Annotated in this window: 52 protein-coding genes, 1 tRNA gene and 3 pseudogenes (2 of these 56 cut by a window edge); 28 read left to right on the forward strand and 28 right to left on the reverse strand. The window is 61.6% G+C overall.

What is annotated here, in order from left to right; genetic code table 11:
* Nucleotides 1-659, forward strand: partial view of a Bug family tripartite tricarboxylate transporter substrate binding protein gene (locus tag AC5ZGW_RS05175; protein WP_130225771.1) — the 3' portion only. The gene continues 310 nt to the left of window position 1, outside the view; only the last 659 of its 969 coding nucleotides appear in the window; the start codon falls outside the window, past its left edge; it ends in the stop codon at nt 657-659.
* An 85-nt stretch (nt 660-744) separates the two neighbouring features.
* Nucleotides 745-820: transfer RNA gene (locus AC5ZGW_RS05180), tRNA-Ile, on the forward strand.
* Nucleotides 821-1,224: 404 nt separating this feature from the next.
* Here the strand turns inward: AC5ZGW_RS05180 and AC5ZGW_RS05185 are convergent.
* From AC5ZGW_RS05185 to AC5ZGW_RS05205, 5 genes are all read right to left on the reverse strand, one after another.
* Nucleotides 1,225-1,560 carry an Imm21 family immunity protein gene (locus AC5ZGW_RS05185; protein ID WP_130225770.1) on the reverse strand — a complete coding sequence of 112 codons (336 nt, stop codon included), beginning with the start codon at nt 1,558-1,560 and terminating at the stop codon, nt 1,225-1,227.
* 245 nt (nt 1,561-1,805) lie between these two features.
* Nucleotides 1,806-3,278, reverse strand: coding sequence for an amidase (locus AC5ZGW_RS05190; RefSeq protein ID WP_130225769.1), 1,473 nt, complete (start codon nt 3,276-3,278; stop codon nt 1,806-1,808).
* Nucleotides 3,275-4,039, reverse strand: a complete 765-nt coding sequence (locus tag AC5ZGW_RS05195; protein ID WP_207231016.1) for an ABC transporter permease — start codon at nt 4,037-4,039, stop codon at nt 3,275-3,277. Before AC5ZGW_RS05195 ends, AC5ZGW_RS05190 begins: the two co-directional genes overlap by 4 nt.
* A 17-nt stretch (nt 4,040-4,056) precedes the next feature.
* Nucleotides 4,057-4,866, reverse strand: coding sequence for an ABC transporter ATP-binding protein (locus tag AC5ZGW_RS05200; protein ID WP_130225767.1), 810 nt, complete (start codon nt 4,864-4,866; stop codon nt 4,057-4,059).
* Nucleotides 4,863-5,927: an ABC transporter substrate-binding protein gene (locus AC5ZGW_RS05205; RefSeq protein ID WP_130225776.1), complete on the reverse strand. Its 1,065-nt coding sequence runs from the start codon at nt 5,925-5,927 to the stop codon at nt 4,863-4,865. Before AC5ZGW_RS05205 ends, AC5ZGW_RS05200 begins: the two co-directional genes overlap by 4 nt.
* 464 nt (nt 5,928-6,391) lie before the next feature.
* Between AC5ZGW_RS05205 and AC5ZGW_RS05210 the strand changes: the two genes are divergently transcribed.
* Genes AC5ZGW_RS05210 through AC5ZGW_RS05240 form a run of 7 tightly spaced genes read left to right on the forward strand, consistent with a single transcriptional unit; the run spans nt 6,392 to nt 12,718 of the window.
* A complete protein-coding gene (locus AC5ZGW_RS05210; protein WP_130225766.1) occupies nt 6,392-7,156 on the forward strand; it encodes an ABC transporter ATP-binding protein in 765 nt (254 codons plus the stop codon).
* Nucleotides 7,157-7,158: 2 nt separating this feature from the next.
* Nucleotides 7,159-7,920 carry an ABC transporter permease gene (locus AC5ZGW_RS05215; protein ID WP_130225765.1) on the forward strand — a complete coding sequence of 254 codons (762 nt, stop codon included), beginning with the start codon at nt 7,159-7,161 and terminating at the stop codon, nt 7,918-7,920.
* 24 nt (nt 7,921-7,944) lie between these two features.
* Complete coding sequence (locus tag AC5ZGW_RS05220; RefSeq protein WP_130225764.1) at nt 7,945-8,934, forward strand: ABC transporter substrate-binding protein; 990 nt, start codon at nt 7,945-7,947, stop codon at nt 8,932-8,934.
* A 26-nt stretch (nt 8,935-8,960) separates the two neighbouring features.
* Nucleotides 8,961-9,965 (forward strand): zinc-binding dehydrogenase, encoded by a 1,005-nt coding sequence (locus tag AC5ZGW_RS05225; protein ID WP_207231017.1) that lies wholly within the window; start codon nt 8,961-8,963, stop codon nt 9,963-9,965.
* Nucleotides 9,966-10,001: 36 nt separating this feature from the next.
* Nucleotides 10,002-10,424 (forward strand): PaaI family thioesterase, encoded by a 423-nt coding sequence (locus tag AC5ZGW_RS05230; protein WP_130225762.1) that lies wholly within the window; start codon nt 10,002-10,004, stop codon nt 10,422-10,424.
* The gene (locus AC5ZGW_RS05235) at nt 10,425-11,216 is read left to right on the forward strand and encodes a VOC family protein (protein WP_130225761.1); all 792 of its coding nucleotides are present in this window, start codon (nt 10,425-10,427) and stop codon (nt 11,214-11,216) included.
* Nucleotides 11,213-12,718, forward strand: a complete 1,506-nt coding sequence (locus tag AC5ZGW_RS05240) for a class I adenylate-forming enzyme family protein (RefSeq protein WP_130225760.1) — start codon at nt 11,213-11,215, stop codon at nt 12,716-12,718. The genes AC5ZGW_RS05235 and AC5ZGW_RS05240 overlap by 4 nt, the downstream gene beginning before the upstream one ends.
* Before the next feature lie 275 nt (nt 12,719-12,993).
* On the opposite strand, the gene AC5ZGW_RS05245 is transcribed toward AC5ZGW_RS05240, so the two are convergent.
* Genes AC5ZGW_RS05245 through AC5ZGW_RS05265 form a run of 5 tightly spaced genes read right to left on the reverse strand, consistent with a single transcriptional unit; the run spans nt 12,994 to nt 17,236 of the window.
* Nucleotides 12,994-14,325, reverse strand: coding sequence for an LLM class flavin-dependent oxidoreductase (locus AC5ZGW_RS05245; protein WP_130225759.1), 1,332 nt, complete (start codon nt 14,323-14,325; stop codon nt 12,994-12,996).
* 3 nt (nt 14,326-14,328) lie between these two features.
* On the reverse strand, nt 14,329-14,754 hold the full coding sequence (locus tag AC5ZGW_RS05250) for an OsmC family protein (RefSeq protein ID WP_130225758.1): 426 nt from the start codon (nt 14,752-14,754) through the stop codon (nt 14,329-14,331).
* 36 nt (nt 14,755-14,790) lie between these two features.
* Nucleotides 14,791-15,873 carry an ABC transporter substrate-binding protein gene (locus tag AC5ZGW_RS05255; RefSeq protein WP_130225757.1) on the reverse strand — a complete coding sequence of 361 codons (1,083 nt, stop codon included), beginning with the start codon at nt 15,871-15,873 and terminating at the stop codon, nt 14,791-14,793.
* A 20-nt stretch (nt 15,874-15,893) separates the two neighbouring features.
* Nucleotides 15,894-16,622, reverse strand: coding sequence for an ABC transporter ATP-binding protein (locus tag AC5ZGW_RS05260; RefSeq protein ID WP_130225756.1), 729 nt, complete (start codon nt 16,620-16,622; stop codon nt 15,894-15,896).
* Nucleotides 16,619-17,236 carry an ABC transporter permease subunit gene (locus AC5ZGW_RS05265; protein WP_245474698.1) on the reverse strand — a complete coding sequence of 206 codons (618 nt, stop codon included), beginning with the start codon at nt 17,234-17,236 and terminating at the stop codon, nt 16,619-16,621. The genes AC5ZGW_RS05260 and AC5ZGW_RS05265 overlap by 4 nt, the downstream gene beginning before the upstream one ends.
* Before the next feature lie 770 nt (nt 17,237-18,006).
* Here AC5ZGW_RS05265 and AC5ZGW_RS05270 point away from each other — a divergent pair.
* The 4 genes and pseudogenes from AC5ZGW_RS05270 to AC5ZGW_RS05285 form a co-directional block, all read left to right on the forward strand.
* Nucleotides 18,007-19,658 (forward strand): annotated as a pseudogene (locus AC5ZGW_RS05270) (ABC transporter substrate-binding protein).
* Nucleotides 19,659-19,696: 38 nt separating this feature from the next.
* Nucleotides 19,697-20,707, forward strand: coding sequence for an ABC transporter permease (locus tag AC5ZGW_RS05275; RefSeq protein ID WP_130225753.1), 1,011 nt, complete (start codon nt 19,697-19,699; stop codon nt 20,705-20,707).
* Nucleotides 20,704-21,255: pseudogene (locus tag AC5ZGW_RS05280) on the forward strand (ABC transporter permease); the annotation flags it as partial. The gene AC5ZGW_RS05275 and the pseudogene AC5ZGW_RS05280, both read left to right, overlap by 4 nt.
* A gap of 511 nt (nt 21,256-21,766) precedes the next feature.
* Nucleotides 21,767-22,403 (forward strand): annotated as a pseudogene (locus AC5ZGW_RS05285) (IS91 family transposase); the annotation flags it as partial.
* A gap of 286 nt (nt 22,404-22,689) precedes the next feature.
* Here the strand turns inward: AC5ZGW_RS05285 and AC5ZGW_RS05290 are convergent.
* Entirely contained in the window at nt 22,690-24,558 is a 1,869-nt protein-coding gene (locus AC5ZGW_RS05290; RefSeq protein WP_130225752.1) for a dihydroxy-acid dehydratase domain-containing protein, read from the reverse strand.
* Nucleotides 24,559-25,305: 747 nt separating this feature from the next.
* Between AC5ZGW_RS05290 and AC5ZGW_RS05295 the strand changes: the two genes are divergently transcribed.
* From AC5ZGW_RS05295 to AC5ZGW_RS05305, 3 genes are all read left to right on the forward strand, one after another.
* Complete coding sequence (locus tag AC5ZGW_RS05295; RefSeq protein ID WP_028162304.1) at nt 25,306-25,848, forward strand: YciE/YciF ferroxidase family protein; 543 nt, start codon at nt 25,306-25,308, stop codon at nt 25,846-25,848.
* An 84-nt stretch (nt 25,849-25,932) separates the two neighbouring features.
* Entirely contained in the window at nt 25,933-26,589 is a 657-nt protein-coding gene (locus tag AC5ZGW_RS05300) for a cysteine hydrolase family protein (RefSeq protein WP_130225751.1), read from the forward strand.
* A 124-nt stretch (nt 26,590-26,713) separates the two neighbouring features.
* Nucleotides 26,714-27,229, forward strand: a complete 516-nt coding sequence (locus AC5ZGW_RS05305) for an inorganic diphosphatase (RefSeq protein ID WP_028162302.1) — start codon at nt 26,714-26,716, stop codon at nt 27,227-27,229.
* A 453-nt stretch (nt 27,230-27,682) separates the two neighbouring features.
* On the opposite strand, the gene AC5ZGW_RS05310 is transcribed toward AC5ZGW_RS05305, so the two are convergent.
* The gene (locus tag AC5ZGW_RS05310; RefSeq protein ID WP_051396543.1) at nt 27,683-27,946 is read right to left on the reverse strand and encodes a hypothetical protein; all 264 of its coding nucleotides are present in this window, start codon (nt 27,944-27,946) and stop codon (nt 27,683-27,685) included.
* A gap of 468 nt (nt 27,947-28,414) precedes the next feature.
* Here AC5ZGW_RS05310 and AC5ZGW_RS05315 point away from each other — a divergent pair, with 468 nt between their 5' ends.
* The 4 genes from AC5ZGW_RS05315 (at nt 28,415) to AC5ZGW_RS05330 (ending at nt 31,463) form a co-directional block, all read left to right on the forward strand.
* On the forward strand, nt 28,415-28,639 hold the full coding sequence (locus AC5ZGW_RS05315; RefSeq protein WP_130225749.1) for a hypothetical protein: 225 nt from the start codon (nt 28,415-28,417) through the stop codon (nt 28,637-28,639).
* A gap of 309 nt (nt 28,640-28,948) precedes the next feature.
* The gene (locus tag AC5ZGW_RS05320; RefSeq protein WP_130225748.1) at nt 28,949-29,839 is read left to right on the forward strand and encodes a hypothetical protein; all 891 of its coding nucleotides are present in this window, start codon (nt 28,949-28,951) and stop codon (nt 29,837-29,839) included.
* A gap of 147 nt (nt 29,840-29,986) precedes the next feature.
* On the forward strand, nt 29,987-30,541 hold the full coding sequence (locus AC5ZGW_RS05325; RefSeq protein ID WP_130225747.1) for a DUF4142 domain-containing protein: 555 nt from the start codon (nt 29,987-29,989) through the stop codon (nt 30,539-30,541).
* Between the two features lie 169 nt (nt 30,542-30,710).
* A complete protein-coding gene (locus tag AC5ZGW_RS05330; protein ID WP_496113877.1) occupies nt 30,711-31,463 on the forward strand; it encodes an SCO family protein in 753 nt (250 codons plus the stop codon).
* Here the strand turns inward: AC5ZGW_RS05330 and AC5ZGW_RS05335 are convergent.
* The 6 genes from AC5ZGW_RS05335 to AC5ZGW_RS05360 are packed head-to-tail and all read right to left on the reverse strand — an operon-like array spanning nt 31,399 to nt 38,451.
* Nucleotides 31,399-32,502, reverse strand: a complete 1,104-nt coding sequence (locus AC5ZGW_RS05335; RefSeq protein WP_130225745.1) for a hypothetical protein — start codon at nt 32,500-32,502, stop codon at nt 31,399-31,401. The two genes, AC5ZGW_RS05330 and AC5ZGW_RS05335, sit on opposite strands and share 65 nt — an antisense overlap.
* Complete coding sequence (locus tag AC5ZGW_RS05340) at nt 32,499-33,026, reverse strand: c-type cytochrome (protein WP_130225744.1); 528 nt, start codon at nt 33,024-33,026, stop codon at nt 32,499-32,501. The genes AC5ZGW_RS05335 and AC5ZGW_RS05340 overlap by 4 nt, the downstream gene beginning before the upstream one ends.
* Entirely contained in the window at nt 33,023-33,553 is a 531-nt protein-coding gene (locus tag AC5ZGW_RS05345; RefSeq protein ID WP_130225743.1) for a DUF3341 domain-containing protein, read from the reverse strand. Before AC5ZGW_RS05345 ends, AC5ZGW_RS05340 begins: the two co-directional genes overlap by 4 nt.
* Nucleotides 33,546-34,904, reverse strand: a complete 1,359-nt coding sequence (gene nrfD / locus AC5ZGW_RS05350; protein ID WP_496113878.1) for an NrfD/PsrC family molybdoenzyme membrane anchor subunit — start codon at nt 34,902-34,904, stop codon at nt 33,546-33,548. Before nrfD ends, AC5ZGW_RS05345 begins: the two co-directional genes overlap by 8 nt.
* Nucleotides 34,901-37,798 carry a TAT-variant-translocated molybdopterin oxidoreductase gene (locus tag AC5ZGW_RS05355; RefSeq protein WP_130225742.1) on the reverse strand — a complete coding sequence of 966 codons (2,898 nt, stop codon included), beginning with the start codon at nt 37,796-37,798 and terminating at the stop codon, nt 34,901-34,903. Before AC5ZGW_RS05355 ends, nrfD begins: the two co-directional genes overlap by 4 nt.
* Nucleotides 37,795-38,451, reverse strand: a complete 657-nt coding sequence (locus tag AC5ZGW_RS05360) for a cytochrome c3 family protein (protein WP_130225741.1) — start codon at nt 38,449-38,451, stop codon at nt 37,795-37,797. The genes AC5ZGW_RS05355 and AC5ZGW_RS05360 overlap by 4 nt, the downstream gene beginning before the upstream one ends.
* 120 nt (nt 38,452-38,571) lie before the next feature.
* Between AC5ZGW_RS05360 and AC5ZGW_RS05365 the strand changes: the two genes are divergently transcribed.
* The 6 genes from AC5ZGW_RS05365 (at nt 38,572) to AC5ZGW_RS05390 (ending at nt 43,889) form a co-directional block, all read left to right on the forward strand.
* Nucleotides 38,572-38,925: a hypothetical protein gene (locus AC5ZGW_RS05365; protein ID WP_496113879.1), complete on the forward strand. Its 354-nt coding sequence runs from the start codon at nt 38,572-38,574 to the stop codon at nt 38,923-38,925.
* A gap of 50 nt (nt 38,926-38,975) precedes the next feature.
* On the forward strand, nt 38,976-39,914 hold the full coding sequence (gene coxB / locus AC5ZGW_RS05370) for a cytochrome c oxidase subunit II (RefSeq protein WP_130225740.1): 939 nt from the start codon (nt 38,976-38,978) through the stop codon (nt 39,912-39,914).
* Nucleotides 39,911-41,518, forward strand: a complete 1,608-nt coding sequence (gene ctaD / locus AC5ZGW_RS05375; protein ID WP_496113880.1) for a cytochrome c oxidase subunit I — start codon at nt 39,911-39,913, stop codon at nt 41,516-41,518. The genes coxB and ctaD overlap by 4 nt, the downstream gene beginning before the upstream one ends.
* The gene (locus AC5ZGW_RS05380; protein ID WP_130225739.1) at nt 41,511-42,155 is read left to right on the forward strand and encodes a cytochrome c oxidase subunit 3; all 645 of its coding nucleotides are present in this window, start codon (nt 41,511-41,513) and stop codon (nt 42,153-42,155) included. Before ctaD ends, AC5ZGW_RS05380 begins: the two co-directional genes overlap by 8 nt.
* Nucleotides 42,155-42,427 carry a cytochrome C oxidase subunit IV family protein gene (locus tag AC5ZGW_RS05385; protein WP_245474699.1) on the forward strand — a complete coding sequence of 91 codons (273 nt, stop codon included), beginning with the start codon at nt 42,155-42,157 and terminating at the stop codon, nt 42,425-42,427. Before AC5ZGW_RS05380 ends, AC5ZGW_RS05385 begins: the two co-directional genes overlap by 1 nt.
* A 154-nt stretch (nt 42,428-42,581) precedes the next feature.
* Nucleotides 42,582-43,889: a hypothetical protein gene (locus tag AC5ZGW_RS05390; protein WP_130225737.1), complete on the forward strand. Its 1,308-nt coding sequence runs from the start codon at nt 42,582-42,584 to the stop codon at nt 43,887-43,889.
* 44 nt (nt 43,890-43,933) lie between these two features.
* Here the strand turns inward: AC5ZGW_RS05390 and AC5ZGW_RS05395 are convergent, their stop codons facing one another.
* Together AC5ZGW_RS05395 and AC5ZGW_RS05400 are read right to left on the reverse strand one after the other, a co-directional pair.
* The gene (locus tag AC5ZGW_RS05395) at nt 43,934-44,221 is read right to left on the reverse strand and encodes a hypothetical protein (RefSeq protein WP_207231014.1); all 288 of its coding nucleotides are present in this window, start codon (nt 44,219-44,221) and stop codon (nt 43,934-43,936) included.
* 9 nt (nt 44,222-44,230) lie between these two features.
* The gene (locus AC5ZGW_RS05400; RefSeq protein ID WP_130225736.1) at nt 44,231-45,988 is read right to left on the reverse strand and encodes a thiamine pyrophosphate-dependent enzyme; all 1,758 of its coding nucleotides are present in this window, start codon (nt 45,986-45,988) and stop codon (nt 44,231-44,233) included.
* Nucleotides 45,989-46,206: 218 nt separating this feature from the next.
* Here AC5ZGW_RS05400 and AC5ZGW_RS05405 point away from each other — a divergent pair, with 218 nt between their 5' ends.
* Nucleotides 46,207-46,497 (forward strand): SDR family NAD(P)-dependent oxidoreductase, encoded by a 291-nt coding sequence (locus AC5ZGW_RS05405; protein ID WP_245474695.1) that lies wholly within the window; start codon nt 46,207-46,209, stop codon nt 46,495-46,497.
* Between the two features lie 217 nt (nt 46,498-46,714).
* Here AC5ZGW_RS05405 and AC5ZGW_RS05410 read toward each other — a convergent pair whose 3' ends face one another.
* From AC5ZGW_RS05410 to AC5ZGW_RS05425, 4 genes are all read right to left on the reverse strand, one after another.
* A complete protein-coding gene (locus AC5ZGW_RS05410; RefSeq protein ID WP_130225734.1) occupies nt 46,715-47,671 on the reverse strand; it encodes an MBL fold metallo-hydrolase in 957 nt (318 codons plus the stop codon).
* An 80-nt stretch (nt 47,672-47,751) separates the two neighbouring features.
* Nucleotides 47,752-48,957: an NAD(P)/FAD-dependent oxidoreductase gene (locus AC5ZGW_RS05415; RefSeq protein WP_130225733.1), complete on the reverse strand. Its 1,206-nt coding sequence runs from the start codon at nt 48,955-48,957 to the stop codon at nt 47,752-47,754.
* 176 nt (nt 48,958-49,133) lie between these two features.
* Nucleotides 49,134-50,087 (reverse strand): helix-turn-helix transcriptional regulator, encoded by a 954-nt coding sequence (locus tag AC5ZGW_RS05420; RefSeq protein ID WP_130225732.1) that lies wholly within the window; start codon nt 50,085-50,087, stop codon nt 49,134-49,136.
* 54 nt (nt 50,088-50,141) lie between these two features.
* On the reverse strand, nt 50,142-50,891 hold the full coding sequence (locus AC5ZGW_RS05425) for an SDR family oxidoreductase (RefSeq protein ID WP_496113881.1): 750 nt from the start codon (nt 50,889-50,891) through the stop codon (nt 50,142-50,144).
* A gap of 134 nt (nt 50,892-51,025) precedes the next feature.
* Between AC5ZGW_RS05425 and AC5ZGW_RS05430 the strand changes: the two genes are divergently transcribed.
* Nucleotides 51,026-52,603, forward strand: coding sequence for a winged helix-turn-helix domain-containing tetratricopeptide repeat protein (locus tag AC5ZGW_RS05430; protein WP_130224097.1), 1,578 nt, complete (start codon nt 51,026-51,028; stop codon nt 52,601-52,603).
* Between the two features lie 355 nt (nt 52,604-52,958).
* Here AC5ZGW_RS05430 and AC5ZGW_RS05435 read toward each other — a convergent pair whose 3' ends face one another.
* The 4 genes from AC5ZGW_RS05435 to argE form a co-directional block, all read right to left on the reverse strand.
* Entirely contained in the window at nt 52,959-53,384 is a 426-nt protein-coding gene (locus tag AC5ZGW_RS05435) for a GlcG/HbpS family heme-binding protein (protein WP_130224095.1), read from the reverse strand.
* A gap of 75 nt (nt 53,385-53,459) precedes the next feature.
* Entirely contained in the window at nt 53,460-54,068 is a 609-nt protein-coding gene (locus AC5ZGW_RS05440; protein WP_130224111.1) for a glutathione S-transferase, read from the reverse strand.
* A gap of 4 nt (nt 54,069-54,072) precedes the next feature.
* The gene (locus AC5ZGW_RS05445) at nt 54,073-55,065 is read right to left on the reverse strand and encodes an NAD(P)H-quinone oxidoreductase (RefSeq protein ID WP_207230956.1); all 993 of its coding nucleotides are present in this window, start codon (nt 55,063-55,065) and stop codon (nt 54,073-54,075) included.
* 17 nt (nt 55,066-55,082) lie between these two features.
* Nucleotides 55,083-55,602, reverse strand: partial view of an acetylornithine deacetylase gene (gene argE / locus AC5ZGW_RS05450; RefSeq protein ID WP_130224093.1) — the 3' end only. It continues 656 nt past the right edge of the window; 520 of the gene's 1,176 nt are visible here — the last part of the coding sequence; its start codon lies beyond the right edge, outside the window; it ends in the stop codon at nt 55,083-55,085.

Consider the following 55,602-nt stretch of genomic DNA (forward strand, 5'->3'; position numbering starts at 1 on the left):
ACAAGAGGCTGCCCTATGATTTCCTGCGCGACACCACCCCGGTCGCCAGCATCATGCAGCTCACCAACATGCTGGTGATCTCCAACGCGATGCCGGTGAAAACCGTCCAGGAGTTCATCGATTACTGCAAGGCCAATCCGGGCAAGGTCTCCTATGCTTCGTCGGGCAACGGCACCTCGGTGCACATGTCGGCGGAATTGTTCAAGGCGATGACCAAATGCGAGATGCAGCACGTGCCCTATCGCGGCTCGGCGATCGCCTTTCCGGATATCATCTCCAACAAGGTGCAGCTGATCTTCGACAACCTTCCGTCGGCGCTGGAGCAGGCGCGCGGTGGCAATGTCCGCGCGCTCGGCGTCACCTCGCCAAAGCGCTGGCCGAGCGTGCCCGATGTTCCCGCCATCGCTGAAACCGTACCGGGCTTCGAATCGGTCGGGTTTTACGGCATCTCGGCGCCGAAAGGCACGCCGCCGGAGGTCATCGAGATCCTCAACAAGGCGGTCGGCGAAGCGCTGAAGGACCCCAAGCTCGTCGCGCGCCTGGCCGAGGTCGGCGGCATCCCCAAACCGATGGCGCCGGCCGAATTCGGCAAGCTGGTCGCCGACGAAACCGAGAAATGGCGGAAAGTCGTGGAATTCGCCGGGGTTTCCGTGGACTAGAGCCGGCGGGATTGCCCGATCGCCCCTCACCCTGTAAACGGACCCGGCACCGTTGCCGGCCCACGGATTGTGGCGGCTCGCGGCGGGGCCTGTAGCTCAATGGTTAGAGCCGGCCGCTCATAACGGTCTGGTTGCAGGTTCGAGTCCTGCCGGGCCCACCAGTGAAATCAGCATCTTATATCGGTTCGCAGCAGACCTGACTCGGATCCGCATGATCTGACTCTGCGTCCGCTCCTAGGTGTCGTCAGACCTCATGTAAGAGGCACCAACACTGCAGGACGCGGAACAAATTTAAACTCGCGCCGTCCAACCTGGACTACTCGCCTCGACTGGTGCGGAACGGCACCTTCATAAAGTGCATCAGGTGTGGAAGTACAACCGGCTGCAGTTGATATTCGACTTGAGTGTGGGATTGCAGCCGCGGGCAAAGTTGGTCCCCTATAAGTTGGTCCCCTAATCGGGGCGAAGTTGGTCCCCTAGGCTGAAACACATAAAGCCCCGCCAGATGGCGGAGGCTTTTCATTGCGGATGTCGTGGGTCGAGGACGAACGTCGATCAATCGGACCTATGTCCGCTTTACCTCGACGAGCCGGCATCCGGGATGGACGAAGGGATCGTCAGATATGGGCCCAGATAACACGACAGCGCTGCCATGGTGGCAGGCGATTAATCCCAGCCAGGTCGTTACTCTGCACGCACGGGCATAGTCACTTTGGTCAGCCGGATCTCTATGATCGCGCCATCCCTCGATACCCCGCCAGTACCGGAGTTGTTCATCAGCAATCAGCAGGTGAGGACCGCCGGTTGTTGCTGTCCAGGTACGTGTTATCGTTATGCGTCTAATGATAGCAGGTATTTCTCTTATTGGGCCCTTCGGAGACCTGCCGGCGGCAAGCGCCAACTTCTGCTGTTAGGAGTAGAGCGGAAACGACGGTCCGGCCCTTGGCCTACCCGATAAGTCATCATTTCAGGACACGTCTTGGCACCAGCCCCGCGCTCTACCGAGCTGTTTTTCGGGCGCCGGCGCGATAGCAACCTGGCCAGCAGATAAAATAGTTCTACCGAAAGTCCATGGCAAACGACCGCTTGAGTAAACCGATGTCTGCCATGCGCCAGGAGCGTCAAGAAGATCGACTCATCTAGCGACTAGCTGAAAGCCGCGGGAGCGACAAATGGATAAAACCGCTCCAATTCTGCGGCAAAGGCAAGCGTCGTGCGATCATGCAGATGCGGACCGATGATCTGCACGCCGATCGGCAACCCATCGACCGAACCAATCGGCACTGCTGTTGCTGGCAAAGACGGGAGCGTTGCGAGGCCGGCCCAGAACAGCTGGTCGTTGTAATCCACGTCATGACCATTAACCCGCAGCGTGCGTTCCTCGCGCGGTTTCGTTTCGTCAATCGGAAATGCTGCGCTGACCGTCGCCGGCGCAATCACCACATCGAACCGTTCGAAGAAGTCAGCCCAATCTCTCTTCAAGTGCGCGCGTCTCTCTTCGGCCAGGAGCCAATCGCGATGGCGTTGCGCATAGGCCCGAGCCGTCTGCAGGACATAAGGAGTGACGTTTGCTCCCTGCTCCTCGCTGCGGCGTACCGCATTGTCAAATACCGCAACGGGCAGCCGGGCCGTTGCAGAGCCGCGCAACAGCTGCACGTAAGTCGCATGGTATGATGCATGATCGGTGAACGGGAGGGCCTCCTCGACGACGCTCGCGCCCTCCTCCCTCAATCGAGCAGCCAGAGCGCGTATCGCCGCGCGATAGGGCTCGTCAACCTCCGCAACCGGCGAATTGGTGATGATCGAAATGCGGAAATCTCTCAGTCGGGTCGCCCGCGGCTCTGGCAGTTCGAGGCGCCATCCGCTGGCTGCATCGCCTGCCGGTCCCGCCAGAATATTCAGAGCGAGCGAGAGGTCGGCGACCGAACGCGCAAGTGGCCCACTCGTGACGAGATCGTTGCCGATCAGACTGCCTGCGCGCTCGTTGCCGATATCGGGAACAATTCCAGGCGTCGGCTTATGACCGAACACGCCACAGAAGTGAGCCGGCATCCGGATGGACCCGCCCGCGTCGCTACCAAGCTCTAGCGGCGTCAGTCCGGCAGCAAGTGCAGCACTGGCGCCTCCGGACGAGCCGCCGGGGGTTCGATTGAGATCCCACGGATTGCGCGTGGTGCCATGGATTGCATTATAACTCTGCCAATCGATCAGATTCAGCGGAACATTCGTCTTGCCGAAGATAATTGCGCCTGCGGATCGCAACCGATCGATAATCACGGCGCTGCGCGGTGCGATGAAATCCTTCAGCGCGGGATCGCCATAGGTCGTCGGCCAACCGGCAACATTGTTGCTCTCTTTCACAGTGACAGGCAGCCCATGGAGAGGCCCCCAGGTCTGCCCTTTCGCCGCCACGGCGTCGGCCTCGTCGGCGCGTGCACGTGCAGCGGCGAGGTCTGTGAAGATGACCGCATTTATCGAGCCATTCACCTTCTCGAGCCGCTCGATATGAAATTCGAGCAGCGCCCTGGCCGAGAACTCCTTGTTTCTCAGCCGAAGGAGGAGTTCGGTCGCCGACGCAAAAGCGAGGCGTTGATCGATCTTGCTGGACTTCGATGTCATGGACGCTCCCCGGTTGGCAGATCACTGGGCACGTGTTCCCAGAATACGACGCGCCTTTGCACCGCCCGAACGGCGAAGCTGCTGAAGACGCCGAAAACGGCAAGGATGAGAACGCCCGCGAACAGCGCAGCTACGTTCATGTTCACCGTCGCCGCGTCGATCAGGTAACCAACGCCGCGCTCGGCCGCGACGAACTCGCCGACAACAGCGCCGATCAGTGCCAGCACGATACCGATCTCGAGGCCCGCGAAGATCGCGCCCGCAGCCGCCGGCAGCTTGATATGAAGAAATATCCACCAGGACGGACGTGAGAAGGATCGCGCCATCGCCACCAGCTCCGGATCAGTCCGGCGGATGCCGCCGATCGTGTTCACGAGCAGCGGAAAAAAGCAGATCAGAGCGACCAGAACGACTTTCGACGCGAGACCAAAACCGAACCAGACGAGGATCAGCGGCGCGAGCGCGACCTTGGGAGTGGCCTGTATTGCCACAATATAGGGAAAGACAAAGCGCTCGAAGAGTTGGCTTTCCGCCACCAGCACACCCGCTACGATCGCGAGGATCGAGCCAATCGCGTAGCCAATGAGCGTAGACGACATAGTGAACACAATATGCGGCCAAAACTCTCCCGAGGCCAGTCCTGACCACAGGGCTTGAGCCACGGCCGAGGGCGCAGGCAGCAAATAAGGCGGGAGGCCGCCGGGACCTGTCGCGTAGTTCCATGCTGCGAGAATGACCGATAGCGTCACCAGCGGCGGCACCAGCCACCTCAACCACTTCATCGTGCCGTTCCACTATTGCTGGCGACGGCGTCGAACAGACGACGCAGTTCGAGCGCCAATGTGTTGAATGTCCCGCCTCCCATCGTCTCAAGCGTGCGCGGGCGCGGCAGATCGACCTTGATGTCCGCCAAAATGCGCGCCGGGCGCCCGGCGAGCACCACGACGCGGTCGGCAAGGAACAGCGCCTCCGGTATCGAATGTGTGACGAAGATCGCGGTCCGCCGCTCCGTCATCCAGATGCGCTGAAGTTCAAGCGACAGCCGCTCGCGCGTCATCGCATCGAGAGCAGAGAAAGGCTCGTCGAGCAGCAAAAGACGGGGATCATGCAGAAGCATACGCGCTAACCCCACGCGCTGCGCCATGCCGCCGGAGAGTTGATCGGGATAAAGATGTGCGCTTTCGAGCAGCCCCGTCATCTCAAGCAGGCGATCGGCCCGCGCCGCTTCCTCGCTGCTGGCGCCGCGGGCAAAGCCGACGGGCAACAAGACGTTATCGCGCACATTACGCCACGGAAGTAATGTCGGCCGCTGAAACACCATGCCGACATCGCGATGCGGACGACGGACCTCCGTGTTGCCCACCATCACCCGTCCCGCCTGCGCGATTGCAAGTCCAGCGAGAAGCTTCAGGAGCGTCGACTTGCCGCCACCGGAGGGGCCCAGCACGGCAAGGAACTCCCCCGCCTCCGCCGAAAGCGACAAGTCGTCGAGCACCGGAGCGTTCGCGCGCCCCGGATATGAGAAGCGGACGCCGGACAGCGCAACCAGCGCCGGCCGGGATGTCGCCTCAAGTCCAACAGCGGTCATGGCAGCGCGCGAGCGCGGGCGACGAGAGCGTCACGATCAAATTTGACGAAGCCTGGGACCAGTTTGTTGCTGAAATAGGCATCGAGAGGAATGTCTTCGGACGCGAATTCGCCATAGCGATACATCTCGCCGACATAGGTGCGGATGACGTTGAGATCGTAGGCACCCGGCACGCGCGCCTTACCGTCCGAATCGCGTAGCAATGGCTCGATCCATCGCTGCAGCAGGCGGACATTGGCTGCCAGAGCCGCGGCGGCGTCACCCTGCGGCCGCGCCGACGGATTCTTTCGCCAGAATGCCTCGACACAGCTGCGCGGGTTGGTATCGCACACCACCAGCGCCTTGGTCCAGGCGCGCCCGAAGCGCTCGAGCAGACCCGGATTATCGTCGAGTGTCGAACGATGCGCGATATATCCGTTCACTACCGTTTGGCGGAACGCAGGCGGATAAGCGAGCCTGCGCGCCGCCACGCCTTCCTGCTCGAGCAAATCGATCCAGGTGCTGTTGAAGTTCAGCGCTTGTACGCGGTCTTCGCGCAGCGCGTGAAAGCCGGCGCCGAGAACACCGACTGCAACGATCTGCACGTCCTTGCCCGGCGTCAACCCTGCAGCACGCAGCAGTGCACGAGTCTGTGGGATCGTTCCCCACGTCAGCGCGCCAACACCGATACTCTTGCCGCGCAGGTCGGCGATGGTGCGAATATCAGAGTCTGCCTTGACGGCGAGCTCGAGCGTATTTCTCGGACCAGCATTATAGAAATACGAGACTGGCAACGGCTCGCTCCCTGGTTTGTGCGCAGAGAGGAGCGTCTCGGGAAGCGGCAGCGCGATCGTGATGTTCTTCTGCAAGAGTTGCGGCAGCAATGCGCCAGCGCCGGCGAGCACCACATATTCAACGTCGAGATTTTCGTCGCGAAACAGTCCGAGTTCATCCGCAATGGATTGCACGCTGCCTTCTGTCACCGTTGGCGGGATGCCGAGACCAACTTTCACACGGTCAGCCGCGTGTGTCGGCGCCTGCGACGCCTGGACCAGAACTGCTGCTGCGATGAGCCAAGTCATCGTGAGAAAACGCCGAAAGGAAAATGTGCCCGGCAACCGCTCGCACTTGAAACAATTTGCCACCGTCGACGCCACCTTAGAGAAAAGCATGCCAAATCCTTGATTTACAAAGGGTATTTCGCATGACAAAAGTATCGCGTCAACGCATCGCTTAACGTGCACGACATTGTTTTACGACCACCTGCATGAAAGCCGGTCATTGCGCGATACGAACACTCGTGTTCCGCCGAGCTTCCCTTTCATCCACGGTGCTCCGCATCGGCCGAAAATCCTTGCCCAGAATATTCTCCCCTCACGCGCCTTAGATTGAGAACGAAATCACTCGATAGGTCCAAGAACCGAAAGTATCGTTCTTATTCCATGCGGATCGGCGAGATTACTTTTCGCAACTGCATCTTTTGACTAAGTGTGGCTCACCGCGCCCTCCACTCTCAGGGTTGCGTCATCACCCATCGAGCCATTTGATGAACTTCCACTTGTCTGCGCACGACGTCAAAACGCCCGCTATTGCGTTGAATGGCATCGAGAAAAGCTTCGACGCGCTCAAGGTTCTCGAGAACATTTCGCTCGTCGTCTCGCCTGGCGAAGTTGTGGCACTGATCGGAACGTCCGGCTGCGGCAAGAGCACATTGCTGAACATCATCGCGGACCTCCTGCAGCCGGATCGCGGCGAGATCAGCGTGAATGGCGCCGTCAACAATCTGCGAAGCGACCGCGATCGTATCGCCTATATGTTCCAAGAAGATCGCCTGCTGCCGTGGCGAAGCATCCGCGCCAACGTCGCATTCGGCCTCGAGGCGCAGCACATGGACAGATCGACCCGCCGCGCGAAGGCGGACGCCATGCTGGCACATGTCGGCCTATCCGATTTTGCAAAATCGTGGCCGCACCAGCTCTCCGGCGGAATGCGCAGCAGGGTAGCGCTTGCGCGCAGCCTCGTCGTTGAGCCGCGCATCCTGCTGATGGACGAGCCATTTTCCAAGCTCGATCCGCAGACGCGCAGCCAGATGCATGGCGAGGTCATCCGCCTGCAAAAAATGCACGGCATTACGATTCTGTTCGTCACCCACGACATTGAAGAAGCCGTGGTGCTGGCGGATCGAATCGTCATGATGAGTCCGCGGCCCGGCCGCATCCGCAGCATCAAGACGCTGGACCTGTCGCGTCCACGGATCCCAACCGACCCGGTCGTGAGCGAGCAGATCCGCCAGTTGCGGGTCGAGGCATAGATATGCCTTCGTTGAGCCGCTTCACCGGCGTATTTCTGCAGCGTTGCCTGTTGTTCGGCGCTATCGCTTTGCTGTGGTGGTATGCCGCAAGCAAGGTGCCGTCGTTTGTCTTGCCGGGACCGGCCAAGGTCCTCGGTGCCATCGGCGATCTCCTGCAAAGCACGACGTTTCGCCACGATGTCGGCGCTACCATGAGCCGCGTCTTCAGCGGCTTCGCGATCGCGGCAGTCACCGGCACACTGGCTGGTCTCATCCTCGGCTCCAATCGCACACTGGCGACCTTCTTTGAGCCGATCCTCTCCATTCTCAACACCGTCTCGTCGGCCATCTGGGCGATCTTCGCGATCATCTGGTTCGGCATATCGGACGCCACGACCGTCTTCGTCGTATTCATGACGGCCTTTCCACTGATCCTCACGAATGTCTGGCAGGGAACGCTGGCGGTCGACCGGCAATATGTCGACCTGGCACGATCGTTCCGAATGTCGCGGTCGCAAATTCTTTTCAAGGTCTACCTGCCGAGCATTCTCCCTCACTTCTTCTCGGGGGCGCGCCTCGCCTTCGGTTTCGGATGGCGGGTGTCGCTGGTCGCCGAGACCTTGGGATCATCCGACGGCATCGGCTATCGCCTGCGCCAGGCCGCCGACCTCGTGCAGAGCGACAAGGTGTTCGCCTGGACGCTCTTGCTGGTGACGTTGATGCTGGCGCTCGAAGCCGGCCTGCTCAAGCCGTTGGAACGCGCACTATTCCGATGGAAATCTTGATCCCTTAGCTATGAGGCTCCCTCCATGAAGCTCCAAAAATTTCTGCTTGCCGCCGCGGCTGTCGTGGCCGTCGCCGTTGCCGTGCCGGCCGAGGCCGGGCAAAAGGTTCGCATCGGCTATTGGACCAGTGGTGTAAGCCTCGGCTATGGTTCAGTGCTGCAGTCCAAGGATTTCCTCCATCAGCGCGGTATCGATGCGGAATTCGTCCACTTTCCGGACGTTAATGCGCCGTTGCGCGCGCTCGCATCCGGCTCGATCGATCTGGCCTTCGGTGCCCCGCTCGCTGGTGTCTTCAGCACCGCCGCGGAAGGCGTGCCCATCAAGATCTTCACCGCGACGCAGCCCGCCGACGTTCAGATCGTGGTGCCGAGCGACTCGCCGATCAAGTCGATCTCCGAATTGAAAGGTAAGAAGGTCGGCATGTCGCCCGCGGGCTCGTCAGTTTCCGTCATCGCCGGCGCGATTCTGTCGGGCAATTACGGCATCAAGAGCGAAGACTTCACTTTGGTCGGCGGCAACGAGTCCCGCCTGGTCCAATTCCTCGCCCAGAAGCAGGTCGATGCCGTGGCGCTTCGCTCGGTGACCGTCGCGCAGATCGACGGCGAACTGAAGGTGAGGAAGCTCGGCAGCTTCGTCGATGAATGGCGCAAACTGACAAAGTCTGACGCGCTGCCCTACAACGGTGTCGGTGCAGTGAGCACGGCGCTGATCACCAGCCAACCTGACACGGTCGCCAATGTCATTGCCGCCCTGCGCGACACGCTGGCGTGGGGCGCGGCGCACAAAGACGAGGTTGTCACCATTCTTGAGAAGAGCGCCAACCTGCCCACCAAGGATGCGCGCGTCTATGTCGAGAACTGGGACGCGATGAATCGCGTTGCCTTCGAGCCCTCGGACATCGCCAGCCTGAAGCGCCAGCACGGGGTGCTCGCCGCTGGCGGTTTCATCAAAGGTGAACTCAACGACGACCTATTCGTTACCGGGCCTTACGAACGCTCCAAGGCCCTCAAGTAAGGATATCGCATCTCATGACCAGCACAATGAAAGCCCTAGTGCTCCGCGCCCACGGCGACCTCGATCAGTTGCAGATCGTCACGGACAAGCCAATTCCGCAAGCGACTGCGGGTCATGTCGTCATTCGCGTTGGCGCGTCCTCGTTCAACTATCACGACGTATTCACGGTGCGCGGCATGCCCGGCATCAAAGTTCCGCTTCCCGTGGTGATCGGCCTCGATCTCGCCGGCACGATCAGCGCAATCGGTGACGACGTCACCGACTGGAAAGTCGGCGACCGCGTGCTGGTCAATCCGCTCAAGCCCGGGGTCGGGTTGATGGGCGAGATGACCGACGGCGGCATGGCTGAATATGTCGCTGCGGACGCGCGCCAACTGATCCGCCTGCCCGATGCCGTAACCTTCGAGCAGGCGGCCTCGCTTCCCGTCGCCTATGGCACGGCGCATCGCATGCTGATCACACATCGCACGATAAAGGCCGGCGACAAAGTCCTGATCCTCGGCGCGAGCGGCGGTGTCGGCACCGCCAGCATCATCCTGGCCAAGCTGCTCGGAGCTGAGGTCATCGCTTGCGCCGGCAGCGACGAGAAATGCGCGCGACTGAAGGCGCTCGGCGCCGATCACGTCGTCAACTACCAGACCACGGATTTCTCGAAATGGGCGATCGCGCGATACGGTAAGCCGGAGCGGCGGACGCATGAAGGCGGTGTCGATGTCGTGATCAACTTCACCGGCGGCGATACCTGGCTGCCGTCGCTGCGTTGTCTCAAGCGCGGCGGCACCTTGCTGGTTTGCGGCGCCACTGCTGGATACGACCCCAAGGAGGATCTCCGCTACGTCTGGAGCTTCGAGCTTAACATCCGCGGCTCCAACAGCTTTTACGAGGAAGACCTCACGGCACTGCTCGATCTGATCGCAGCGGGCAAAATCGATCCGTTGATCGATCGCGCCGTGCCTCTGGATCAGGCCGTCGAAGGCCTGGCCCAAATCCGAGACCGCACGGTGCTCGGCAAGGTCGTCGTCACGCCGTAACCGGCTTTGTCTCCCCCCTCGAAAGATTCATATCCGATGGCCAACAACAATTCCCCTTCGATCGATGACATCCGGGCGCGCTTGCTCAAGGCGCCCTATCACCAATGGCTCGGGCTCGACGTGACGTCGGTCGGCGACGGCGAAATCGAACTTACCGCCAAATGGCGCGAAGAATGGGTCGTCAATGTCGAAGGCGGCTACACGCATGGCGGCATTCTTGCAACGCTCGTCGATCTCACCGCCGACTGGGCACTGGTGTCGAGCAACGGGCGCGGTGTGCCGACCATCGACCTGCGCGTGGACTATCACAGCCCGGCCAGAGGCGACCTGCGTGCCGTCGGCAAGGCGATCAAGCTCGGCAAGCAGTTCTCGGTCGCCGAAGCCAAGATCTACGATGCCGCCGGCAAGCTCGTCGCGAGCGGCCGGGGTGTCTATCTGACGCCACAGCAGGATCGTTAGATGAGCATCCAGCTCGATCACATAGTGATCAACACGCAGTTCGAAACGGACACAGCCGCGCGGCTGTTCGAAGGGCTCGGCTTTCAGCTTACGCCTCGCGGCTCCCATCCGACGCTCGGCTCTATCAATCACCTCATGGTCTTCGAGCATGCCTACCTCGAATTGATCGGACTTCCCCGCGGCGGCGACAAGGTGCGCCAGGAGCTGATCGACAGCCCGATCGGCCTCAATGGGCTGGTCTTTGCCAGCAAGGATGCCGGCACGACACGCGATGCTGTCGAAAAGGCGGGATTCGACGCGCAGCCGGTGCAGAACTTTGCGCGCCCGCTGACCATTGAGGGACAGGAGTACGAGGCACGGTTTTCTGCCGTACGGCTGGCGCTGGATTCGTTCGCGGCCGGGCGCGTCTATTTTTGCCAGCATCACACGCCCGAACTGATCTGGCGAAAGAACTGGCTCTATCATCCCAATGCTGTCACCGGGATCGTCGAGCTGACCGTCGCCAGCACCGATCCGAGAGCCACGCGGGAGCGGTTCGATCGTCTCGGCGCCATCGACGGAGATTTTGCACTCACGGCAGCCGATACCGCCACCCTTGCCGCCAGATTCGGAGAGCTTTCCCAAGTCGGCGCAGAGCGGATCGAGCGCTTCGCCGCCGTGACATTGCGAAGCTCCGATCCGCAGATCGTTGCCGCCCGCGCGGCATCCCTCGGATTGCCACACGATTCGACGAGCCAACGCACGGTGGTTGCGCTGCCGGCTTTCGGGGCGCTGATCGAGGTCGTCGCATGACTACGGCAAGCAATCTCGGCAAGATAATCGATCCTGCGGCTGACCGTAACCGGCTGGCCTTCATAGGCCTTGACGCTGGGCTTGCGGAAACACGTTGCACCTTCGGCGAATTGGATGACCTCGCCGATGCCGTGGCGAGGGGCCTGCACAAGCGCGGCTACAGCCAGGGTGATCGTATCGCAATTCTTGCCGCGAACTCCGTCGAGTTCATCGCCGTAGTGCTCGGCATCATGCGCGCCGGGCTGGTCGCCGTTCCCATCAACTATCGCTTTCCGAAAGAGTTGATTGACTATGTTGCCAACGACAGCAACGCGCGCCTGCTATTTTGCGACGAGCAGCGGCTTGCGTTGGCTCCACAAGGCACTGCGCACACTTTGCTTTCACGGGACGGGTTGAACAGTTTCGCGGAGCTCGCCGATCCCAGTGCTTTCGAAGCATTCGCACCAAGCGCCGACGAACCAGCGCTCATCCTCTACACATCCGGATCGACCGGCCGGCCCAAAGGCGTCGTCCTCAGTCATGCGGCGCACCTCTGGGTAGCACGAACGCGGCGGGAAACAGAACCGCTGGCAGACGAACGTGTACTGATCGCCGCGCCGCTTTACCACATGAATGCGCTGGCGCTGTCCTTCCTGGCGCTGGCATCGCACGCCACGACCGTGCTGCTGTGGCAATTTTCAGCTGTCCCCTATATCCGGGCGATCGATCGCTATCGTTGCACCTGGCTCACCGCCGTACCGCCAATGATCGCGATGATGCTGCGCGAGCGGGACGCGCTGGCATCGGCGGATCTGTCGTCGGTACGGGTGATCAGAATGGGCTCCGCGCCGGTGAGCAAGAGTCTGCTCGAGCAGATTCACCGCATGCTGCCAAACGCGCGAGTCATGAATGCCTATGGCACAACCGAGGCCGGACCGATCGTCTTCGCCGGCCACCCGGACGGCAGACCCACGCCTCCTTTCACACTGGGCTACGCCCATCCGAAAGTGCAATTGCGTTTGCGCGACGAGACCGGACAGGAGAGCAAGGAAGGTGTTTTGGAGATCAAAAGCCCAGCCTTGATGAATCGGTATCACAACCGCCCCGAACTCGGCACGGTCTTCACCCCGGACGGCTATTACGTCACCGGCGACGTGTTCCGCCTTGACGACGACGGCTTCTACGCTTTTGTCGGACGACGCGACGACATGTTCGTCTGTGGAGGCGAGAACATCTATCCTGGCGAAGTCGAAGCCATGCTCGAGCGGCACCCTGCCGTGGCGCAGGCCTGCGTTGTCCCGGTCGACGATGACATTAAAGGTCAGAAGCCCGTCGCTTTTGTCGCTCTTCGCCCGCACGCTTCCGCGACCGAGGACGAAATCAAGAAGCTCGCCCTCGAACACGCTGCAGCTTTCCAGCATCCGCGCCGCATCTGGTTTGTCGATAGCATGCCGCTTGCAAGCGCACAGAAGATCGATCGGTCTTTGCTCAAATCGGAAGCTGCGGCGCGCGTCCGAGGTTAGCCAAGGCACATTGGCACGTATCAGCGAAGCGATTGCTGCGTTTGCTCGGCGTCCGCCTTGCGTCAGAGGACTAAACCGCTCGAGTTTCTGGTCCCATCCCAGGGCTCATCCGGGCAAAGCGGGCATACGCCGCCGGTTGGCGCACATGGGTCCCTCCCCGCAACGTCTCGGTACATCTTGGGATCCGATTGTGAGTTGAGGAGGACGTCGCGAAGCGGATTGGGTCCGAATTGCGAAGCTCAAGAGCATAACGTCGGGTAGGTCAAGGGCGGCCGTCAGCCAGCCGGGCGGGGCAGGCCAAGCGAATCGCGCAGGGTCGAACCGTCGTACTCGGTGCGGAACAGGCCGCGACGTTGCAGCTCCGGCACGAGGCCGTGGACCAGCTCCTCCAAGCCTCCTGGAAGATATGGGACCTGCAACATGAAGCCGTCGCAGGCACCAGCCTCGAACCACTCCTGCATACGATTGGCCACCGAACCAGGCGTGCCGGCAAATCCGCTGGTGGTTCTCCCCGCACCGTAGCGCTGCCCCAGCTCGGCCAGGCTCAAGCCCGAGCGTCGCGTCAGTTCGGAGACTTCGCGGTAGTGCCCTTCGACACCGGGAACATCGAGGTTCTCAGGCAGGACCTGATCCTGCGGAAAGCGCGAGAGGTCGACGCCAAGATGATAGGACAATGTCGAGAGACCAGACTCGGGATGCGAAAGTTCGTGAAGCTGGTCATGCAGCGCCTTCGCCTGCCTGTCCGTGTCTGCGATCACCGGGACGATGCCGGGCAACACCTTGACCGTGTCCGGATCGCGACCGAACCGCACAGCGCGGGCGCGCAGATCGTTGCGGAATTCGACCGCGACGTCGATCAGGCCTGGCGTCACGAAGACGACTTCCGCCCATCGGGCTGCGAAATCACGGCCGCGATCGGAAGCGCCGGCCTGGATGAAGACCGGGCGCCCTTGCGGCGGCCGACTGACATTGAGCGGGCCCCGCACGTTGAACCATTTGGCGGAATGGTCGATCCGGTGCACCCGCGCAGGATCGGCAAATAGCGGCGTCTTGCGATCTCGGACCAGCGCACCGTCCTCCCACGAATTCCACAGCTTGGTCACGACCTCAAGAAACTCGTCGGCGCGCTCGTAGCGCTCCTCGCGCGAGAGCTGCTCGGTCAAGCCGAAATTGCGCGCCTCCGCCTCCTGGAAGGAGGTGACGATGTTCCAAGCGGCGCGGCCACCGCTGAGATGATCGAGCGTCGCGAGCGTCCGCGCCAGTGCATAGGGCTGGGCGTAGGTTGTCGAAATGGTGGCGCCGAGACCGAGATTCTTCGTCGCACCCGCGATGATCGAGAGCACCACCAGCGGATCGAGCCGCAGCGCCCCAAGCGCGCCGTAGCGAAGCTGGCTGTCCAGGCTGCCGCCCAGCGTGTCCGGGATCGCGAGGATGTCCGCAATGAAAAGAAGATCGAAACGCCCCTGCTCCAACAGCCGGCCGATATTCTGGTAGTAAGCGGCGGACAGCAGATCGCCGTCCGCTTCCGGATGCCGCCATCCGGCGTGGCTGCCGGAGACCGGACCCGCGGAGACAAAGGCGGCAAGGTGAAGTTTCTTGTCAGGCATAGGTCAGCTCACCGTCCATGATATCTCGACGGGGCCGCCACGCTTCAGCGTGTTGTAGATTGGGCAGTTGGCCGTGAAGCCGTCGACCAGCGTTTCAGCCTCGCGCGCCGTCACGCCAGACAGGTGCACTCCGATACGAATCCACTCGTACTGGGTCGGATCGGTGGCGTGACGCCGGAACGAGACTTCGGATCCGGCCTCGCGCAGAACGATGCCTAGCTCTTTCGCCGTCTTCTGGATGAGGCCTAGCGAGCAACTGCCAAGAGACGACAGCAGCAGTTCGCCGGCGGTAATTGCCTCGCCGGGGCCGCCGATCGCCACACGCTGATCGGAAATGAAATGGTTCGTTCCTGCACTGAGCAGATAGCGGCCGAAATGGCCGATGGTGGCAGAGGTGATCGACACTGTCTCGCCGGCTTGAGCGTTCATGATGCTTCTCTGTGTTGTTGGGCCGCCCGCCGCTGCTTATGCACCGAGCTCCAGCGTGACCGCCTTCTTTGCTGTGTCGAATTGAGCGCCCAGCAGGAACGATCGAACGTCGACCTTGTTGGGCAGAACGCCAAGTGCGTGGAAATTGTCGGCGAGATCCTGGGTCGACGCCGCGGCTGCTTCATCGATCGGCCTCAGCGCGACGGCGGTCGATTCGGACAATCTGGCATCGCGGACAAGCTTTTCGTAGACGGCCTGCTCAGTCCCGTTCGGCGGAAAGCCGCCCTGCGACGCCCAGAGCGCAACGGACTCGGCCGGATGCGCGAAGATATAGGCCTGGGTCTCCCGGATGATCTTCACGAACTTGGCGAAGAGCTGCGGATACTTCGCCGCGACATCACTGCGCGCGACGTAGAAGGCGTAATCGTAGGTTTTCACGTCGGGCAGCAGGCGGGCCTTGCCGCCAAGCTTTGTCAGCGCCAACGCCGTGGCCGGCTGCCAGTGGATCCAGCCGTCGATGCTTCCTTGCGCGAAAGCCGTGAACGCATCCGCCCCGCTCAGGCTGACGGCCTGCACATCAGACAACCTGAGGCCGGCGGTCTCCAGATATTTGATCAGGCTGTAGGTGCCGGTCGTACCGTTCTGGTGGGCGATCTTCTTGCCCTTCAGATCGGCCGCCGTCTTGATCGACGAACTGGCCTGCACCAGGAAATCGACCTCATCGACCGGCAAGGGATAGGCCGCAAGCGGCACGATCGGAACACGCGCCGGAACGGCGTTTACGACCGCCGTTGCGGTAGCAAAGGTGAAATCGACGGAGCCGGCCTTGATCGCCTCCATCACCGGCAGCGATGCCGTGAAGCCGGGTTGCCAGACGATCTTGGTGCCGAGCTCCTGCTCGAGATTGCGGCCGCCGACGCCGGCCCGCAGCGATGCCCAGACGCCGGTGCGGCCGTCTCCGATCACCGCGACAGTCAGCTGCCGGGGCACGGTATCGGCGGCATTCGCGCGCGGAGCCCTGCCCACCCCCGTCGCAGCCGCGGCAAATCCAGCACCGATCGACAGCACCGAGCGCCGCGAGATACCCGCGCCACCGCGCGTCCAACCACCAAAAGTCATAACTTCATCCCTCCGTCTTGTTATGCAACGGCAACCAAATCGCGCTCGGCCGTCAGCAGGCCGTCGAGCAGTTCCTCTTTCAGAGCCGACAGCACCCGATCGCCGCGGTGCCGCGGACGCGGCTGGTCGAAGATCAGATCGCGCGCGATGCCGCCATCCTTGACGAGGAGCACGCGATCGGAGAGCAGCAACGCCTCCTCGACGTCGTGCGTCACCAGCACGACGGTGCGAGGTCGCACGGCGAGCAGTTGCCCCAGCAGCAACTGCATCGCAGCCCTGGTGATGGCGTCGAGCGCCCCGAACGGCTCGTCCAGCAGCAACAAGTCAGGCTCGTGAATCAGCGCCCGTGCCAGCGCCACACGCTGGCGCTGGCCGCCCGACAGCCCGACCGGAAATTCACTCTCACGTCCCTGCAGCCCAACGGCTTCGAGGATGCGACCAGCCTCGTCCTTCCTGCCCTTGATGCCCAACAAGACATTGCCGAGGACCGTCCGCCACGGCAGCAGCCGGTCCTCCTGGAACATCAGTCGCACGTCCGCCTTGTGGCCGGTCGTCCGGAGCTCGATGCGGCCAAGCGAAGGCGCGTCCAGCCCTGCCACAAGACGCAGGAGCGTCGACTTGCCGGCGCCGCTCGGCCCGATGATCGAGACAAACTGGCCGGCCGCGATATCGAGATCGACGTTGTCAAGGACCTTGCGGCCGGCGAATGATTTGCCGACCGAACGCAGGCTGACGCTGGCTCCGCTCATGCCTTGACCCTGTCGGCATAGTTCGGATGCCAGCGCAGCAGCCGTCGTTCGATCAAGCGCGTGATGAAATCCGACAGCCAGCCTGCCATGGCATAGAGAATGATGGCCAGCACGATGATGTCGATGCGCAGGAGTTCACGGGCATTCTGCACGAGGTAGCCAACGCCGTCCCGCGACGCGATCGTTTCACCCACCACGAGCGTGAGCCAGGCCACGCCAAGCGCATAGCGCATGCCGACCAGGATGGGCTGGAGCGCTGCGGGGAGAATAATGGACCAGACCAGCTCGGCGCGCCCGAGGCCGTAGGATTTTCCAAGTTCGATCAGCTTGGGATCAACATTGCGGATGCCGCCGACCGTATTGATGTAGACCGGGAAGAGCGACCCCATCGCGACGAGAATAAGCCGCGGCTCCTCTCCGATGCCGAACCAGAGGATCATCAGCGGCACCAGCGCCAGGTGCGGAATGGTCCGGATCATCTGCAAGGATCGATCGAAGAGTTCATGCACCGGCTCGAACAGCCCCACGGCCAGGCCGATCAACAGTCCGCCGAAGGCACCGATGCTGAAGCCGATCGCAACCCGGCGGAGACTGACAAGGATGTCGTGCTGCAATTCCCCGCGTTCGGCAAGCTGCCGCGCGGCGTCCCAGATGTCGGATGGCGCCGGCACGATTGCCGTGGACACGATCCCCGTTGCAGAGAGGAACTGCCAGATGAGCAGCAGGCCGACCGGGAGAAGCCAGGGTAAAGCGACGGAGCGCCAGATCGGAGCACGCGCGCGCAATCTCGATACTTCCGATGGACGCGCAACATCGGCGACCACCGTTACAACGGTTTCGCCGGCACGGTGGAACGGCTCCGTGCGATTGGCTGCGGGCGCCACCTTCGTATCGGCAGGCCTGGAAAGTAGCGACGCATCCGTCATAAATCGAACTTGCTCCGTCTCAGCTGAGACGGCGTCACCTTCGCAAACTCCGACGCGCAATTCGATGGTAGCAAAATTCGTATTTCGGTCGCCAGCACGAATGCCGTTCTACCGCGCGCAGCGTTTAGCAGAATGTCTTTTCAAGACGGCGATGCACCAAGCGATTTGACGAGCCTGAGAGGAGCGCTTCGAAAGTGAACTCGATTTGACGCTCGGCCAGGAACGACAGTCGACTAATTCTTGTCATAAGACAACCTCGATCGAGCACATTCGCGCCGAGACGAAATGGCCGTCGCGCTCATTGCTCCGATCCCGAGACATTTGTTGCCCGTCTCCAGCGAAATTTGGAATGGCTATGTCTCTTCGTTTCACTTCTTCTAGGCAGAAACGTCGACCGTGCCGAAGTATCTCCATAGGACCGTGGGCCGACCGACGCCACGAATCATCAGGGGTTATCTATGACCGCGCGCTTCTTTTCGCTCTTGCTCTCCCGACGGCGGCTGTTGATCGCAACCTCCGTTGTTGCAGCGGCTACCTTGACGGCGATGACGGCCTATCCCCAGCTCAAAGTGCCGGCGCTCCGCCAAATGGCGGTGACATCACCTTCCTTATCGATTCGCTCGGCGGCACCTGGATTCCAAACAACAGCTCCATCTCCAGCTTCCAAGGCCACATCTGGGGCCACGTGGCCGACAAGCTCGTCTATGTCGATGCTGATGGCAAGGTTAGTCCCTGGATCGCTGAAGGCTGGGAACAGAGCAACGACGCCACCCAGTTCACCCTACACCTCAAGAAGGGTGTGACGTTCTCCGATGGCACCGCACTCGACGCATCGGCCGTCATCGCCAATCTGGACATCTGGTACGCTGGCCGGAAAAGTGAGGGCATCAACCCGGTTGGCCTCTTCCCGAAGACCTATGACCGCGCCGAGGCCGTCGACGCAACCACCGTGAAGGTCTTCTTCAAGGCGCCGACACTCGGCTTCATTCCGACGCTCGGCTATCACGGCTCGATTCTCATCTCCCCAAAGACGCTCGCGCAGCCCGCAGCCCAGCAGGCCGACCTTGGCAAGACGTCCGGCAGCGGGCCGTACGTGGTCGCCGCCTGGAAGGAGGGCGACTTCGTCAAGCTGGTCAAGCGCAAGGACTACAATTGGGGTCCCGCCGCCGTCGGCCACACCGGCCCGGCCTATCTCGACTCAATCACCTACAAGATCGTGTCCGAGCCATCGCTGCGGGTCGCGGCGGTTCAATCCGGACAGGCCGATGTCGCCTACAGCCCCTCGCCGCAGGAGCTGAAATCTCTCAAGGACGCCGGCTTTACTACCGCAACCCCGCGCTATCTCGGCTTTGTCAATGGCCTGGCGGTCAACACCAAGCTGGAGCCGTATAACGATGTGAAGGTACGCCAGGCGCTCCAGGCCGCTATCAACCGCAAGGAGATCATCGACACCATCTATACGCCCGACTGGAAGCTGGCGACGTCCTTCATCCAGAGCAACGTCCCCGGTGCGACCGATCACAGCGACCTCCTGGCCTACAACCCCGGTAAGGCCGAGAAGCTGCTCGACGAAGCTGGCTGGGTCAAAGGGGCCAATGGCATCCGCACCAAGGACGGCAAGCAGCTGTCGCTCACGCTTCACTCCAACCCCTACCTCGCGACGGCGAAGTCGATCGACGAACTCATTGCCCAGCAGCTCGCCAAGATCGGCTGGAAGGTCACCATTCGCGCCTATGACGTCGTGACGTTCGGCGAGAAGGTCCGCTTCGGCGGTCCGGCCGTGCCGGCCTATGAGGTGACCCGCAGCTTCATCGATGCCGGCACGGTCGCCAGCATCCTCACCGATGCCAACAATGGCGAGAACTGGTTCAATCTCGGCGACAGCGACAAGAAGCTCAACGAGCTGCGCGACAAGATTGCCGGCGCGGCCTCTCTCGAGGTTCGCAATCCGCTGCTCGATGAGCTGCAGACCTACGTCCTGGAGCAGGGCTACTTCATTCCGCGCACGCAGATCGTCCAGCGGATCTACGTGCAGTCCCCGAGGCTCAAGGGCGAAGTCTACAACGGCATCGCGTACGCCAGCTATTACACGGCCACGAAGGGCGAGTAAGGCGCCATGCGAGCGAATAGCGCGACGAGGGCGCCGGCATGATCAATGCTTACCTTGCCTATGCCGCAAAGCGCCTCTCGCAGGCGCTCGTCGTGATCCTGCTCGCTTACGTCTTTACGTTCGTCGTCGTCAGCATTTTGCCGGGCGACCCCATCACGAACGTCCTGCGTGACCCCCAAAACGGGTTCAGCGAGGACGAGATCAAGGCGATCATCGCCGCCCAGGGCCTGGAGCAGCCGATTCCGGTTCAGCTCTGGACGTCGCTGTCCCATTTCGTCATCGGCGACCTCGGCCTGTCGATGCGGTCCAGCCGACCCGTCGCAACTCTGATCGCGGAGGTTCTTCCGTCAACGCTGATCCTCGCCACCGCTGCGTTCGCGATCGCGCTGCTGCTGGCGGTGACGATCGCCTATGGTACGCAATTTCTTCCGAAACGATTCGGCCAGGGTTTGCTGCGCGGCTTCCCGTCGTTGTTCCTGTCGGTGCCCAATTTCGTTATCGGCCTGGTGCTGATCCACGTGTTCGGCTTCCAGCTCGGCCTGTTCCGCGTGATCGCGCCCGACAGCTTTTGGGCGACCTTCTTCGCCGCGGTCGCGCTGGGCATCCCCGTCTCCGCGCGGATCGCCGAGGTGCTGATCGCGAACCTCGACAAGGAGTCCGAGCAGGAATACGCGGCGGTCGCGCGCGGCCGTGGTCTGACGCAGATGCGCCTATTTGCAAAACATCTGCTCAAGCCGTCTTCGCTCCCGGTCGTCACCGTCATCGCGCTCGCCATCGGCGAGCTGCTCGGCGGCTCGCTGATCACCGAGACGGTGTTCGGCCGCACCGGCATTGGCAGCCTGGTACAGCGTGCGGTGAGCACGCAGGATTTGCCGGTCCTGCAGGCGGTTGTCTCGCTCGCGGCGGTCGTGTTCGTGCTGGTTAATTTGACCGCAGATCTCGTCTACCCGCTGCTCGACCCGCGCGTGAAGCTGATCGGTGTTCACAGGGTCCGCCCGACCACTGCGGACGACAGCGCCGCAGCGATATCCCCGGCGGTGACGCCATGACCCTCGCCTCCTTCTCCTCCACCTCGCGCGTCACGGCGATCGGCCGGCTGGCAGCTCTTCGCGTGCCGCCGACCGTCGCGCTTTCCTTTGCGGTCATCCTGATCGTGATTGCCTGGTCGCTGGCGCCAGGCTTGTTCACGAGTCATAGCCCGATCGCCGGTGTTCCCGCGGAGAAGTTGCTCAGCCCGAGTGCCGCACACTGGTTCGGCACAGATCACCTTGGTCGCGACCTCTATACCCGCGTCGTCTACGGCACGGCGGCCTCGGTGACGAGCGCTCTCATCGCGGTCGCTATCGCCGCCGTCACCGGCGGCCTCATCGGCCTGCTCGCAGGCTTCCTGGGCGGCTGGGTGGATATCGTGCTCGCTCGCCTCGTCGACGTGCTGCTGGCGATCCCGAACTTCCTGCTGGCAGTGATCGTCGTTACCGCGATCGGTTTCGACACGACGAACGCCGCGATTGCGACCGGCATCTCCGCCGTGGCCGTGTTCGCGCGGGTGATGCGCTCGGAGGTCATCAAGACGCGGCAAGCTACTTTCGTCGAGGCACTACTTTGACCTCGCTGCCGCTCCGCGCGGCAGCCTAACCCCGGCAGAGGCTCCACTTATCGATACGGAGATTCTGTTCAGACAACCGGGACCAGCTCTCCTCGCCTATATGAAGCTGATCGAAGACGAGTTCGGAGACCTGCCGTTGGCAGCATTGGCGGATCGTCGGGCCCGCGGTGAATTCAAAACCCGGCGCGATTCCTTCGCCGCAACGCCACGCAAGGCGGACTACGCCTGGACGACGTTGGCGCGGCTCAGGTCGTTCGCAAAGGAACCCATGCGAACGAGGCGGCCGGCTTACGTGGCAGGCGCAAAGACAAGATTTGGACCGAGCAAGACATAGCCGCCATACTCGCGGTCGCATCCGACGAGATCAAAGTGGCGTTGATCCTTGCTTTGTGGAGCGGCCAGCGACAGGGCGACCTTCACGCTTGTCTTGGTCGGTGTACGAGAGCCCCTATACCCGCGTTGCCACCAAGACGATCAGCGAGGGCATGAGCCTGCTGGAGTATGTCGCACCCAAGCTCAGGGAGGTCCGGCCGCTCGGCTGAGCCTAAGGCGTGTCGCGCACTGCGCGGATTGCGCCTATACGACCATCGCCCACAACTCCTGCCGCAAGCGGCGTTGCCCGAAACGCCAGGGCGCCGCCGCCAAGGACTGGCTCGCTGACCGCGAGGCCGACTTCTTGCCGGTGCCGTACTATCATGTGGTGTTCACGCTGCCGGCCATCGCCGACATCGTCTACCAGAACAAGACTGTCGTACGATCTGCTGTTCAAGGTCTCGGCCGAGACCATGCCGACGATCGCCGCCGATCCCAAGCATCCGGGTGCCCGCATCGGCATCACCTCCGTGCTGCAAACCTGGGGCTCGGCGCTCACCCACATCACCCCCATGTGCACTTGATCGTGCCAGGTGGCGGCATCTCGCCCGATGGCCTGCGCTGGGTGTCGTGTCGCCCGAGGTTCTTCCTCCCCGTACGCGTGCTCTCCCGCCTGCTCCGTCGACTGTTCCTGGAGAAGCTCGTCGCCACGCACCACGCCGCGCGCCCTGAGCTTCTTCGGCGATGACGCCCATCTCGCCGATGCGCAATCTTTCGCGGCTTATCTCGCGCCGCTGCGCAAGACCGAGTGGGTCGTCTACGCAAAGTAATGGCGAGAACATAACGCAACGATAGCGATCGAACTCGGACGAAATGCAGCAAAATCAACAAAGCTGACCAATACGCCGCCGCTCATAACGGTCTGGTTGCAGGTTCGAGTCCTGCCGGGCCCACCAGTGAAATCAATGATGGTGTACTCGAGGACGTCCGTCGAGCAGTTGATGGCGAATTTGGAACGCCGGCGCCAGCAAACGCGCTTCGGGCGAGCGCATCATACTGGCGACCGCGCGCATCCGCACGGGCACGACGCCCTGGGGCGCCGTGTCGCCGTTCCTAGAACGCCTTTTTCGTCTCCGGCCGGTGCTTGTTCGTCGGCACAAAACCCGACGGCTTTGCTTCGCGCGGTTGGCGCACCCAGACCTCGCGATTCGGATGCAGGCCGCCGCCGTGGGTGGCAGGAACGGCGGTGAGCCGTGCGCGGTGCAGCAGGCGGGTGTCCGCGTCGCCGCAATTCGGGTGGATGCCGTCGTTATCAGCCACCACCTTGTCCCATGCGGCTTTGCGCTGCCTGAGAACGGCAGGATCCGACAGCTCCGTGCAGTTGAGCTCGTTCTTGTTCAAGTCCGCGACGATCTCGTCGCCGTCCTGAACGAGGGCGATCGGTCCCCCAAGGGCCGCTTCGGGGCCGACATGGCCGATGACAAGGCCGACCGATCCGCCGGAGAACCGCGCATCGGTCATCAGCGCCACCACGATTCCCCGCTCGCGACACAGCGTGGTGATGCGCGAGGTCGGGTCAAGCATCTCCGGCATGCCCGGAGCGCCGCTCGGCCCCTCGTAGCGCACGATGATCATGTCGTTGTTCTGGAATCGCTCGGGCGTCTTGTCGAGCGCGTCAAGCAGGTCCTGCTCGCCTTCGAACACACGTGCCTTGCCGCGGAACAGATTGTTTTCCAGTCCGCCTTCGACGCCGGCAAGCTTCAGGATCGCCGAGAATTCCGGCGACAAATTGCCACCGAGAACCCGCAGGCCTCCAGTCGGCTTATAAGGCTTGGCGACGGGATAGATCACGCTGCCATCGACGGCCTTGGTGCCGAGGCGCTTGACCTGCTGCGCCAGCGTTTCGCCCGTGCAGGTCATCACGTCGCCGTTGAGAAGCCCGGCCTCCAGCAATTCGCGCACGATCACCTGCACGCCGCCAACCTGGTCGATGTCGACCATCGAATACTTGCCGTACGGGCGTGCATCGGTGAGGACCGGAACGACATACTGCGACAGATGATTGAACTCGGCCGGCGTCATCACCTCATTCCAGAAGTCCGCAAAGCCTGCGGCGCGCGCGATCTCCGGCGCATGCAGGGTGACGTTGGTCGAACCGCCGACCGCCATTGCCACGATGACGGCGTTTCGGATGGAATCGCGAACCACGATGTCGCGTGGCTTCAGGTCCTTCGCGATCATTTGCGCGAGGTACTCGACCAGCTGGTCCGGGAATTCCTTGAGACGGCGGGGATCGTCGGACGGTGGCGCCACCATGTGCAGCGGCTGCATGCCGACGACGCCGATGAATGTCTGCATGGTGTTGTAGGTGAACATGCCGCCGCAGCTACCGTATCCGGGGCAGGCATGACAGGCGATGTGATCGCGGTACTCGGCGTCCGGGTTGCCGGCGACCTGATAGGCGCTGACGATGTCGAGCTTCTCGCCGGTGTTCGGATCGGTGCCGGGATGGATCGGCCCATCCGACATGATGATCGCGGGCTGATTGTGCTCGAGCAGGGCGGCCAGCGTGCCGACCGGCGGCTTGTCACAGGCTACGACGGCGATGGTGCCGGCGAGGCCGGTCGCGCTCAAATGCTCGCAGAGCGCATCGTGAGTGACCTCACGCCCGATCAGCGAATAGCGCATTTCGCGGGTGCCATTGCGGATGCCGTCCGACGTCGCGATCGTGTATTCCGGCTGGACCAGGCGCAGCTTCAACTGGCCCGCGCCCTTGCCAATGCGGTTCTTGAGACTGTCGTGGATGGCATCGACCTTCGCCGTCACGCCCATGTAGCACTGGCTGTCGCCTTTAGTGCCGACCACGCCAACCGACGGCTCGTGGATCAAATCCGGATCCGTGCCAAGCTCTCGCGCAATCCCGATGGTTTGGGTGGAGCGGCCTGGATGCCGGTCGATGATGACGGCTTTCGATTCTGTCACGGCGAGATTCCTTCCAAGCAAACGGCTCGTTTTGATCGACAAATAGCGGGGTGCACCGGTGCGCGGGGATACGACCAAATTCCCTATAGCGGCGGCGGGCCGAATACGAGATTGATCGCGGTCGGCCCGTTCCAGGGCATACCCCCCGAAGATCGCCGACACAAGGATTGTTAAACCGTCTTGCGTTGAGCAACGACTGGCTGTGGCGGGAGGAATCGAGCCTCCGAACGGCGGAATTAAGATCAACTTGAATGACGCATCACGAACAAAAATAAACCTTGGGTATACCTAACTGCGGCCGCTGCATCGTTAGCCACCTGGATGCGGCAGATTAGACCATCGGGAGACACGGCCACCGAGCAGGCCAAGCTGGCGGGCCAGGATGGTGGTTCGGATCGTGTGATGCTGCTGTGGTGGGCCGCCTGGAATCACGCCGCTGGAAATGGCGCTGCAGATTGGCGCGACTTGGCTCGACGGCATGCCGAGCTAGCTCTTTAACTATCTCGATATCGAGCTGAATCTGCATCACGTTCTGAACGAACCAGGATCTTTCGATCTGGATCTGTGTCGGCGGCGTTGGCGCCGGCGGGTCGTCGCGAGGGCTTGCGCGGCTCAACCGGGCTGCGCTGGTTGTCTTGGCTCGCGATGAACAGCCCATGTACTAGGAACCTTTAAGCACACGGCAGGTTGACCGGCCGAGCAGGACAAGTGACGTGTCAAATTCTAGATACTTACACCGGAGGAGTTATGGCCAAGCGAGCGACATCCCGGCGGACGCGACAACCGAAGAAGCTGAGCGACCTTTTCCACGAGACCCTCAAGGACATCTATTTTACCGAAAACAAGATCATCAAGACCTTGCCGAAAATGGCGAAAGCAGCGCACTCAAGGCAGCTTGCGAACGCCTTCAACAAACATCTGCGCGAGACCCAGGGACAGGTAAAGCGGCTCGATCAGATCTTCCGGATGCTTGGCAAGCCGGCCCGCGGCAAAACATGCGAGGCCATCAATGGCATCACCGATGAAGGCGCTGAGATCATGCGCGACTTCAAGGGAATGCCAGCACTCGATGCCGGGCTTTTGGCCGCAGCGCAGGCGGTAGAGCACTACGAAATTTCCCGCTACGGGACCCTGCGGACTTGGGCGGAAGAACTTGGCATGGCGGATGCGGCGAAGCTGCTGCAGGCTACCCTTGCCGAGGAGGAGGCGACCGATCAAGCGCTGACAGAACTGGCCACTTCGGTGATCAATCTCGAAGCCGAGGAAGAGGAGGTTTCGGAAGCGGCCTAAAGCGCGATGGGGCATTGGCACGCGATCACGGGCGATTGGAACTAACTAGGCAGTCCGCCGATTGGACCGTTTTCAGGATTTGCCATGTCAAAGAGCGACACACTTCGGTATGGCGCGCCGGGCGATAGCGCGGTTCACCTCTGCGTTGACATGCAGAGAATGTTTGCGGAGGGCACCGAGTGGAATATGCCCTGGCTTGAACGCGTCTTGCCAAACATCGTCGCGATCACGTCCGCCCACCCTGAGAGAACCATCTTCACCCGCTTCATTCCCGCCCGGAAGCCCGGGCACGGCGTCGGCATGTGGCGGCAGTACTATGAGCGCTGGGCGTCGATGACCATCGATCAGATCGGCCCCGACATGGTTGGCCTCGTCCCAGACCTTGCGACGTTTGTTCCTCCCGCCAAAGTCTTCGATAAGCATGTCTATTCGCCATGGACCGGCAGCGACCTGCACGAGCAGTTGCGCGGCGCCGACGTAGATACGGTCATCATAACCGGCGGCGAGACTGACGTCTGCGTTCTGAGCACCATGCTCGGCGCAGTCGACTGGGGCTTCCGCGTCATCCTCGTCCAGGACGCGCTTTGCAGTTCGGCTGACGAGACCCACGACGCGATGATGAATATCTACATGAACCGGTTCGGAGAGCAGGTCGAGACGATCACGATGGAGACGCTTCTTGAGAGCTGGCAGGCACGCAGCCATGCTAGGGCCGAGAAACCAACGGAGGGCGGTCGATAGCTAAGGAATGGTTTGATGGCGTCCTCAAAGAGCAGACAGATAAGTTTGTCGGCGCGACAAGCTTTGTGAGCCCCCCGGCCAGGGGCCTGACGCACCAGACCGCGCGAGATAACAGGAAGATAAGATGACGAACCTTTTTAAGCTTCCGACCTGGGCCGGCGATGACCAAATCTTTGCAGTGATCGAGACTCCTCGCGGAAGCACCTGCAAGCTTGACTTCGATCCGAAGCTGCGCGTCTTTACGCTCGCCAAGCCTCTGATGGCCGGTCTCAGCTATCCGTACGATTGGGGCTTTGTCCCATCGACCAAGGCGCAGGACGGTGATCCGCTCGACGTCCTAGTGATTCACGATGCGCAATCCTATCCCGGCGTGGTCTTGCGGTGCAGACCGATAGGGATTCTCGAAGTCGAACAGAAAGGCAAGAGCAAGACGGAGAGAAACGATCGCCTGTTCGCGGTGCCCGACCGCACTCCGCTCGAGACCGATCTGAAGGACATCCGCGATCTTCCCTCTCGAGCGCACCAGGAGCTCCAGCAGTTCTTTCTCGCAACGAATGCGCTTGAGGAAAAGGAGCTTGAGTTCCTGGGCTGGCGCGGCCCCAACCAGGCCGTCAAGACCATCAAGCGGCTGTCCACATAAGGGCAAAGCGAGCGTCGAGGCGCGCCCTGTCCTGTCGCGACCGAGGGTCAACGCCGGAATTTAGGCGCACGGGAGTTCAGCGGGAGGAACATCGGCCCATAAAGGGGGCGGCGTGCGCGCCGATTGACCGGGCCGAGACTGAGCAGAGACTATGCGAGTCCCCGACTACGGTCGCAACCTATGTTAACCGGGCTCTAGGCGCGCCGCACCCCGGGCGATCGTGGCGTCGACACCGGAGACCGCTTCCTCTCGGCAGGAGTTACTTGGTCAGCGAGAGGTGGCGAAGCCAAGGGCAGCACCATCATTGAACTGGTGGCAATTACCTGCGCTGCAGCGCAAAAGGTCGGCCTCGCCCTTTGGGCGGGGCACGCTAACCCGCCCCCCCTGTCGAGAACAGGTGCGCTTGAGGCTTCTGAGCGATACCTCCTCAGCCCGATGAGCAAGATGCATGGCTTATTTGCCATCAGGGTGGGTTAAAGTCATCTCATCAGCGGTCTCGTTCCTTCTTGCGATCAGCTCATGTATCGCGCGGCGTCCCACCTCGGTGAGGCCGGCAAGAGTTTGGTTGCCGTTCTTGGCGCATTCAATGATCTTCTCTGCAACGAACTTCCTTGTTTCATGCTCTGGTAGTCCGATAGGCAGGAATCTGCATGCCCTCTCCAGCGCCAGGTCCATTGCGGCGATCGTCTTCTGACTAAATTCCTCGCTGAGCATCATTTCTTCCCCTTACCTTCGGCATTAGCGACCGCCTCCCAATAGCCTGTGCCAGCGCGACCTGGCGGTACAATCACACATGTTAAGTGAGGTCAGCCTTTGCAGCGGCACTAGCCCTGATCGGCTGCGGGCCCGAACAGATCGGCTGTCAGCGGCATAGCGGACAGCGTGGATGGCCGCCATTGTCGGAGAATCAATCCAATTTTATCGCAGCCTTGCGCAGGGTCTTTACATAGTTGAATTTCCCCTGGCAGCCCGATGCTAAGCTCTCAATATGAGCGATAAACGAAAGCGCAATCGGTCCAAGCCGATCGGCTCATTGCATGAGCGACTGATCAGCTCAGCGCAACGGGCTCGGACGCGCGCCAGAAATCTGTCTCCGGGCGCCGAGCGGGAGAAGCTTCTCCGCCAGCCGCGGCAAATCGAACAAGCTGCTGAGCTGGACGTAGCTCTAAGTTTGGGCGCACCAAAATGAAAGACATGCAGGCGCACCTGGAGAGGCTTCGGAATGAAGCCGAGGAGTGCGAGTTAATCAGCAAGCTGGCGACCAATGCGACGAAGAAAGCATTGTTTGCCAAGCTCGCTGAACACCACCGAGCGCTGGTCAAGGAAGTGGAAGGAGCCGTAGCATCCTGTTCCCCAAGTCCAAGTGATGATCGGGTTGCATCCGAACGAGAAGGATCCCCAGACGCCTGAAAATCAGCGGGGCGGATTGTGATCGACAATGGTCTTTGATGCTTCGCTGGGTGCAGGCTGCATCAGTAGCGGTGTGCAGCCTTTCGGCTTTTCCGGCCCGCAACGTTCCAGCGCGATCACCGCGAACGAATAGCCATTATGGCGCGTTTTGCGCCGCATCATCAGGTCTGACAGGAACCTTCCGAACCCGCCTGCGCTTATCAAGCGATCAAGGAGGATTGAAATGAACCAGCTGATCTATCTGGTTGGCCTGATCGTCGTCATACTGGCCATCCTTTCGTTTTTCGGTCTGCGCTGAGGGATTCGACCATGACGATCGAGGCTGCCACGCTCGTCGAAGACGGAGTGCCGACGTTTACTGATGACGTCAGATATCTGCGCTGGACGCCGATTATCGCAGGCGCGTTAGTCGCCGCGGCGTTTGCCTTCACCCTTGTGACCTTTGGCGTCACCATCGGTCTCGGGATCAGCTCGACTTCACCAACTTGGCGAGATGCATCTGCCGCCCTGTCGCTGCTATCAGGCCTTTTTCTGATTCTGCAGGCGATCGTCAGTTTCGGCCTCGGCGGCTACATTGCTGGCCGGACGCGCGGCGACGTTGGCGCTGTCCGCAATGACCTTGGCGCTGCCGCCAATTCGGAGGAAACGCGCGATGGTCTTCATGGCCTGACGGCTTGGGCACTCGCGGTTCTAATCGGGGCCGGATTGACGGCGATCGTGAGCGCAGCAGCGGTCAATCGCTCATCTCCATCGTTTGCAATGGGAAACAGAACCTCAGCCGAACCACTTCTGAGCTACGAACTCGATCGGCTTCTCCGCCAACCACGTCGACCTCCGAACGTCGATATGAGCGTCGAACGTGCCGAAGCCGGCCGGATACTCATGACTTCGTCGAGCCACAGCGGGGTAAATGCTGATGACCGGACCTATCTGATTCAGCAGGTCCAGACACTTACGGGTCTTTCCGCCGGCGACGCCGAGCGGCGAACCGATCAGGCGATTGCGAGTTCGAGGACGGCAATTGCTCATGCGCGTCGCAGCACAATCATCCTGGCCTTTTCACTGGCGGTCGCCGCCCTGCTCGGAGCCGTCAGCGCCTGGGCGGCAGCTGTTGCTGGCGGTCGACACCGTGACGGCGCGCCGCTTCCGGAATGGATGGCCTTTGCCGACAGGTTCGAGCCAAGAATCACCGCGCGATAGGCGCGGCTGCTCCTCGACCAGCCCAGCCCGTACCATCAAAACGCCCCTGCCGCAGCCAGCCCTGAGGAACAACAGCCTCTTCCGCGGGTTGATGGGCACCTTCAGTCTGCAACCATGGCGCCACTGAAATCCGGAAGGACAAAAATCATGACGCGTGCAATCATCGTGCTGGGCTGCGTTCTGCTGGCAGGCTCAGCTCTTGCTCAATCCGCCGGCGAGAAGACCGGCGTCAATTCAATGCTGGGTGTTGCGCCGACCACGGCCGACTTCGTCAAGGAGGTCGCAATCAGCGACATGTTCGAAATCGAATCGAGCAAGCTCGCCGAACAAAAGGGCAATGCGCGGGAGCAATCCTTTGCCCAGCGGATGGTAACCGACCACTCAAAGACCTCAGCCGAGCTGAAGCAACTGGTCACCAGCGGCAAGGTCAAGGCGGAGGTGCCCGCGGCGCTCGACAGTTCGCACCAGAGCAAGCTCAACAAGCTGAAGGATGCATCCGGCAAGGATTTCAGCTCGGACTACGATTCCTACCAGGTCAGCGCTCACAAGGACGCGGTGTCGCTTTTCGAACGCTATGCCAAGGGTGGCGACAATGCCGATCTGAAAGACTGGGCCGGCAAAACGTTGCCCACGCTGCAGCACCACCTCGAGATGGCCCAAGAGCTCGACAAGGCACCGAGCGTCGGTCAGTCCAGCAAGTAGACGCACAAACTCAATGATGCCGGTAGATCCGCCGGCATCTTTTTATTTGAGATGACCGCCTCGGGTTGAATGCCGCAAATGGAACCCCGTTCAAGACCCAGCGTTAGGCACTGGCTGAAAGGTCGACGTGCTCATGATGCGAGCTGCCGCAATCGCAACTGTTGCGATATTGCTCGCCGGAGTCCCGGCGCAGGCGCGCGTTAACGTGAGTGAAATGGCGGGGGTGGAAGCCGTGCCACCGCCGAATGGGTCTCTTCCGCTATCGCTGCTCGTGCAAGGCGAAAAAGACATCAAGCCGTTGCGGGAGTGGCTGGGCGCGACGCCATCCGTCTGGGTGCTTGCCGACTACACCTGCAAGAGCCTCTGCGGATCGACGATCTCCATCGTGGCGGAGGCGCTGAAAAATAGCGGCCTGAAACCCGGCGCGGACTTTCGATTCGTGGTGGTCGGCCTGGATCCGAAGGATTCGGTGGCCGATGCGCTAACAATGAAGCACGAGCAAATCGGTAGCGATGGGGAGTTGGTCCGCAACAGTCACTTCCTGCGCACGAACGCCGCTGCTATACGCGAGTTGACCAACGCCTTCGGGTTTCATTTCCGCTACGACAGTGAACACGATCAGTTTGCGCATCCCCTCGCCGCTTTCGTGGTCACCCCGGATGGCCGCGTCGTCCGCGGCCTTTCGGCACTTGCGCTGGATGCCGCGAGCCTGCGCCTTGCTCTGGTCGATGCCGGTCGGGGACAGGTTGGGTCGGTTGCCGATCACATTGGCCTGATCTGTTACGGCTTCGATCCCGTGAGTGGCACCTATACGCTCGCTGTCGGGCGGCTGCTCGCCGGCACGGCCCTCATGACGATCATCGGGCTGGCCGCCCTGATCCTGGTTCTCCTTCGGCGCGAACATGTTGCACCGTCGCGCTGATCCAACGCGCGCGCTCACACAGCATGGCATCAAACATCCAAAGCAGAAGCGCCCCGACAAAGACCAGCGCGGCCGCCAGCATCACCGCCGTGGTTAGCGGCGCGACGTGGTCGATCGCGGGCAGGATCAGAATGGCGGCCTCCAGCACGCGCATCAGCAGCGTCAGCGCGCATAATCCCAAAAGCCAGCGCCGATCGGCGCGTACACGCCCACTCAGAAGGGCGAAAAACGGAAGCACAAACTGACCGGCGACCAGGATAGCCAGTGCAAACTGCCAGCCGTTCTCCGAACGCTTCAGATACCAGATCACCTCATCCGGAATGTCGCCGGCCCAGATCACGATGTACTGCATGGCATGCAGATACCCCCACAGGAGGATCGTCGAGAGCAGCAGCGCGCTGTAGCCCGCGCACCCGCCGATCTGCCGTCCTGTCAGGATGCTCCAGCCGATCGCGAAGGCAAGGCCGTTCAGCAATGCAAGAGTGAGGTAGAGAAGCCCGTAGACCGACGAATGGAAGTGCGGTTCAAGCGATTCCATCCAGTCGATGCCGGCGAGCGATACGGTCAGCGCGTACACGATCAAGCCCGCGGACGCCGCGCGGGTCATGCGCTCGCTATGAGACCAGGCATTGCGCAGCCACACGGCTAAAGCTGACCAGATCACGAAGTAGATGACGCTGCGCAAAGTAAAGAACAACGGCGCAAGATAGGCGGCCTTGAACGGCGGCAGAGTGCTGGTAGCGGCGGCCGCGGGATAGATCTCCTTCATCCCGATCAGCACTGGAACAAGGCAGATTCCGACGACCGGAAGCGTCGCAGTCGCCGCTACCAGCACCGGATGCAGCGCCTCGGTCCAGGCGCGGCGCACCAGATAGCTTGTCATCAGGACGCCGAGGGCGCCGATCGCGATCGCGCCGAGCGCGATCCATGCCACGAGATAGGCGGCGAGCGCGGCGCGGCGATCGAGCACAAGGCCGGCGATCAGGATGATGGCGCTGAGGACGATCGCAGCCGCCCACGCGATGCGCCCGCCTCTCATTGTGCCGCCTGCAGGCCGTCGCGCCTGTCCGGCGGCACCTCGTCGACCGAGGCGTGCCGAGCCAGCTGCAGGACTCGGATATAGGCGACGATCGCCCACCGATCGCGCGGCGGAACCCGCGCGGCGTAGGAATACATCGCGCCGTGGCCATTCGTGATCACGTCGAACAGATACTGATCGTCGGCGGCGCGCAGGCGCTCGTCGTGATAGCTGGTCGGATGCGGCATGCCGCGCCGGACAATGATGCCATCGCCATCACCGGCAGTGCCGTGGCAGGGAGAGCAGAAGATTCCGAACCGTTGCTGGCCACGCTTGAGCACCCCATCCGTAAGCGCCGGCTTGTCCCGGACCTCCTTGTCTCGCTCAAGATCGTCGCGCGCTACGACGTTAGCGGGCGGATTTCGCAGCGTGCCCGCACGAAACAGCGGCGCCGGCGCATATTCCCGATAGCTCGGCTGCACTTCCATATTCTGGTCGCAGCCGGCGAGGCATAGCCCCAGTATAGCAAGAACGATGCTCCTCATGACGGGACCAGTTCCACCGATAATGCCCCCGTCGTCCGCAGGAAGGATCTTGTGCCGCTCTCGTCAAATTTCGGATCGTCGCCGCCGACGCAGAGAAAGAAGCGATCCTTGCTGGCGAGATGGATGCGACTTGCAGCGAACACCGGATGGCTGAGCCGCGGCAATCGGTTCTGCACAAGCATGCCGATGATGGTCGCGAGCGCGGAAAACAGGATCGTGAGCTCGAAGGTCACCACCGCAAACGCCGATAGCGCGTAGACTGGACGGCCGCCGACATTGAGGGGAAAATCATAGTTGACGTAACACTGCATGAGCAGCGCTACCGCCGCGCCGGAAAATGCGCCAATCAACCCGACAAGGCCGATGTTTGGCGCAGGAAGGCGCAAGGTCTGTGCAAGCCCTTCGACAGGAAACGGGGTGAATGCGTCGAGGCTTCGGTAGCCCCGCTCCCGCGCCTCTCTCGCTGCCGCGACCAGCGCTTCCGGGTTTTCGAACTCCGCGAGCAGTCCGTAGGCGCGATCAGCCATGGGCTTGCTCCTCTTTCTCTTCGTACAGGAGTTCCTTGGTTTCGAAGATCGAGATCGTCGGTATCAACCGGATCGCGATGAGGAACGGCACCAGAAACAACCCGATGGTGCCGACATAGGTCGACCAATCCCAAAATGTCGGCGTGAAGTGGCTCCAGGATGAGACGAGAAAATCGCGATAGAGACTGGTCACGAGAATCATGTAGCGCTCCAGCCACATTCCCACCGCGACCGAAACAGAGATCAGGAGCAGCGACCAGCCGCGCCGGCGCACGCCTCTCCACCACAACAATTGCAGAGGAATAAAGTTGAAGACGATCGCGCCCCAATAGGTCCAGGCATAGGCGCCGCCTATCCGGTCCAGCAACGTCTGCATGTCGTGGGCGTTGCCGGAATACAGCACATCGAACACCTCGAACACGTAACCGTAGCCGGTCATGAGACCGGTTGCGAGCAGGACCTTCCCGAGCACGTCGAGATGGTCCTCGGTCACGAGGTTACCCAAACCGAACCAGGTGCGCAGTGACACCGCAATGATCGAGACGACGGCAAAGCCCGAGAATGCCGCGCCGAGCACGAAGTACGGTGGAAACAGCGTCGAATGCCAGCCGGGAATCTGACCCGAGGCAAACAGCAGCGAAACCTCGCTATGCACGGAAACGACGAGCGGAACGGCGAGCGCCGCGGTGATGCGATAGGCCTGCTGCCAGCGCACCCAGTGTGAGGCCGAGCCGCGCCAGCCGAGCGAGGTGATGCCGAAGAAGATCTGCCAGCCGCGTCTTGTGGCGCGGTCGCGTGCAGCGGCGAGGTCGGGAATGAGGCCGGCGTACCAGAACGCAAGCGACACCGTGAGATAGGTCAGCACCGCCCAGATGTCCCATTCCAGCGGACTGCGGAATTGCGGCCAGATGTGCATGGTCGCCGGATAGGGGAACATCCAATAGACGTACCAGGGGCGCCCGAGATGCAGGACGGGATAGATGCCGGCGCAGACCACCGCGAACAGCGTCATGGTTTCAGCGAATCGATTGAGCGAGTTACGCCACTCGCTCCCGGTGAGCAGCAGCAGCGCCGAGATGAGCGTACCGGCGTGACCGATGCCGAGCCACCAGACGTAATTGTGGATCGCAAACGCCCAGTTGACGGGGATGTTGATGCCCCAGATGCCGACGCCAACCGTGAACAGCTCTGTTGCCGAGACCACCAGCAGAAGCAGCAGCAAGCTCGCGAAAATCATCGCAATCAGCCAGCGCCGCTCGACCGGAAAATGCAGGGGAATCCCGGCGAGCTGCTCGGTGATGCCGCCCATGCTCTGGCGGATGGGCAGGATATCGGCCGATTTATCGGTCATCCCTGGTCGTCTCCACCGTCACGGAAGCGCGCCAGATAGCTGGTGCGCGGCCGCGTACCCAATTCCTCAAGCAGCGTGTAGTTGCGCCCCTCGCGCCGCGCCCGCGACACCTCGGATTCTGGATCGTTGATGTCGCCAAAGACAATCGCCCTGGTGGGGCAGGCTTGCTGGCAGGCGGTGACAACGTCACCATCCCGCAAGGGGCGGTTCTCCTTGTCGGCCGCAGCATGGGCTGCCTCGATCCGCTGCGTGCAATAGGTGCACTTCTCCATCACCCCACGGGACCGGACCGTGACCTCCGGATTGTGGGCCGCGTGAACAGGTGAATCCGGCGGCGCGCGATAATCATAGAAGTTAAATCGGCGGACCTTGTAGGGACAAAAGCTCGAACAAGTGCGCGTGCCGATGCAGCGATTGTAGACCATCTGATTGACGCCCTCGGGACTATGCGTCGTGGCGTGCACGGGACATCCCATTTCGCAGGGAGCCTGCTCGCAATGCATGCATGGCACCGGCTGAAAAAAACTTCTCGGTCGCTCGATCTCGCCTTCGTAGTAGCGTGCCACCCTGATCCAATGCATTTCACGCCCGGCCTCGACTTGCTCCTTGCCGACCACCGGAACGTTGTTCTCCGCCGTACAGGCCGCGACGCAGGCATTGCAGCCGATGCAGACATCGAGGTCGACCACCATGCCCCAGGCATTTCTCGCAGAAGGCCAGGACGGATAAATACTTGGTTCAACCTCCGCGCGTTTCAACCCGGGATGGCTCGCGCTGACCTCGCGAACAAAATCAAAGCCCTCCATGCGATGATGCATCTGAGTCACTGCCAGCGTCTCGGCGCTCCCAACTTTGCGTAGGCTGGCTTTCGCCAACCAAAGCTGGTCGGGCGGCCTCGCGCGATAGGCGTTATACCCAACTCCGTTGCCGACGCGCCCTGCTCCCGTCCGGCCATGGCCGAGGTAGAGAGCGATCGTATTCTCCGCCTGGCCTGGCATGATCCAGACCGGGCCTGTGACATGGCGATTTCCGATCGTCACCTCGACCGGGTCGCCGTTTGAGGCGACGAGCCGTTTGGCGAGCGCTGCGCTGATCGCAACGACATTGCCCCACGTCAGCGTGGTCAGCGGCTTTGGCAGTTCCTGCAACCAGCCGATATTGGCGAACGTGCCGTCCCACACGGTCGGATCTGGCCGGAACACCACGTCCAGCCCTTTCGCGGTGGCTGTTGTGGGCAGATCGGCGGCGGCGGTCGGCTTCGCCTCCACCGGGTTAGCCGCCCCTTCGATGAAGCCGTCGCGCAACGCGCGTCGCCAGCGCACATCGAAATTATCCGACAAGATCGACCGCCATGTCTCGCGCACCGCACTATCTGCGGCAGGATTGATCTCCCCGAGCATCATGCCAAAAATCTGGTGCGCGCTGCGAACGTCGTAGAATGGCGTGACCGTCGGCTGGATGATGGTTGCCGTGCCGTCGACCGCGCGGCCATCGCTCCAGCTCTCCAGCGCATGCGTCAGCGGCAATTGCCATTCGCAGAGTGCGCCGCTCTCGTCGCGTTGCAGACCGAGATGCAGCGATGTCCGCACCTGCCGCAACCCATCCGCAAAGCCGAGCGCGGCGGGAGCGCTGTAGACTGGATTGGCATCGACAATGACAAGCGAATCCACGCGACCGGCACTGATATCGGCGACCAATTCCTTGAGCGTGCCCGCATTCGCCGGCCCCGAAACAGGGGCGGTCAACAGCAGCGCCCGGCCCGCGCTGTTCAGATGGTCGTTGATGCGCGCCGTCCAGACAGCCGTCACCGCTTCGCCGAAAGGACTGGAAACCACGAGCGCGCGGTCCTTTGCGCCCAGACAGGCAGCGGCCGCGCGTTTGATCCAACTCTGCTCCTCCGATGTCAGGTCGGGCAGGGCTGCAGTGGCGATGCCGAGCTCCCTGGCGAGCGCCTGGGCAAGTAGCGGCGTGCGCGACGAATCGGCAATCAGCCGCGCCCCGGCCATCGCTCCCGTTGCCGAAGGCACGCTTTCCGCCATGTGCAGCTTTAGCCCCGGCCGATCGGCGAAGCGTCGCCGCGCCGTCGACCAGCCATGGGCATTGCGCACCTGGTTTGGTCCCGGTCCGAGAAAGTCATCGTCGAAGCTGATGACGATGTCGCACGCGTCGAGCCGGTAATGCAGATCGAGTGGTTGTCCATAGGCGGCCATGGTGAGATCGCGCCGCGATGCAATTCCCGTCGCATCATGGAGATGCACGCGCGCCTTCGGAAACTGCCCTATCAGCGCGTCGATCTGGCGGAGCAAGGTCGGCGACGTGATCGGCGACGTCAGCAGTCGCAACCCGTCGCCCTGCGCTGCCGCCCATCCGCTTCTGAGCGCGACGACCGCAGCCTCGACCTCCTTCCAGGACGCGGGCTCTCCCCGACGCGAAGGCCCTTGAGCGCGGTCCGGATCGTAAAGACCGAGCACGGCCGCCTGCATGAAGACATCACTGCGGCCTTGCGTCATCGGATGGTCTGGATTGCCGTCAAGCTTGGTTGGACGGCCCGCGAAGGTCGTCGCAACGACCGGCTGCGCGAAGCCATCAAGCATGACCGCCGTTGCATAGTAGCGTGGCAGGCCGATTGTCTCATTGTCCGGCTGATTGACGTAAGGCAGCGCCGCCACGAACGGGCTCTTCTCGCAGCCAGCGAGCCCCGCCAGCGCAAAGGACGCCCCCATCAATTTGAGGAACTCGCGCCGCGCCGTCGGGGAGAAATCCGCTGCCGCCGGATATTCAGCGTCAAGGAACGCCTGAAAGGCGGGGTCGTCGGCCAGCTCTTCGATTCCGGACCAAAGGCGCCCGCCGCTCGCGCCCGCGCCAGGTGGCTGTTGTGGTGGGTTGCGGGTCATCGGTGGCACACATAGCAATGGGTGAGCTCGCCGAGGCGAACGCCTTCGTGCGCGGCGATCGCCGCGCCGGCTGCGCGCGCGTCCGCGGACGGTTTCCAGGTCATGTCCGCGATGCGATCCTGCGGGCGCAGCTGCGGCACCGGATCACGGTGGCAATCGAGACAAAAATCCATGGTGAAGGAGTTCTCGCGATAGGTGAGCGCCATCTTGTCGATGCGGCCATGGCAGCTCACGCAGCCCACACCTTTGGCGATGTGGACGTCATGACGGAAGAAGACGTAGTCCGGCAGCTTGGCAACACGCGTCCATTGGATCGGCGTGTTGCTCGCAAGACTCTGCCGCACGGGCGCAAGCATGGTCGAGTTGGTCCATATCTCCGAATGACAGGTCATGCAGGTTTCAGTGGGCGGCAATCCAGCTTGCGGACCGGTCTCAACCCCGCTGTGACAGTAGCGGCAATCGATACCAAGTTCGCCCGCATGATGGCGATGGCTGAACGGTACCGGCTGGGCGGGGCGGACTTCAGTCGAGGTAATGTAAGCGGAACGCGCAAAGCCGATGATGCCCACCGTCCCGCCGACAAGAACCGCTGCAGATCCGAGCAAAAACAGCCGTAGCCAAGTATCGGCAACGGGAGAAAAGATCTGGGTCATCCGGCCCTGACCCGCTTACGAACGCTCCACGCGCGATCAATCCATGTGCGTCGGAATCGTTCCTAAATTGGAACTGCGGTCGCTCGCCGGAATTGTCATGCCACGCTCGAGGGCCGGAAAATGGATGCGCAAGCCAGCTTCGATTACGAGCGATCCGACATGAGCAGCAGAGCGATCGCATGCATTGCGGCTGGCCTCGCGGCCTTTGTTGTTGCGGTACCGCTGATGATGCCTCTCGCTTTTCCGGCGTCGATGCGACACGTCACGTCGAACGCCCGCCCCGCGCTCAGCTCGGACGCGCCCCCGCTCGAAATCGCACCCGGCGAGGAACTTCAGAGCGTCCGGCGCGCCAATGATCAAATCGCCGAGACGTATGGCTGGGTCGATCGCAATCGGGGGATCGTTCGGATTCCCGTTTCCCGCGCCATGGAAGTTCTCTCGAAACGTGGGCTTCCCGGTTGGCCAAAGCCATGATTATTCGCTTGCAGTCGAGCCCACGAAAGCCCCGGTAACGAGCGCCGGCGATGTGGCATCAGTGGATTCCATTCTGGCGGTCTGGCGTATCGCCTCACGGCGACGACGTCGATCTTCTGTTTGCGGGTCTCATTTTCGTCAGCCTGCTGGTGCTCGGGCTGTTGTTCTTTCTTCTGTTATTGTTTTGCGTGCGCTATCGCGCCGGCAATCCGGCCGAGCGCGGCGATCGCATCGGAAAGACCTGGCGTCTGGAGATCGCCTGGACCGCTGCAACGCTGATCGGTTTTCTCGCTCTCTTCATCTGGGGCGCCACGCTCTTTCTCGACAGCTACAACGCTCATCGGGACGACGTGTCGATCTTCGTCGTAGCGAAGCAATGGATGTGGAAAGTCCAACACGCCGGCGGCCAGTCCGAGATCAATGCACTGCACATCCCGGTGGGGCGCCCGGTCCGTCTGGTCATGGTGTCGCAGGACGTCATTCACAGTTTCTTCATTCCGGCGCTGCGGCTGAAGCACGATGTCGTTCCGGGCCGTTACCAGGATCTCGAGATCAAGGCCACAACGCCCGGTCACTATCATCTATTCTGCGCCGAATATTGCGGGACCGCTCATTCCGGCATGACCGGCGAGATCGTCGCGATGCAAGCCGCCGACTTCGCCAACTGGCTCACGCAGCAAGGCCCGTCCAGCCCGCTCGCCCAGGAAGGCGCCAGCCTCTTCAGGCAGCTCGGTTGCAGCGGTTGTCACGGCGCCGGCAGCAAGATCCGCGCGCCACCGCTCGAGGGCGTCTATGGCAGCCCAGTGCCGCTGGCTGACGGCAGCATCGTGATTGCCGACGAAAAATACATTCGGGACTCGATCCTGTTGCCGGACAGCCAGATCGTCGCGGGTTACCAGGCCGATATGCCTTCCTTCGCCGGCAAGGTGAACGAGGATCAGCTCCTGCGCCTGGCCAGCTACATCAAATCGATCGGAAGCCAGCCATGAGCACCAAGGACTATCTCACCGCCGACTACACGCTGCGCTCATGGTTCCTGACCACTGACCACAAGCGCATCGCGATCCTGTATTTCGCCAGCATTACGTTCTTCTTCTTCGTCGGCGGCGCAGCGGCGACCGCGATGCGGATCGAACTCGCGACTCCGCAGGCGGATCTCGTCGCCGACGACATCTACAATCGCCTGTTCACCATGCATGGCATCATCATGGTGTGGTTCTTCCTCATCCCATCCATTCCCAACACCCTTGGCAACTTTATCACGCCGCTGATGATCGGCGCGCGCGATCTCGCTTTTCCTCGGCTCAACCTGATGAGCTGGTATCTCTTCATGCTCGGCGGCACCGTGACGCTGTTTGCGATTGTTGCCGGCGGCGTCGACACTGGCTGGACCTTCTACGCGCCATTTTCAACACTTTACTCCAACAGCTACGTCATTGCGGCGGTGACCGGCATCTTCATCTCCGGCTTCTCCTCGATCCTGACCGGGCTGAACTTCATCGTCACCATCCACCAGTTGCGCGCGCCGGGAATGACCTGGAACCGGCTGCCGCTGTTTCTGTGGTCGCTCTATGCGACCTCTCTGATCTTGGTACTGGCCACGCCGGTGCTGGCGATGGCGCTGCTGTTGATCGCAGTCGAGCGCGTTTTCGGTGTCGGCATCTTCGATCCACGGATCGGTGGCGATCCCCTGCTCTTTCAGCACCTGTTCTGGTTCTATTCACACCCCGCAGTGTACATCATGATCCTGCCCGGCATGGGGGTGGTCAACGAACTGATTTCCTGCTTCGCGCGCAAACAAGTCTTCGGTTACCATTTCGTGGCTTGGGCAAGCCTTGCCATCGCGGCGATCGGCTTCTTGGTGTGGGGACACCACATGTTCGTCAGCGGCCAATCCGTGCTGGCGAGTCTCGTCTTCTCCTTCATGAGCTTCATGGTCGCGGTGCCCTCGGCCATCAAGGTCTTCAATTGGACCGCGACGCTGCACAAGGGTTCGATCCGCTTTGATGCGCCGATGCTCTATGCGCTAGCTTTCATCGGACTGTTCACCATCGGCGGCCTCACGGGATTGTTCCTCGCCTGCCTGGCCTTTGACGTGCATGCGACCGATACCTACTTCGTCGTCGCGCATTTCCACTACATCATGGTCGGCGGCATGGTAACCGCCTATTTCGGCGGCCTGCACTATTGGTGGCCGAAGATCAGTGGCCGGCTCTACTCGGAATATTGGGCGCGGACCGCGGCGGTGCTGATTTTCGTTGGTTTCAACCTGACCTTCTTCCCGCAATTCATCCTCGGCGCCGAGGGGATGCCGCGGCGCTACCATGTCTATCCGCCCGAATTCCAATTATGGAATGTGCTGTCTTCCGGAGGCGCCGTGATTCTCGCGGTCGCCTACCTCCTCCCATTACTCTATCTCGCCTATTCCGCCTTCTTCGGGCGACGCTCGCCGGCCAATCCGTGGAACGCGCCGGGACTGGAATGGCAGACACCCTCGCCGCCACCGGAATTTAACTTTGAGGTGCAGCCGGTCGTCACGCGTGCGCCGTACCAGTATTCCTCCGACTTCAAGGCAGAACCACAAAATGCCTGAGACCCGCTCGTTTGCGCCGCAGTTCATTTCCGTTGAGCATCGTGATCACACCGCTGAACTCGGCATGTGGGTCTTCATCGCGACCGAGGTGCTTCTGTTCGGCGGCCTGGTGCTTTCCTATTTCGTCTACCGGCACGCCTATCCCGCAAGCTTCCTGGCTGCAGGCCGACACACCGATCTTCTGATCGGCACGGCCAATACGGCGATCCTGCTCACGTCGAGCTTTCTGGTCGCTTGGGCGGTGGAGTCTTATAACGCGGAGGCTCGAAGAGCTTGCCCCGCTCTGCTTGCCGGCGCAATCATTCTCGGTCTCGTGTTCATCGTGCTCAAGGGCGTTGAATATAGAAGCGAATATGACGAACATCTCGTTCCCAGCATCGACTTTACATTCGACGGTCCGCTCGCCAACGGCGTCCAGCTGTTCTTCGCGTTCTATTTCATCGCAACCGCGATCCATGCGCTGCACATGATCGTTGGCATCGCCATCCTCGCGACGCTTGTCGTGCTGATCCGCAGATCAGCGGACCTGCGCCATCGAGCAGCCTTGCATAGCGCGGCACTCTACTGGCACTTCGTCGATGTAGTCTGGATCTTCTTGTTTGCTCTCATCTATCTTCCCGGGAGATCGGTGTCGTGATGCCTTCGCGCCCTTCAATTCCGCTGCTCGCCGCCTGGCTTGTGCTGCTTGCTTTGCTCGCACTCACGGTCAGCCTGTCTTACATCCCGCTTGGGAACGGCAACGCGATGGTCGCGCTCAGCATCGCCGCTCTGAAGGCCTCGGTCGTTGCTGCCGTATTCATGGAACTCTGGCACCGCGGGCCACGAACCCTGATCTTTGCGGCTGCCGGACTGTTCTGGCTGGCAATCCTGCTGTGGCTCGGACTAATGGACTTCCTGACCCGGACCTAAGGCTCGCTGCAGCCCGGTTTCATGGCGGCAATGCGGAAGTCGCCTGCCCCAGCCGTAATGCATTCCATAGCTCGTGAGCCGACCGGACCGGCCAAGGACCCAATTCCTCGTAGATACGTTAATCATAATGCGCGGACAAAAATGAAGGCCGGGCATGGAAACCCTCGAGGCATATCTCCACAGAAAGCACGAAGAGCTCAACTTGCTGAACCGCTTCCTCAGCACTCCTCTGTCGTTGCACCATCCCGCCTCGGTCGCTGAGGTCATTGAACGGAAATTTCAACTGGCCGCGGCCCTGAAGGCTGAGCATGCGCTGCACGATTGGGCGCTCACGGAGACTGCATGGGCGTATCCGGATCGGCTGCGCGCGGGACCATTCGAATTCAGCTATGGCTACCAGCGCGCCGACCTGGACGTACGGGGCCCGTCGTTTTATCAATTCGACGACGCGGCAGCCAATGAGACGATCTATACCTCCTCGGGGATGGCCGCGATATCGGCGCTGCTGCTGGCATCGGCACAAATGATGCCAGAGGCGGACATCTTGGTACTACCTGGCTCTTATAGTGAAACGCTGGAGCTGATCGAAAGTCATGCCCGCCATTTGCGGCCGATGCTGCTGAAAAGCTCACCCGGCGAGGTCGCGTCTCGGGCGCGACGATTGCGGGTGCTTCTCTTGGACTCATGTGCACCCGCGGCCGCATTCGAGACGACGCTTCGCGGCGCAAACCCGCGCCTTGATCTCATCGTTTTCGACACAACCTGCTTCTCCAGCGGCTCGGGGCGCATCCGCCGCGTCCTGAATTGGGCGCATCGTTGGGAAATTCCGATCGTGCTTGTACGCAGCCACACCAAGCTCGACTCCCTTGGGTTGGAATACGGCCGGCTCGGCTCCGCTGTCTTTGTCGCTTGCGAAGCGCACCGTGTGCATCAGGCACAACTGGAGGCGCTTGCGAGGGAGATGCGAAAGGCCGTTCGACTGTTCGGCGGCGCAGCGTTGCCGGCGCATTTCCCGCCCTATGTCGGAACGAGAGCCTATCGGGATCTCACCAATAAGCGCGTCTCAGCAATCTTGCGGAACGGCAGAAGGACTGCGCGCTATTTTGCATCCACGCTCGCCGGCTCGTCGGGAGAGCTTCATTTTGGCCACGGGCTGTATGTGACGCTCGCGCCAAAGCGAATGCTTGATGAGAGGCAAACGAGGCAAATGGCAGCGGATTTGTGCGGCGACCTGAGGAAAGCCGGGTTGCCGTTGCGTCACGCAGGAAGCTTTGGCTTCGATTTCGGTGCAGCGGAGTGGTTCCACGACAAGACACGCGATCGCTACCTCGTCAGGATCGCGATCCCCGACTTGCCTACATCAATTTGGGATCGCGTCGCGCAAGCCGTGGCCCAATGGTGGTCAGCGCATGAGGAGCAACCGTTTCGCTCTGCAGGATTGCCCATAGGGGCATTCCGATAGCGCCTTTCACTTGAAAAGGCGGCAATGCCGGTGCCCGTCAGAGCTCAGTGCATGGCGTCAGCAATCACTTCCGCGACGTGCTTCGTTCGGCGGCCCGTGCATTGCTCGATCTGTTCGCGGCAACTAAAACCGTTGGCGAGAATGATCGTGTCGGCGCCCGCCTCGCGGGGGGCAGCCGCGCTATAGCCAACGCCGGTTACACCTCCGGCGTCGACCTCGACCAGCACGAGCGTCGTAGCCGACCAGGCGATCGTACCGTCTGCTTCCGGCGCATCCGTCGGAATGCGATACGACCGTGCTGCCAGACGCCTGATCCTTGTCTCTTCGCCCATCGCTCCGACTCAAATGATTTCGCGGACCACATCCGAGCCGATGGTCAGTGCGATCTTGCCCTTCGCCGGCGTGCCGCGAACGAGCGATTCGGCCAAATGCGTGATCTGCGTCAAAGTCGCCTTCGGCGGCATCGGCGGTTCGTGCGGATCGACCACCGCTTCGATCAATGCCGGGCCGCGCGTGCTCAGCGCCTCGCGCAGCACCTCGCCGCACTGCGCCGGATCGTCGACACTGAACGCGCTCACACCAAAGCCGCGCGCCACCGCTGCAAAGTCGATCGGCTGCAGATCGCAGACGTATTCCGGATTGCCCAGGAACACCATCTGCTCCCATTTGATCTGCCCGAGGGAGTTGTTCTTGATAACCACGATTTTTACGTCGAGGCCGTATTTCACGCAGGTGGCAAGCTCGCCCATCAGCATGGTGAGACCGCCGTCGCCAACAAACGCCACAACCTGCCTGCCCGGGAAAGCCACCGCAGCCGCAATCGCATAGGGCAAGCCGCACGCCATGGTCGCGAGATTGCCGGAGCACGAGAACATCATATTGCCGCGCATGACCAGGTGTCGGGCTATCCAGGTGGTGATTGTTCCGGAATCGGTTGCCACGATCGCATCATCGGAAAGAAGCTTGTTGAGCTCGTACGCTACGCGCTCAGGTTTCATCGGCTTTTGGCTATTGGTGCCGCGCTGGCTCATCAACGCGTTCCATTCCTTCATCCCCTCCTGGGTCTGTTGCAGGAACGAACGATCGTCACGATAATCAAGCTGCCGCAGCAGAGCCTGAAGTACCTTGCCGGTATCACCCACCAGGCCTGCCTCGACTGGATACCGCAGCCCGATCCGCTGCGGATCGACATCGATCTGGACGGCGCGCGCCTGACCCGGCTTTGGATAAAACTCGATGTAGGGGAACGTGCTGCCGGCAATCAGAAGCGTGTCACAGCTTTCCAGTGCTTCCTGCGCGGGTTTGGTTCCGAGAAGGCCAATGCCGCCGGCCGAATACGGACTGTCGTCGGGGATCGCCCCCTTGCCAAGAAGTGGCTTGATGACCGGCGCGCCGAGGCGCTCCGCTACAGCGAGAACCTCGTTGCGCGCATCGAGCGCTCCGCGGCCTGCAAGAATGGCTGTCTTCTTGCCGACCTTAAGGATCTCGGATGCTTTGGCGAGCTGCTCGTCGCTTGCGGTCTGCGCCGAGCGGGCCATCAGATCCGAAACATGGTTTGGCACGTTGCGTTTCGATCTCTTGCCTGCGCTTACAGGCTGCGATTGCATGTCAACCGGAACGGTCACGTGGGCAACGCCGTGGTAGGCAAGCGCGGTCCGGCAGGCCAGTTCCACGATATTCTGGACGTGGTGCGGGCCCATCACGCGGCTGTTGTAGACGCACACGTCCATAAAGAGCTTGTCGAGTTCCACGTCCTGCTGCGTGAATGTGTGGAGCAAGTCGTGAAATTGCAGGCCGGTGATGGCCAGCACGGATTGCCCATCGAGCTTGGCGTCGTAGAGACCGTTAAGAAGATGGATGCCACCGGGACCTGATGTTGCAAGGCATACGCCGAGCCGGCCCGTCCACTTCGCGTAGGCACAGGCGTTGAAGGCCGCGGCTTCTTCATGACGGACCTGGACGAACTTGATCCGGTCCTGGCGCGTGCGCAGGGCCTCGATAATGCCATTGATGCCATCACCCGGAAGCCCGAAGACGGTATCGACACCCCAGTCGAGCAGCGTCTCGACCAGGACATCTGATGCGGTGGAGGATGCCATGGGTGCGTCCGATAAGGTTGTAACGTCGTCCCTTTGCGAAGAACAAGCTGACTCCGGGACCGTCCTATAAGCCCGCGATTTTCAGGAACTTCTTCGCCGGACGCGCGGTTGGTCTGATGTGAGATCAGCATGCGGCATAAGCCCGGCCACCCGGAGAGACTGATCCATATGTGAGACACGGTTCGCACATGTCTGGTGAGCTTCGAAACTGCAACGTCGTGATCACGGGCGCCTCCGCTGGTGTGGGCCGGGCCGCCGCGCATCGTTTTGCGCGAGCCGGCGCTCGCGTCGGATTGATTGCGCGCGATGCCGACGCACTGAATGACGTGAAGGGCGAACTCGAGGGGCTTGGGGGCGCCGGTTTCGTCGCGCCGGCTGACGTCTCAAATCCGGATGAGGTGTTCGCAGCGGCAGACTCCATTGTGCGGCAATTTGGGCCGATCGACGTGTGGATCAACGATGCGATGGTCACCGTCTTTTCGCCCGTGTGGAAAACGTCAAGAGCTTGAGCGTTATCGCGCTTCGCAGGACAGTATCCCTGCTCCGGCCCTTCGGATTGGCAAGCCTTTCTCCAGTCGCGCCACCACGCAATGGTGCGCTCGCAATTGTGCATGTTCACTAATTCGCTGATCGAATCGGGGAGCGCAATCAGCAGCGCGCAAACTAGGGCGTGAACTCTTTACGTTATGAGCACGCGCCCTAGTTCGGATTTAAGCCAACAAGCGGTCAGTAGTCCCAGAAAACCGGTACCCAACGAAACGCGTCGCCGTCCACCGCGACCCGACCGACAGACGGGAATGGCAGGTGAGTGGCCACCAGCATCTCGCCGGTCGCAGCCAGCTCCCGCAAGAGACGGACCCGAACGCGCGCCGCCTCCTCGGGGTCGTGTTCGAAGCCGTTGTGCCAGTCGGGCTGGTCGAACCCGACCGCGAACACGGCGTCGCCGGCGAACGTCAGGGCGTCGCCGCCGGACGCCAGGCGGACCACGCTGTGCCCGGGGGTGTGGCCGCCGGTGCGGCGGACGACCACGCCCGGAGCCACCTCGTGCTCCTCATCGAACTGACGCAGATGGTTGTGGTACTGGTTGACGAACCGCTTGGCCGCCGACCGAAGCGCGTCCGGGAACCCCGGCGGCATGGCGGTGTGGGAGAAATCGGGTGACTCCCAGAATTTGACCTCGGCGGCAGCCACGTGAATCTGCAGGTCCGGACGCAGCCTCTCCTTCACGCCCTCGACGAGCAGCCCGCCAACGTGATCCATATGCATGTGGGTCAGCACCACGTCGGTCACGGACGCGAGATCGATGCCGGCGGCGTCCAGTCGCTTGACCAACTGCCCGGCCCGCGGCAAGTGCAAGTCCGGGTCGCCCCCTAGTCCAGCATCGATGAGGATGGTTCGACCGCCGCTACGCACCACGACCGCATTCAGCGCCCAGTCGAAAGCGTCCGGCGGCAGGAACATGTTGTTCAGCCAGGCCGCCCGGATGGCCGGGTCGGCGTTGTGTCCTAACATTTTGGTGGGCAGCGGTAGTACCCCATCGCTGACCACCAGCACGTCAATCTCGCCGACCTTCAGCGCGTAGCGCGACGGAACCAATTCGTCGGGCTTCGATCTAACGGGGTGTGCGGTAATATCTAGGCTCATGTTTGTCTCCTGCTGAGTGTTGTGGATCATCTGATTCATCTCCTGCGTTCGATCTTGGTGCTCGATCCTGGGCGGGCCACGCTTCCCGCGCGGAAAGCGCTTCAATGCTGGTTGGGTGTTCAGAGATCGGTGACACGCTCGGGGTCAGCCGACGCCAGAGCAGCGGCGCGCTCGGCGCGCGGCGGATAGATCCAGACGGTGTTGATCTCCCGCTTGGTCTTCTTTGCCTCGTCGCCAACCATCTCGACCTTGCGGTCCCAGCCGCGCGTGAAGAGCGCGCCGGCTTCTCCGAGGTCGAGACAGGTGACGTATGCCTTCTGGTGGTACGGCATAGTCGGAACTCCCAAGAGTTCAGCGGCGGCATTGTTGCCCGCAAAGGCGCCCATCCGCGTAGCGTGCTGGCACGACATCAGCGCATAGTTGCCGACATCGTCGCACGCTGCGCGAGCGGCATCGCCGGTGGCGAAGACACCGGGCACCGACAGCACGCGCAGATCGCGGTCGACCAGCAGCCGGCCGAAATTGTCGCGCTCGGCGGGGATCTGCGTGGTCAATGGAGCCGCACGCATGCCGGCAGCCCAGATCACGGTCCCGCATTCGATGCGTTCGCCGTTCGAAAGCGTGACCCCGGATTTGTCCAACTCGGCGACGCCGACGCCGAACCGACCCTCCACGCCGAGTTTGCGCAATGCCTCCTCTATGAGCGGCCGAGGGCCTTCGCCCATGTCGGGAGCGATTGCGCTGTTCCTATCGACGATGATGACGCGCGGCCTGGCATCCTTGCCGAGAATCGCGCGAAGCCGCGCAGGCATCTCCGTTGCCGCCTCAATGCCGGTGAACCCGCCGCCGGCGACGACGACAGTGTCGCGCCCGTTCTTTGCCGGCCGATCGGCCAGACTGTGCAGATGCCGGTCGAGGGCCATCGCATCGTTGAGTTGGTCGACGCTGAAGCCGTGTTCGGCAAGGCCCGGAATATTCGGACGGAACAGCCGGCTGCCGGTGGCGACGACCAGCCGATCATAAGAGAGGTTCTTCTTCGCACCTTTTGCGGTGGCGATTTCCACCGTGCGAGACTTGGTGTCGACCGTCTCTGCGCTGCCTTGCACGTAAACGACATCGATGGCTTCGAGGACCTCCAGCAGAGGCGCGGTCAGCGTCTCTGGCTTCGGCTCGTAAAGTCGCGGGCGAATGACCAGCCTCGGGTCCGGCGCGATCAGCGCGATCTCGAGTTCTTCAGGTGAAGCGCCCCTGATATCGCGCAGCCGGGCAGCGGAAAGCGCTGCGTACATGCCGGCGAAGCCGGCGCCTATGATGACAAGTCGCATGTGACCTACTCCTGTGGTTTGAGTTTTTCCGACGCAAGAAACCAGAGACGCTGGGACGCGATGAACGAGAGCAACTCAGCGTTGACGAGGTCGGCATGGGTCGTGCACATGCCTATTTACCGAAGGAGGTGTGCAGCCGCGCCCGAGCGATTGAGGTAATTGCAGAGGAATTGCTGCTAACGCGCCCGCCGTCTCCAATTGCTCGGAGTTTCGCCGGTCAAACGCCTGAACGCCGCCGCGAAGGCTGTTTGAGAGGCGTAGCCAAGTGCCGCTGCGACCGAGACGATCGACGCGTCGGTGTCGCGAAGCATGTTCATTGCCTGCTCGAGCCGGTGTTGGCGCAGCCAGGCGTGAGGTGAAAGTCCGGTGCTTTCCTTGAAGGCACGGCAGAAGTGAAAGCGCGACAGGCCGGCATCTGCAGCCAGTGCAGCCAGTGAGACGTCGGCATCGCTGTCCGAGCGCAAGCGTTCGATGGCACGGAGCAGGACCTTCGGCGAAAGCCCACCCAAGGTCGGCCGGAACGTGTTTGGCGAGCCGGTGTGCGCGACCAGGATGCGCGTGGCCAGGAGGTCTGTCAGTTGATGCCTGAACAACCTATCCAGAGCCCCATTGCCCTCCAGGACGTCGGCCGCGCTCAAGAGCAATCGGGATGTAATCGGGTCGGGATGCGCCGTTCGCTCCAGAAGATCGACCGATGTGGTAGTATCGGCTTCGCGTGCAACGCGATCGAGCGTTGTGTGCGGAAGATAGAGCTGAACGACATCGACAGGTTTCGGAATATCCCACCGGGAGCTTGATCCGGCCGGAATGATTATCACAACCCCAGGACGAAACGTTCCAATCGTAGCCGATCTTCCTGACCGCCGCTCCATGCGTTGAATCGAGCCGTTGTAAGCCATGACGACGTGATCGGTCATGGGCTGGACGACATCGTGCAGTGGTTCGTGTTTCCAGTGGGCGATCCCGCCACCGGAGGGGTCCAACGCCATACGGAGCGGAGCCGTGTTGAGAACACGCGCCATTTCCGCATCGGCAGAATGCCGGTCGGCGGTGGGCTGGGTGCCCTGGCGCGCCTCAGATTCGACCGGCGGATCCTCCTGCGAGGGATCGCGCAAGATAGGCTTGCTCATGATTTCATGCTCGCATGATGTAGGCACGTGAAGAGCGTTCGTCGCTCGTTCTTCTCACTGGCTAAGCCTTCTCAACCAGTCCTCGAAACGCACCGAGCCGAGCCAGGGGTTGTTGCCCGGCATAAGAGACCGATCGTTTAGTTCCGCGCGGAAATAGCGGGCGTGGATGTCGGCGACGACCTTGCGGCGGTCCTTCGTCGCCGTCAGGTAACGCCGGCCGAATTCATCGAGGCTGAATCGCTCCGGACCGGCCAGTTCGACTACGCCGTTAATTGGAGCTGCGAGCGTGACGTCGGCCAGCGCATCGGCAACGTCGTCCGATGCCACGGGCTGAAACAAAGCGGGCGACAGCCTGACGATTTGTCCATCCGTGGAGGAATCGACGACCGCGCCCACGAACTCGAAGAACTGCGTCGCGCGCAGGATCGTGTAGGGAATTTTCGAAGCTCTGATCAGATTTTCTTGCGCTAGCTTGGCACGGAAGTAACCGCATTCCGGAAGCCGGTCTGCCCCGACAATGGACAGCCCGACGTGGAGACGCACGCCGGCGGCAGCCTCAGCCGCGAGCAAATTGCGACCCGAAGTTTCGAAGAAACTCAGAACCGCGTCGTCCTCGAACGAGGGAGAGTTCGCGACGTCGACGACAATTTCAGCGCCGGAAAGTGCATTATCGAGGCCCTCGCTCGTTATCGTGTTGACGCCCCTGCCGAGAGCTGCTGGAATCACTTGGTGGCCCTTCCGACGCAGCTTGCTCGCAAGCTTCGTTCCGATGAGGCCGGGGCCGCCAACAACAACAATCTTCATGACGCTCCTCGATTTGGTGGCCACCAATGGCCCTGCTCCTGATGAGAATGCGCCCCTACGGCCGGAAAGGCCTTGTAGGCGTCTTGAATTGCGGTTGAATTTTGCTTGGCTTCTTGTCCAAGGGGAGCGCGGAAGTGCCGTTCTCGTTTGAAGACTATTGCCTGGACCCCGACCGGCGCGAACTCAAGCGAGGCTCCGAGCTCATAGCCATCGGACCGAAGGTGTTCGATCTGCTCCTCTTTCTGGTCCAAAACCGGGATCAGGTCGTGACAAGAGACGATCTGCTGCAGGCCGTGTGGGAAGGACGGATCGTCTCCGAGTCGACGCTGACGAGCCACATCAATGCGGTGCGCAAGGCGATCGGCGACACCGGCAAGGAGCAGCGCCTGATCCGGACGGTTGCACGCAGGGGCATCCGCTTCGTCGGCAAGATTGCCGAAGAAAAATTGCCCGCGAACAGTTTGGTCATGGACTCAAGTAACGCAGGCGAAAGGCTCGGACCCATTCTGACCCTGCCGGATTCCCCATCGATCGCGGTCCTGCCATTTCGGAACCTCAGTGGCGACGTCGAGCAGGACTATTTTGCCGATGGCATCGTCGAGGACATCATCACCGCCTTGTCGCGCATTCGCTGGCTGTTCGTGATCGCCCGTAACTCGAGCTTCACCTACAAAGACAAGACGGTAGACGAGAAGCAGGTGGGACGCGAGCTTGGCGTGCGTTACGTCGTCGAAGGCAGCGTGCGCCAGTCCGAAAACCGGATTCGTATCACGGGCCAGCTCGTGGATGCGGCGACAGGCACCCATCTTTGGGCCGAGAGATTCGAAGGGACGCTTGACGACATCTTTGAACTTCAGGATCAGATCGCAACCAGCATCGTCGGAGCGATCGCCTCGCAGCTCGAGCGGGCGGAGATCGATCGTGCGAGGCGGAAGCCGACCGGCAGCCTCAGTGCCTACGACAACTATTTGCGTGCCATGCCTCATTTGCATCGGGGCACGCGGGAGGCAATGAACGAGGCGCTGCCGCTGTTCTACAAGGCCATGCAGCTCGATCCGGAGTTTGCCTCTGCCCACGCAATGGCGGCCTGGTGTCATTTCTGGCGAAAGGTAAATGGCTGGATGACCGACCGGGCACAGGAAATCGCGGAAGGCGTTCGACTGGCCCGCCTTGCGGTGGAATTGGGCAAGGACGACGCTGTCGCGCTCACCAGGGGCGGACATGCCCTTGCCCATCTCGCTGGCGACGTGGAGGGCGCGATCACGCTGGTCGACAAGGCGCTGGTGCTCAATCCGAACCTAGCGTCGGCCTGGTTCCTGGGAGGCTTTCTCAGAGCGGAGCGCGGTGACCCCGATGCTGCAATCGAGTTCTTTACGCGCGCGATGCGTTTCAGCCCGCTGGATCCGGAGATGTTCCGCATGCAGGCAGGCATGGCCCTATCTCATTTATTTGCAGGGCGGTTTGACATGGCCGCATCCTGGGCCGAACAATCCTTCAGGCAATTGCCCAGCTTTTTGATGGCCGCGGCCATCATCGCTGCAAGTCACGCGCTCGCTGGTCGGACCGAGCAGGCGCACATCGCGGTCGAACATTTGCGGAAGCTGGATCCCACGTTTCGTGCCACCCGCCTCACAGACTGGCTTCCGATCCGGCGGCCGGAGCATCTCGTCCAGTTCGAAACCGGCCTGCGGCTGGCAGGCCTGCCGGCGTGACCTCCGTTCGGGCTCTAGCAGGATTCGTCATTCGCTATAGAGCAAAAACAGCTTGAACAGGTCACTTCCGCTTCTCCTGCAATGGCGGAAACCCTTCAACGCTCATCCACGACCTTTGTGACGAATGTCCACGGGTCGCACCAGTTTCGTACAAGAAACAACGACGCCAAAACGCAACGAGCGCGAATGAAAACGGACCATAATCAGCGAATATGGTCGATATCCCGTCGCTGCCTTTGCCGATCAGCGCAGCAACAGGATCAAGGCGTCCGGCCTGACCGTATCGAAAACATTCAGGTGACTAGGTTTTGTTATTACCTTGAGCGAGGCAGAACCTGGTTCGCCTCGCACGGTTTCATGGCTTTTGATCCTCCGCTCCGATCGCCGCCAATGCGGCGCGGGCTACTTCGACGTCTTGTGCACCGGTGCCAGACCCCACGCCGACCGCACCGACACATTGGCCTCCTATAATGATTGGCAGTCCACCTTCGAGGTTGGTGAGTCGGCCCCCACCTGCAATGGCAAGCTTGATCTCATTGGCCGGATCGAGTCGCGACGTCGGTTGACGATGCGAAGCCGCGGTGATGGCCTTGGACATCGAGGTCTCCCGGGACAGCAGTTTGGCGCCATCCATCCGGACAAATGCCAGCAGGTTGCCGCCGTCATCGACGATCGAAATGTTCTGCGGTGCGTTAAGCTCTTCCGCTTTGGCTATGGCACCAGCCAACGCCTTGAGCGCGCCGTCATGTGTCAATTTGAGGGAGGGTTTGGTCATCGCCATTTTCGATAGCTCCGGTATCATGCCTTGTACGGCTCGATGAAGCATGCGGAGGCATGCTCCCGACGAATGTCTCAATCATCCATCCGCTGGAAACGTGTCTCGCAAAGACGGACGCAGCGACATGGTTTCGAACCAAATGGCCAGCGCCGGCCGCGTTGTGCGCCAGTCGAATGACGCGAACCGGAAATCCAGATAGCCAAGCGCGCAGGCGATGGTGAGGCTACCGATGCTGATGCGTGCGCCGAATTCAGCGACCGTGTTTTCCATCTGGTCGAGTGCTGCGGCGATCTTGGTGATCTGGCCGTCTATCCAGTCGGCCGATCGATGCTCATCACTTCTGCAGGTGTTCTCGTAGCGGGTCAGCAGAGCGGCATCGAGGAGGCCGTCACCGAGGGCCTGTTCGGTGAGGACCTGCCAGCGCTGGGGCCCGCGCGGAAACAGCGAGCCATTTCCGAGGTCATCGAGATACTCGCAGATCACCCGGCTGTCGAATAGCAGCGTTCCGTCCGGCAGTTTTGCGGCCGGGACCTTGGCGAGCGGATTGAAGATGGCGATCCTCTCATCGCGCTTCAACGGATGCGCGGCGCTTGGCAACCGCACGATGCGATCAGCAATGCCGAGTTCGATCGCGCAGGCCATGACCTTGCGGACATAAGGCGATGTCGGCGCATAAAGCAGTTCGATGACATCACTCATGAGCGTCTCCCGTCGGCAGCAGCAACACCTTGCCGATGTTCTCGTTGGCTTCGAGAATGCGATGGGCTTGTGCGGCGCCACTGAGCGGCAATTGCCGCCAGATCAGCGGCCTCACCACGCCAGACGCGACCAGCGGCAGCACCTCGGCGCGGAGCACGGCGGCGATCGCCGTCTTCTCCTCGTCTGACTTCGGTCGCAGCGTCGACGATGTCAGATACAACCCCTTCCGCATCACCAGCCCGAGATCAATCGGGACAACACCACCCTGCATGAAGGACAGGCTGACATGGCGTCCGCCCGGCGCCAGCACGTCGAGATTACGTGCAACGTAAGAACCGCCCACGATATCGAGCACGACATCGACGCCGCGCTCGCCGGTGACACCGCGCGCTGCGGAAACGAAATCGTCGGTACGATAATTGATCGCGGTGGCGCCCAGCGCTTCGACTGCCTTCTTCTTGGCGTCGCTGCCGACCGTCGCGATGGCCGTAGCGCCGCGAGCGATGGCCATGCGTATCGCAATCGTACCGACGCCGCTGGCGCCGCCATGCACCAGTAGGGCCTCCCCCTTCGTCAGCCGGCCGCGCTCGAACAGATTGTGCCAGACGGTGAAGAGCGCCTCGGGCAGGGCTGCCGCCTCTTCCATCGTCAGGCCCTCGGGCACAGCCAGACAATGCGATGCCTTGGCAAGGCAATAGCGCGCATAACCGCCGCCCTTGACCAGTGCCATAACCGCCTGACCGCGCAAGCCGGCGTCGCCATCGACAACGCGCCCTGCAACTTCGAGCCCGAGCACATCGGTGACACCTGCCGGCAACGGGACGGCGCCGCTTCGCTGCATCAGATCGGGGCGATTGACGCCGGCTGCGGCAACCTCGATCAGGATTTCGCCGGCAGCGGGCACGGGCACGGGTCGCGCGACCTGGATCAGCACGTCGGGACCACCCGCCTGCGTTGCGATGATGGCCTGCATGGTGGACGTCATTGTCAAAACTCCGTTGTTCATTCCCGCATCCAGTCTGCACGCGGCCGGCCTAGCAGAACGGCCAGCCTGTCGATCATCGCGCCCGCCGCTGCGAGTTCATCAAAACCGATCCATTCGTCGGCCTTGTGCCCGCGCGCCATATCGCCGGGTCCGCAAACCAGCGTCGGGATGCCCGCTTCCGCGTAGAGGCCAGCCTCGGTGCCGAATGCCACTGTCGTTGCGGGACGCGTATCGCTTGCAAGTCGCGCAACCAGACGTGCCGCAGGCGCATCGGCGCTGGTATCCAGGCCGGGATAGGCCGACAGTTCTTCGGAGATGATGTCGGCCTCTGGCGCGCTGTCACGAAGTCGGTCACGCTCGCGCGCAACCAACTCATCGATCCGTGCAAGGATTTCGCCAGTGTCACGGCCCGGCATGGTGCGTATCTCATATTCCAGCGTGGCGCGTTCCGGCACGAGATTGACCATGCTGCCGCCATGCAGCGATCCAACATGAATGGTGGTGAATGGCGGGTCGAAGGCCGCATCGCCGCCGCGT

Source organism: Bradyrhizobium sp. Crot121 (assembly GCF_059512385.1).

What these genes read in the sequence shown, in the direction of transcription:
- AC5ZGW_RS05190 (WP_130225769.1), bottom strand. Translation starts at nt 3,278, where the DNA reads ATGACATCGAAGTCCAGCAAGATCGATCAACGCCTCGCTTTTGCGTCG.
- AC5ZGW_RS05200 (WP_130225767.1), bottom strand. Translation starts at nt 4,866, where the DNA reads ATGACCGCTGTTGGACTTGAGGCGACATCCCGGCCGGCGCTGGTTGCG.
- AC5ZGW_RS05205 (WP_130225776.1), bottom strand. Translation starts at nt 5,927, where the DNA reads ATGACTTGGCTCATCGCAGCAGCAGTTCTGGTCCAGGCGTCGCAGGCG.
- AC5ZGW_RS05210 (WP_130225766.1), top strand. Translation starts at nt 6,392, where the DNA reads ATGAACTTCCACTTGTCTGCGCACGACGTCAAAACGCCCGCTATTGCG.
- AC5ZGW_RS05215 (WP_130225765.1), top strand. Translation starts at nt 7,159, where the DNA reads ATGCCTTCGTTGAGCCGCTTCACCGGCGTATTTCTGCAGCGTTGCCTG.
- AC5ZGW_RS05220 (WP_130225764.1), top strand. Translation starts at nt 7,945, where the DNA reads ATGAAGCTCCAAAAATTTCTGCTTGCCGCCGCGGCTGTCGTGGCCGTC.
- AC5ZGW_RS05225 (WP_207231017.1), top strand. Translation starts at nt 8,961, where the DNA reads ATGAAAGCCCTAGTGCTCCGCGCCCACGGCGACCTCGATCAGTTGCAG.
- AC5ZGW_RS05230 (WP_130225762.1), top strand. Translation starts at nt 10,002, where the DNA reads ATGGCCAACAACAATTCCCCTTCGATCGATGACATCCGGGCGCGCTTG.
- AC5ZGW_RS05235 (WP_130225761.1), top strand. Translation starts at nt 10,425, where the DNA reads ATGAGCATCCAGCTCGATCACATAGTGATCAACACGCAGTTCGAAACG.
- AC5ZGW_RS05240 (WP_130225760.1), top strand. Translation starts at nt 11,213, where the DNA reads ATGACTACGGCAAGCAATCTCGGCAAGATAATCGATCCTGCGGCTGAC.
- AC5ZGW_RS05245 (WP_130225759.1), bottom strand. Translation starts at nt 14,325, where the DNA reads ATGCCTGACAAGAAACTTCACCTTGCCGCCTTTGTCTCCGCGGGTCCG.
- AC5ZGW_RS05250 (WP_130225758.1), bottom strand. Translation starts at nt 14,754, where the DNA reads ATGAACGCTCAAGCCGGCGAGACAGTGTCGATCACCTCTGCCACCATC.
- AC5ZGW_RS05255 (WP_130225757.1), bottom strand. Translation starts at nt 15,873, where the DNA reads ATGACTTTTGGTGGTTGGACGCGCGGTGGCGCGGGTATCTCGCGGCGC.
- AC5ZGW_RS05260 (WP_130225756.1), bottom strand. Translation starts at nt 16,622, where the DNA reads ATGAGCGGAGCCAGCGTCAGCCTGCGTTCGGTCGGCAAATCATTCGCC.
- AC5ZGW_RS05275 (WP_130225753.1), top strand. Translation starts at nt 19,697, where the DNA reads ATGATCAATGCTTACCTTGCCTATGCCGCAAAGCGCCTCTCGCAGGCG.
- AC5ZGW_RS05295 (WP_028162304.1), top strand. Translation starts at nt 25,306, where the DNA reads ATGGCCAAGCGAGCGACATCCCGGCGGACGCGACAACCGAAGAAGCTG.
- AC5ZGW_RS05300 (WP_130225751.1), top strand. Translation starts at nt 25,933, where the DNA reads ATGTCAAAGAGCGACACACTTCGGTATGGCGCGCCGGGCGATAGCGCG.
- AC5ZGW_RS05305 (WP_028162302.1), top strand. Translation starts at nt 26,714, where the DNA reads ATGACGAACCTTTTTAAGCTTCCGACCTGGGCCGGCGATGACCAAATC.
- AC5ZGW_RS05310 (WP_051396543.1), bottom strand. Translation starts at nt 27,946, where the DNA reads ATGATGCTCAGCGAGGAATTTAGTCAGAAGACGATCGCCGCAATGGAC.
- AC5ZGW_RS05315 (WP_130225749.1), top strand. Translation starts at nt 28,415, where the DNA reads ATGAAAGACATGCAGGCGCACCTGGAGAGGCTTCGGAATGAAGCCGAG.
- AC5ZGW_RS05320 (WP_130225748.1), top strand. Translation starts at nt 28,949, where the DNA reads ATGACGATCGAGGCTGCCACGCTCGTCGAAGACGGAGTGCCGACGTTT.
- AC5ZGW_RS05325 (WP_130225747.1), top strand. Translation starts at nt 29,987, where the DNA reads ATGACGCGTGCAATCATCGTGCTGGGCTGCGTTCTGCTGGCAGGCTCA.
- AC5ZGW_RS05335 (WP_130225745.1), bottom strand. Translation starts at nt 32,502, where the DNA reads ATGAGAGGCGGGCGCATCGCGTGGGCGGCTGCGATCGTCCTCAGCGCC.
- AC5ZGW_RS05340 (WP_130225744.1), bottom strand. Translation starts at nt 33,026, where the DNA reads ATGAGGAGCATCGTTCTTGCTATACTGGGGCTATGCCTCGCCGGCTGC.
- AC5ZGW_RS05345 (WP_130225743.1), bottom strand. Translation starts at nt 33,553, where the DNA reads ATGGCTGATCGCGCCTACGGACTGCTCGCGGAGTTCGAAAACCCGGAA.
- nrfD (WP_496113878.1), bottom strand. Translation starts at nt 34,904, where the DNA reads ATGACCGATAAATCGGCCGATATCCTGCCCATCCGCCAGAGCATGGGC.
- AC5ZGW_RS05355 (WP_130225742.1), bottom strand. Translation starts at nt 37,798, where the DNA reads ATGACCCGCAACCCACCACAACAGCCACCTGGCGCGGGCGCGAGCGGC.
- AC5ZGW_RS05360 (WP_130225741.1), bottom strand. Translation starts at nt 38,451, where the DNA reads ATGACCCAGATCTTTTCTCCCGTTGCCGATACTTGGCTACGGCTGTTT.
- AC5ZGW_RS05365 (WP_496113879.1), top strand. Translation starts at nt 38,572, where the DNA reads ATGGATGCGCAAGCCAGCTTCGATTACGAGCGATCCGACATGAGCAGC.
- coxB (WP_130225740.1), top strand. Translation starts at nt 38,976, where the DNA reads ATGTGGCATCAGTGGATTCCATTCTGGCGGTCTGGCGTATCGCCTCAC.
- ctaD (WP_496113880.1), top strand. Translation starts at nt 39,911, where the DNA reads ATGAGCACCAAGGACTATCTCACCGCCGACTACACGCTGCGCTCATGG.
- AC5ZGW_RS05380 (WP_130225739.1), top strand. Translation starts at nt 41,511, where the DNA reads ATGCCTGAGACCCGCTCGTTTGCGCCGCAGTTCATTTCCGTTGAGCAT.
- AC5ZGW_RS05385 (WP_245474699.1), top strand. Translation starts at nt 42,155, where the DNA reads ATGCCTTCGCGCCCTTCAATTCCGCTGCTCGCCGCCTGGCTTGTGCTG.
- AC5ZGW_RS05390 (WP_130225737.1), top strand. Translation starts at nt 42,582, where the DNA reads ATGGAAACCCTCGAGGCATATCTCCACAGAAAGCACGAAGAGCTCAAC.
- AC5ZGW_RS05395 (WP_207231014.1), bottom strand. Translation starts at nt 44,221, where the DNA reads ATGGGCGAAGAGACAAGGATCAGGCGTCTGGCAGCACGGTCGTATCGC.
- AC5ZGW_RS05400 (WP_130225736.1), bottom strand. Translation starts at nt 45,988, where the DNA reads ATGGCATCCTCCACCGCATCAGATGTCCTGGTCGAGACGCTGCTCGAC.
- AC5ZGW_RS05410 (WP_130225734.1), bottom strand. Translation starts at nt 47,671, where the DNA reads ATGAATCAGATGATCCACAACACTCAGCAGGAGACAAACATGAGCCTA.
- AC5ZGW_RS05415 (WP_130225733.1), bottom strand. Translation starts at nt 48,957, where the DNA reads ATGCGACTTGTCATCATAGGCGCCGGCTTCGCCGGCATGTACGCAGCG.
- AC5ZGW_RS05420 (WP_130225732.1), bottom strand. Translation starts at nt 50,087, where the DNA reads ATGAGCAAGCCTATCTTGCGCGATCCCTCGCAGGAGGATCCGCCGGTC.
- AC5ZGW_RS05425 (WP_496113881.1), bottom strand. Translation starts at nt 50,891, where the DNA reads ATGAAGATTGTTGTTGTTGGCGGCCCCGGCCTCATCGGAACGAAGCTT.
- AC5ZGW_RS05435 (WP_130224095.1), bottom strand. Translation starts at nt 53,384, where the DNA reads ATGGCGATGACCAAACCCTCCCTCAAATTGACACATGACGGCGCGCTC.
- AC5ZGW_RS05445 (WP_207230956.1), bottom strand. Translation starts at nt 55,065, where the DNA reads ATGACGTCCACCATGCAGGCCATCATCGCAACGCAGGCGGGTGGTCCC.